This is a genomic window from Marilutibacter spongiae, from assembly GCF_014145325.1.
Classification (GTDB): Bacteria; Pseudomonadota; Gammaproteobacteria; order Xanthomonadales; family Xanthomonadaceae; genus Marilutibacter; species Marilutibacter spongiae.
In genome coordinates this window covers 1-41,446 of sequence record NZ_JACHTF010000024.1, presented here as the reverse complement: position 1 = coordinate 41,446, position 41,446 = coordinate 1, and the positions used below count along the sequence as shown (strand labels likewise).

Here is a 41,446-nt window from a genome sequence, read left to right as displayed (position 1 = left end):
GGCTGGCTGGCCTGTTCAACCGCGCCACGCTTGAACTCGGCACTGAACTTCCTTCGCTTCGACATGAACACTCCTCATGGCCTGGATCGGCCTTCTCGTAAGTGTCCGTGAAAACGGGGGTGAACCCGCGCGTCGATCGCGCCGACGAGGATGGTGAGGACCGACAGGGCTTCCAGCCCCAGGGCGATGTACTCGCTGACTTCGAGGAACAGCTGTTCCACGACGGCCTCGGCGAATGACGCGCGCCCCCCACGTGCGCGGAGCATTCAGTCTGCGGTCGGCAATGCAAAGTGCGCGTGAAGGCCGCCGCCCGCCTTCATTCGGCCGGCGCGTAACGCAGCGTCAGGTTCCACTCGCGGCCCGGCGTGTTGTAGAACGCGACGGTCTCGTAGTCGCGATCGAACACGTTGGCCACGCGGGCCTGCAGCGTCCAGTCGCGCGCCAGCGCGTACTCGCCGCGCAGGTCGACGGTGGCGAAACCGCCCAGACGGGTCAGGTTGGCCGCGTCGTCGCGGCGCGCGCCTTCGGCCACGCCGGTGAGGCCCAGCAGGAAGGCCCCGAAGGCGCGGTCGAGGTCGATGCGCGCGCTGCGTGCGGCGCGGCGCGGCAGTTCGTTGCCGGCGTTGGCACCGGTCTCGTTGCGGGTATCGACGAAGCTGGCACTGGCATCCACGTTCCAGCCCCAGGCCCGGGTATCGATGCCCAGCTCCACGCCCTGCAGCCGCGCGCGTTCGATGTTGTTGGGCAGGAACAGGCCGGCGTCGTAAGCGATCAGGTCGTCGACGCGGGTGCGGTACGCATCGACGCGGGCGTTGAACCCATCCCCGCGGTAGGCCAGCCCCAGCTCCCAGCTGCGCGACGATTCCGGGTCCAGGTCGGGGTTGCCGAAGAAGGGGTAGTAGAGCTCGTTGAAGGTCGGTGCCTTGAACGCGCTGCCGTAGCCGGCCGTCAGTCGCCAGGCGTCGCCCATGTCGATGCCCCAGGCGATGCTGCCGGTGGTGTGCCCACCGAACTGGGCATTGTCGTCGCGACGCAGGCTGGCCTCGAAGGACTGGGCGCCGAGCTGGCCCTGGTACTGCACGAACGCGGCGCGGTTGTCGCGCGCGCGACGGTCGTAGAAGGTGTCGCTGTCGACGCGGTCGCGCAGCCAGTCCAGGCCGGCGCTGAGCCGGTGGCCACGGGCCAGCTGGAAATCGCCCTGCAGGGTGGCGCTGTCGCGGTCGGTATCGAAGAAGCCCGCCTGGACGCCGTCCATGAAGTTGTCGGAGGCGTCGGTGTTGCGGCCCGCGACCAGCCTGAACGACGCGACATCGCTGGCGCGCCAGCGCACCTGGGCGCCCAACACCTGCTGGACCACCTTGGACAGGTTCTGGAAGCTGCCGTCGTAGGCGTTGCGGCCTTCCGCGCGCAGGGCCTGGGCATTGAACGAGAATGCGTCGCCAGCGTCGAAGCCGCCGCGCAGCGAGGCCGAGCGGTTGCGGTAGCCGTCGGTGTCGGGCTCGTCGGTGAAGCAGCCGGCGCCGAAGTCGAAGGGGATCGAGGGATCCGGGCCGCGTCCGCGGCATGCATCTATGCCGCGTGTCGTCGAGTAGGCGGTATCGACGCCGACCCAGGCGCCGCCGCGGCGTGCGCCGACGCCGGCGGTGCCTTCGGCGAAGTCGTGGCTGCCCACGGTGGCGCTGGCGCGCGCGGCGAGTCCCGGGGTTTCGCGGCGGGTGAAGACCTGGATGACGCCGCCGATCGCATCGGCGCCGTACAGGCTCGAGCGCGGGCCGCGGACGATTTCCACCCGGTCGATCATCGCCAGCGGCAGGTCCTGGAACGAGACCAGGCCCGAGGTCGGCGAGCCGATGCGGATGCCATCCACCAGGACCAGCACGTGGTCAGATTCGCTGCCGCGCAGGAACAGCGTCGTCAGCTTGCCCATGCCGCCCTGGGTGGCCAGGGAGATGCCCGCGCGGCCACGCAGCAGGTCGGGCAGGTCGCGTGCCTGGCTGCGTTCGATCGCAGCGCGATCGATCACCTCGACCGGGACCAGCGCTGCGTCGACGCTGATCGCGACGCGGTTGCTGGTGACCGTCAGCGTGTCCAGCTCGGTGGCGTCCTGGGCGGCGGCCGGAAACGCGATGGCGGCCGCGGCGGCGCCCAGGGCGAGGAACACGGGGCGCGGGAAGCGCGGGCGCTGGTACATCGGGTCTGTCTCCATCGTGGCGGCCCGCAGGCGCGCCTGGCTGTTCGGGGGTGGCGGTCGCTTTCGAGGCCACGGACGACCGCCAGCAACGCGTTCGCGCGTGCGGCAGGCGTCGGGGCGAGCGTTCAGGGGGGCGGCGGGCGATGCACCGTCGCGGGTGCGGGACGGTCCGGCGCTCGAAGCGGGCGCAGTGTACGCCAAGCCGCGGGAAGCCGGGCGGTCGCGGCGAAGGCGACGACCGCTCGCGTGCCTCAATCCTCCGCGCCGTCTCCCGCCTCCGGAGGCAGCGCGACGGTATCTGCGGTGAGCACCGTGGTGCGCACCGGCGCGGCCGTGGGCTTGTAGCGCGGCGGCGGAAGCTGTTCGATCGCGGCCTCCGCCTCGGCGACGAGCTGCTGGCGCCGCGCGTCGGGCACCTCCTGCCAGTGGCAGTCGCACAGCGCGCCCTCGATGGCGTAGAGCAGGTTCATCGTCGGCTTGAAGCCCGCGCGCTTGATGCGCATGTAGGCCTCGACCGGTCCCGCCGCCTGCAGGTCTTCCAGGCTGTGCAGGCCGACCTGCTTGAGCCAGGCCGCGCTCTTGGGGCCGATGTTGCGCAATTTGGGCAGGGTCATCCCAGCGACTCCTGGTAGATGCGGGCCAGCATCTCGAGGCCGGCCTGGTCCTCGGCGTCGAAGCGGCCGACGCTGGGGCTGTCGAGGTCGAGCACCCCGACCAGCCGGCCCTGCGCGTCCTCCAGCGGCACCACCAGCTCGGCACGGGACGCCGCGTCGCAGGCGATGTGGCCGGGGAAGGCGTCGACGTCGCTCACGCGCTGGGTCAGGCGCGTGGCCGCGGCGGCGCCGCAAACGCCCTTGCCCAGCGGGATGCGCACGCAGGCGGGAAGCCCCTGGAAGGGACCGACCACCAGCTCGATGCCGTCGTAGAAGTAGAAGCCGACCCAGTTGAGGTCGGGCAGCGAGTGGTAGACGAGGGCCGACAGGTTGGCGGCATTGGCGACGCGGTCGCGCTCGCCATGCAGCAGGCCGCGCGCCTGCTCGGCCAACTGGGCGTACTGCTCCGGCTTGTTGCCGGTGAGGGGGGTTGCGGCGAACATGTCCCGAGTCTACCAGCGTCCACGTCCCCTGCAGGCCCCATGAATCCATCCGGCATCTTCGTCACCGGCACCGACACCGGCATCGGCAAGTCGCTCGTCAGCGCCAGCCTGCTGCATGCCCTGCGCGCGCAGGGCTTCTCGGCGGTGGGCATGAAGCCGGTGGCCAGCGGCTGCGACGCCACGCCCGTGGGACTGCGCAACGAAGACGCGCTGCTGCTCCAGGCCGCCAGCGCCCCGGTGCCCGCCTACGACGAAGTGAATCCCTATGCCCTGGCCGAGCCGCTGGCGCCCGAACTCGCGGCGCGCGACGCCGGCGTCGACATTCGCCTGGACGTGCTGGTCGAAGGCTACCGACGGCTGGCCGCCATGGCCGACCGGGTCGTGGTCGAGGGCGTGGGGGGCTGGGCCGCGCCCGTGTCGGCGCGCCTGGACCAGGCCGACCTCGCGCGGGCGATGGACCTGCCGGTGCTGATGGTGGTCGGCCTGCGCCTGGGCTGCATCAACCACGCACGCCTCACCGCGGCCGCGATCGCCGCCGCGGGCCTGGAGCTGGTCGGCTGGGTCGCCAACGAGGTCGATCCGGCGATGCTGCGGATCGAGGACAACGTCGCCATGCTGCGCGAGCGGCTGCCCGTGCCCTGCTGGGGACGGCTGCCCTTCGCCGGGGATCGTCCCTCGCCGGCGCGACTGGCGTCGTGCCTCAGGCCCGGGGGCGGCTGAGGGCGCGCTGGGCCCGCGCGTGAACGGCGGGTTCACGGTGCTTCCGCATTGCACTCTTTAGAGTGTCCGCCACGTGTTTTGCATCATCGGGCCGACCATGACCAATGGACGATGGGCGCGGCATGTCGAATGTTATACTCGCCAGTACAGAATTGCCGCTGGCGTGTCGAGCGGCCCTCCCCCGATTCGTCGTACCGCACATCCCCGTTCATCGCGAACGGAACTGGAGCCCCTGCATGGTCATGAAATCCCGCGCCGTGGCGCTTGCCGCCGCCCTCGCCCTGGTGTTGTCCGCCTGTGGCGGCGGAGACGAGCAGGCCCAGGGGCAGATGCCGCCGCCGGAAGTGGGGGTGGTGACGGTCCAGCCTGGCAACGTGCCGCTCGAGAAGGACCTGGTCGGTCGGCTCGCGCCCTACCGCAGCGCCGACGTGCGCGCGCGCGTGCCGGGCGTACTGCAACGCCGCGTCTACGAGGAAGGCAGCGACGTGAAGGCCGGGCAGGTGCTGTTCCGCATCGATCCCGACCAGCTGCAGGCCTCGCTGGGCCAGGCGCAGGCCAGCCTGGCGGCGGCCAAGGCCGAGTATGCCAACGCCAAGGCCAACGCCGACCGTGCCCGTCGCCTGGCGCCGGAGCGTTTCGTCTCCCAGTCCGACCTCGACAATGCCCTGGCCGCCGAACGCAGCGCCGGCGCCTCGGTGCAGCAGGCCCAGGCCGCGCTCGACAATGCCCGCATCAACCTGGGCTACGCGACGGTGACCTCGCCGATCGACGGCCGCGCGAACCAGCAGCAGGTGACCGAAGGCGCGCTCGTGGGCCAGGGCACGCCGACCCTGCTGACCACGGTCGACCAGATCGATCCGCTGTACGTGAACTTCTCCATGAGCGTGTCCGAGCTCGACCAGGCCCGGCGCGCGCTGGGCGGGCGCGAGACCGGCGACGCCGACGTCCAGGTGATGCTGCCCGACGGCAGCCAGTACGAGCACCCCGGCAAGCTGGACTTCTCGGGCAACGTGGTCGATCCGGCCACCGGCGCGGTGGCCCTGCGCGCGGTCGTGCCCAATCCCGACCGTCGCCTGCTGCCGGGCACCTACGTGACCCTCAAGGCGGTCCTGGGCCAGCAGGCCGGGGCCTTCCTGGTGCCGCAGGCCGCGCTCCAGCGCGACGACCGCGGCCCGTTCCTGATGGTGATCGGCGCCGATGGCAACGTCGTGCGCAAGGACGTCGTCGCCAACCGCACCCAGGGTCCGGACTGGGTGATCGGCTCGGGCATCGAGGCCGGCGACCAGGTGGTGGTGTCGGGCCTGCAGCGGGTACAGCCGGGCCAGCCGGCCAAGGGCACGCCCTGGCAGCCCGAGGGCAGCCCCCCGGAAGGGCAGGCACCGGCGGCGGGCGAGGGCGAGGCTCCGGCCGAAGCGCCCGCGGCGGCGCCGGCGGATGACGCGGATGCCGCCGACCCGGCCGAGCAGGGCTGAGCGACGCCATGTCAAGATTCTTCATCAACCATCCCATCTTCGCGTGGGTCGTCGCGATCCTGATCTCGCTCGCCGGCGTGCTGGCGATCCTCAACCTCGGAGTGGAGTCGTATCCCGACATCGCGCCGCCGCAGGTCACCGTGTCGGCCAGCTACCCGGGCGCGAGCGCGGAAACCGCCGAGGGCGCGGTCACCCAGATCATCGAGCAGCAGCTCACCGGCATCGACAACCTGGACTACTTCAGTTCCTCGTCCAGTGCCTCCGGCGGCAGTTCGATCACGGTGACCTTCAAGCCCGGCACGGACCCCGACATCGCCCAGGTGCAGGTGCAGAACAAAGTGGCGCTGGCCACGCCGCGCCTGCCCTCCGAAGTGGTCCAGCAAGGCGTGGTGGTGGCCAAGGCCAATGCTGGCTTCCTGATGGTCGTGGCGGTGCGTTCGGACAACCCGAACTTCGACCGCAACGCGCTCAACGACCTGATCGGCTCGCGCGTGATCGACCAGATCTCGCGCGTGCCCGGCGTCGGCTCGACCCAGCAGTTCGGCAGCGAATACGCAATGAACATCTGGCTGGACGCCGACAAGCTGCGCGGTTACGGCATGTCCGCGAGCCAGGCGCTGGCGGCGGTGCGTGGACAGAACGTGCAGTTCGCAGCCGGCTCCATCGGCGCCGCGCCGGCGCCGGAGGGCCAGGGCTTCACCGCCACGGTCTCGGCCGAGGGCCGCTTCAGCTCGCCCGATGAGTTCGGCAACATCATCCTGCGCGCCAACGAGGACGGCACCGTCGTGCGCCTGTCCGACGTCGCCCGCGTCCAGCTCGGCACCCAGGCCTGGGGCTTCGACACGCAGTGGAACGGCACGCCCACCGGTGCCTTCGCCGTCCAGCTGTCGCCGGGCGCCAACGCCCTGGGCGTGGCCGAGGCGGTCAAGGCGCGCATGGACGAGCTGCAGTCGAGCTTCCCGCCGGGGGTGAGCTGGTTCTCGCCCTACGACAGCTCGACCTTCGTGCAGGTGTCGATCGAGGAAGTCGTGCACACCCTGGTCGAGGCGATCGTCCTCGTGTTCCTGGTGATGCTGATCTTCCTGCAGAACTTCCGCGCCACGCTGATCCCGACCCTGGTCATCCCGATCGCGCTGCTGGGCACCTTCCTGGGCATGTACGCGATCGGTTTCACGATCAACCAGCTGAGCCTGTTCGGCATGGTCCTGGCGATCGGCATCGTGGTCGACGACGCGATCGTCGTCATCGAGAACGTCGAACGCATCATGAGCGAGGAGGGCTTGTCGCCCAAGGACGCGACGATCAAGGCGATGGGCCAGATCAGCGGCGCGGTGGTGGCGATCACCGTCGTGCTCGCGGCGGTGTTCATCCCCTCGGCCTTCCAGGGCGGCTCGGCGGGCGAGATCTACAAGCAGTTCGCGCTGACCATCGCCATGGCCATGGGTTTCTCCGCGTTCCTCGCGCTGGGCTTCACCCCGGCGCTGTGCGCGACCATGATCAAGCCGACCGACCACCACAACAAGAACGTGGTCTTCCGCGTGTTCGAGCGCGGCTACGAGAAGGTCAGCGGCACGTACGTCGGGCACATCACCGGGGCCATCAAGCATGCGCCGCGCTGGATGATGCTGTTCGTGCTGCTGGTCGCGCTGTGCGGCTTCCTGTTCACCCGCCTGCCGGGCAGCTTCCTGCCCGAGGAGGACCAGGGCTACGCGATCGCGCTGGTGCAGCTGCCGTCCGGCGCCACCGTGGACCGTACCCGCAAGGTCTTCACCCAGGTCCGCGAGACGCTGGAGAAGCAGGACGGCTTCGAGGGCATGATGCAGGTCGCCGGCTTCAGCTTCATCGGCCAGGGCGAGAACGTGGGCCTGGCCTTCATCCGGCTCAAGCCCTGGGACGAGCGCGACGTCACCGCGATGGAGTTCATCCAGAACGCCAACCAGGCGCTCTACGGCATCCGCGACGCCCAGATCTTCGTCATCAACATGCCGACCGTCAGCGGCCTGGGCGCCTTCGGCGGCTTCGACATGTACCTGCAGGACCGCGGCGGCAAGGGCCGCGCCGAGCTGACCCAGGCGCGCAACATGCTGCTGGGCAAGGCCGGCCAGGACCCGGCCCTGACCGCGGTGCGTCCGAACACCCTGGAGGAGGCGCCGCAGCTCAAGCTCGACGTCGATCGCGTGCAGGCGCAGGCCATGGGCCTGTCGGTGAACGACATCTACACGGCGATCCAGCTGATGCTGGCGCCGGTGTACGTGAACGACTTCGTCGACCAGGGCCGCGTCAAGCGCGTGACCATGCAGGCCGACGCGCCGTTCCGCACGGGGCCCGAATCGCTGGCGCGCTTCTACACGCCGAGCCCGCGCTTCGATGCCACCAACGGCAGCGACGCGACGACCGGCGCGATGGTGCCGCTGTCGAACGTCGTCAAGGCGAGCTGGCAGATGGCCTCGCCCTCGCTCAACCGCTACAACGGTTACGCGGCGGTCGAGATCGTCGGTTCGCAGGCGCCGGGGTACAGTTCGGGCGAGGCGATGAACGCCATGGAGGGCATCGTCGACAACGACCTGCCCGAGGGCTTCGGCTACGATTGGACCGGCCAGTCCTACCAGGAAATCATCTCCGGCAACCAGGGGCCGCTGTTGATGGCGCTGTCCATCCTGGTCGTGTTCCTATGCCTGGCCGCGCTCTACGAGAGCTGGTCGGTGCCGGTCGCGGTCCTGCTGGTGGTGCCGCTGGGCGTGCTGGGCGCAGTGATCTTCACGATGCTGCGCGGCCTGCCGAACGACATCTACTTCAAGATCGGCCTGATCACCGTGATCGGCCTGGCGGCCAAGAACGCGATCCTGATCGTGGAGTTCGCGATCGAGCAGCGCCAGGCCGGCATGACCCTGCGGCAGGCGACGATCGAGGCGTGCAAGCTGCGCTTCCGCCCGATCCTGATGACCTCGTTCGCCTTCATCCTCGGCGTCGTGCCGCTGGCGATTTCCACCGGCGCGGGCGCCAACGCCCGCCATGCGATCGGCACCGGCGTGATCGGCGGCATGATCTTCGCGACCTTCCTGGGCGTGCTGTTCATCCCGATCTTCTACGTCGTGGTCCGTCGCCTGCTCGGCGACAAGATGGACGAGAAGCCGGTGCTGGAGGCCAAGGGCGACGCCTGACGGCCGATGTCACCGTCGATACCGGGAAAGCCCGCCGCAAGGCGGGCTTTTTCGTGGCTCGATTGCCGGGGTTGGCCGGTGCGCGGTGGACCGTGGCCCGGTCCCATGATCCCGCCACGAGTCACCCATCCCCCAATCACGGCGAGAGCCAAGGGCTGGATTCCAGCGTTCGCTGGAATGACGAGCGAAAAGGGGGCGCCGTAGCGCGGCAGGGTGCAACAAGTGAAGTGCATTTCACCCACCCCGCGGAGGCCGTGCACCCGCCGCAGGATGGGTAAAGCCGAAGGCGCAACCCATCGGCCTATGCGAATGCCCCTCTGTCCCGGTGGGTCCTGGCTTCGCGCGAGCCTTCTTACGAAGGCAGGGCCCTCGGGTCAGCATTCGTGAGCGCTCATCCGGGGGCGCGAGGCTGGCCAACCCCGGGCCCATGACCCCATCACGAATCACAAATTACGAATCACCAATGCCCCCCAGAAACAAAAAAGCCCGACCGCGTGGAGCGGTCGGGCGACATCGGCGGGGACCAGTGGGAGGGTAAATGGCCCCGACGGTTCTGCTACTTGCCTGGTGCGAGTGCCTTACTTGGCCGCCTTGGCGGCGGCCTTGGTGGCCTTCTCGACGTTGGCCTGGGCGCTCTTGGCAGCCGACTCGAACTGGCCCTTGGCCAGCTCCGCGATCGCCTCGTTGGTCTTCAGCGTGCGGCCGAACGCTTCCTGGCCGGCGGTGACGGCGCGCTCGACGTTCTCGCGGGCGATCTGCACGCCCTTCGGCCACAGGGCCTTGGCGGCGTCGAAATCGCGGGCTTCGGCGGCTTCGCCGAAGAATGCGAAGGTAGCGTTGGCGCGGTCTTCGACGGCGGCCATCTGCAGGCCGAACAGGGCCTCGGTGTTCTCCAGCATCAGGCGGCTGGCCTGCGATGCGGTGTCCGCGAACTGGCGCGTCGCGGCAGCGAATTGCTCGTTGAACTGCGTGTACATGACATTCTCCTGCACGATTCGCCGGCGGAATGCCGGTTTGTGCGATGCAGCATAACGCGGTCCATGTTGCAATGCAACATGGATTCCTTGACCGTTCGATGACGTTCAGGAAGGGCCGTGGGCCCGGCCTGTTCAGCCCCGGTAGCGGCAGCCCGAGGTGCAGGTCTCGTGTACGACGACCTCGCTGAGCAGCGGCAGGGCCGGCTTCAGCCGTTCCCAGATCCAGACCGCGAGGCGCTCGCTGGTCGGGTTCTCCAGGCCCTCGATGTCGTTGAGGTAGTGGTGGTCGAGCTGCTCGTAGAGCGGCTTGAAGGCCTGCTTGAGGTCGGCGAAGTCCATGACCCAGCCGGCGTGGGGGTCGATGTCGCCCGAGACGTGCAGCTCGATCCGGAACGAGTGCCCGTGCAGGCGGGCGCACTTGTGGCCCTCGGGCACGTGGGGCAGCCGGTGCGCGGCCTCGAGGGTGAATGCCTTGAAGATGTCCATGCCGCCATTGTCCCACGCCGCGCGGGCGGATGCGGGCGCCGGGACGGCTTGGCGGCCGCCCCCGCTGGGCGCGGCTAGGCCTGGACCGTGCCGGCGGGCACGCGGACCTGGCCGTCCATCAGCACCCGCGCGCTGCGGCTCATGATCGCCCGGGTGACCGTCCAGCGACCGTCGTGCTGGACCGCTTCCGCGCCCACGCGGAGCGTGCCCGACGGGTGCCCGAACACCACGGCGTTGCGCGCGTCGCCGCCTGCGGCACGGTTGACGACCGTGCCGGGTACCGACGCCGCGGTGGCGATCGCGACGCTCGCGGTGCCCATCATCGCGTGGTGCAGCTTGCCCATCGAGAGGGCGCGCACCAGCAGGTCGACGTCGCCGGCGCCGATGCTCTTGCCGCTGGAGGTGACGTGCTCGCGCGGCGGGGCGACGAAGGCGACCTTCGGCGTGTGCTGCCGGCTGGCGGCCTGGGCGACGTCGTCGATCAGGCCCATCCGCACCGCGCCATGCGCGCGGATCGCCTCGAAGCGGGCAAGCGCGGCCTTGTCCTCGTTGATGGCGTCCTGCAGCTCGGTGCCCGAATAGCCCAGCGCCGCGGCGTCGATGAAGATCGTCGGGATGCCGGCGTTGATCATCGTCGCCTCGAAGCGGCCCACGCCGGGGACCTCCAGCGTGTCGACGACAGATCCCGTCGGGAACATGCCGCGCGCGGCGCCGTCGCCGGCATCGTCGTCGGAGGGGTCGAGGAACTCCAGCTGGATCTCGGCGGCGGGGAAGGCCACGCCGTCGAGCTCGAAATCACCGGTTTCCTGCACCTCGCCATTCGCCATCGGTACGTGGGCGACGATGGTCTTGCCGATGTTCGCCTGCCAGATCCGGACCGTGCAGGTGCCGTCCGCGGGGACACGGTCCGCGTCCACCAGGCCCTGGGCGATCGCGAACGGCCCCACCGCCGAGGACAGGTTGCCGCAGTTGCCGCTCCAGTCGACGAAGGCGCTGTCGATGGCCACCTGGCCGTAGAGGTAATCGACGTCGTGGCCGGGCACGGACGACCTGGAGATGATCACGCACTTGCTGGTGCTCGAGGTCGCGCCGCCCATGCCGTCGGTGTGCTTGCCGTAGGGGTCGGGCGAGCCGATCACGCGCATCAACAGGGCGTCGCGCGCCGCGCCGGGGCCGCGGGCCGCGGCGGGCAGATCGTCGAGCTTGAAGAACACGCCCTTGGACGTGCCGCCGCGCATGTAGCTGGCGGGGATGCGAAGCTGGGGAAGGTGCGGCATGCGGGTCTCGTCTATGGGGCGTCGCCGCGGCCGGGGCGGCGACGCGGTGGATGCAGTGGATGCAGTGGATGTGGTCAGGCGTCGTCGGGGATCTCGGGTTCGACCAGGCGCGCCAGCTGTTCGAGCGACTCCTGCCAGCCCAGGTAACAGAACTCGGTCGGGATCGCCGAGGGGATGCCGGCCTGGGTGATGTGCAGCCCGGTGCCGCAGGCGACGGGCTCCAGGTCCACGCTCACCTGCATCTCGCCGGGCAGGCCCGGATCGTCGAACCGGTCGGTGTGGCGGATGCGCTCGCCGGGCACCAGCTCGGTATAGACCACCGTGAACGAATGGCTCGAACCGGTGCCGAAGTTGGTGAACGACATGCGATAGCCACCGCCGACGTTCGGGTCGATCTCATGGACCTTGCCGGTGAAGCCGAACGGCGGCAGCCAGCGCTCCAGCGCGCTGGCGTCGAGGAAGGCGCGGTAGATGCGTTCGGCCGGCGCGCGCAGGACGCGATGCAGGCGCACGGTGCCGGGTTGGGGCGTGTCGGACATGGGCGTTCTCCTTTCGCTTCGTGGGGGTTCCAGGCTCCGACGAACGGGTCAGGCCGCTTTCGACGCGTCCAGGAAGTCCTGTGCGAATCGCTGCAGGACCCCCCCGGCCTCGTAGATCGACACTTCCTCGGCGGTGTCCAGGCGGCAGGTCACGGGGACCTCCACGGTCTCGCCATCACGGCGGTGGATCACCAGGGACAGGGTCGCGCGCGGGGTGCGCTCGCCGACCACGTCGTAGGTCTCGCTGCCGTCGATGCCCAGGGTTTCGCGCGTGGTGCCCGGCTGGAACTCCAGCGGCAGCACGCCCATGCCGATCAGGTTGGTACGGTGGATGCGCTCGAAGCCCTCCGCCGCGATCGCCTCCACGCCGGCCAGGCGCACGCCCTTGGCGGCCCAGTCGCGCGAGGAGCCCTGCCCGTAGTCGGCGCCGGCGATGATGATCAGTGGCTGCCGCCGTGCCATGTAGGTCTCGATCGCCTCCCACATGCGGGTCACTTCGCCCTCGGGCTCGATGCGCGCCAGCGAACCCTGGCGCACGTTGCCGTCGGCATCGCGGACCATCTCGTTGAGCAGCTTCGGGTTGGCGAAGGTCGCGCGCTGCGCGGTGAGGTGGTCGCCGCGGTGGGTCGCGTAGGAATTGAAGTCCTCCTCGGGAAGGCCCATCTTCGCCAGGTACTCGCCGGCCGCGCTGCTGGCGAGGATGGCGTTGGATGGCGACAGGTGGTCGGTGGTGATGTTGTCGCCCAGCACCGCCAGCGGCCGCATGCCGCTCAGCGAGCGCTCGCCGGCGAGCGCGCCCTCCCAGTACGGCGGGCGGCGGATGTAGGTGCTCTTCTCGCGCCAGTCGTAGAGCGGGCTGATGTCGCCGATGCGTTGCAGCCGGGCCGCGAACATCGGGTCGTAGACCTGGCGGAAGTGCTCGGGGCGGACGCTGTCGCGGACGATGGCGTCGATCTCCTCGTCGCTGGGCCAGATGTCCTTGAGCGTGACCGGCGTGCCGTCGGCGTCGTGGCCGAGGACGTCCTTCTCGATATCGAAGCGCACCGTGCCGGCGATCGCGTAGGCGACCACCAGCGGCGGGGAGGCGAGGAAGGCCTGCTTGGCGTAGGGATGGATGCGGCCGTCGAAGTTGCGGTTGCCCGACAGCACGGCGGTGGCGTACAGGTCGCGCTCGATCACTTCCTGCTGGATCGCCGGGTCGAGCGCGCCGCTCATGCCATTGCAGGTGGTGCACGCGAAGCCGACGATGCCGAAGCCCAGCGCTTCCAGTTCCGGCAGCAGGCCGGCCTCCTCCAGGTACAGCTGCACGGCCTTGGAGCCCGGCGCGAGCGAGGTCTTCACCCAGGGCTTGCGGACCAGGCCGCGTGCATTGGCGTTGCGCGCCAGCAGGCCGGCGGCGATCACGTTGCGGGGGTTGGAGGTGTTGGTGCAACTGGTGATCGCGGCGATGATCACCGCGCCGTCCGGCATGCGGCCCTCGGCTTCCTCGGCGCGTGCCTGGTCCAGGCCGCCGGCGATGCCGCGCGCGGCCAGGTCGGCGGTCGGCAGGCGGCGGTGCGGGTTCGAGGGACCGGCCATGTTGCGGGTCACCGTCGACAGGTCGAAGTGCAGGGTGCGCTCGTATTGCGCATCGGCGAGGCTGTCGGCCCACAGCCCGGCTTCGCGGGCGTAGGTCTCCACCAGTCGCACCTGGGCGTCGTCGCGGCCGGTCAGGCGCAGGTAGTCCAGGGTCATGTCGTCGATGAAGAACATCGCCGCGGTCGCGCCGTACTCGGGCGCCATGTTGGAGATGGTCGCGCGGTCGCCCAGGGTCAGCGCCGCGGCGCCTTCGCCGCGGAACTCGAGGTAGGCGCCCACGACCTTCGACTGGCGCAGGAACTCGGTGAGCGCCAGCACCACGTCGGTGGCGGTGATGCCGGGGCCGGGCCTGCCCGCCAGCTCGACGCCGACGATCTCGGGCAGCCGCATCCACGACGCGCGGCCCAGCATGACGCTCTCGGCCTCCAGGCCGCCCACGCCGATCGCGATCACGCCCAGCGCGTCGACGTGCGGCGTGTGGCTGTCGGTGCCGACCAGGGTGTCGGGGTAGGCCACGCCTTCGTGCGCGTGTACGACCGGCGACATACGCTCCAGGTTGATCTGATGCATGATCCCGTTGCCGGGCGGGATCACGTCGACGTTGCGGAATGCCTTCTTCGTCCAGTTGATGAAGTGGAAGCGGTCCTCGTTGCGGCGATCCTCGACCGCGCGGTTCTTGGCGAACGCGTCCTTGTCGAAGCCCGGCGCCTCCACCGCCAGCGAGTGGTCGACGATCAGCTGGGTGGGCACCACCGGGTTCACCTGCGCGGGGTCGCCGCCTTTCTCGGCGATCGCGTCGCGCAGGCCGGCCAGGTCGACCAGCGCGGTCTGGCCGAGGATGTCGTGGCAGACCACGCGGGCGGGGAACCAGGGGAAATCCAGGTCGCGGCGTCGCTCGATCAGCTGGCCCAGCGCGGCCTCCAGCAGGCCCGGGTCGCAGCGCCGGACCAGGTTCTCGGCGTGCACGCGCGAGGTGTACGGCAAGGTCGCCCAGGCGCCGGACCGGATGGCGTCGACGGCCTCGCGGGCGTCGAAGTAGTCCAGGTCGGTACCGGGAAGTGGCTTGCGATGATCGGTGTTCATGGCGGGCTCGGCGAATGGCGGGGCCGCGACAGCCGGGGCGGCGCGGCGGGTGGGGCGGACGTCGTCGCCCCGCGGGAGGTGGCCGGTGCCGGCGCGCGGGCGGCCGGCTGCCGGTCTCCCGGGGCGGAAGGACATGGCGGACATCCGATTTTAACGTGCCTCGCCGCGGCGGGTCGGACCGTCGCCCGGGCGGCACCTGTCCCGCGCGGACAATTTGCTGTGATGCAGCATCGCGCAGCCTTGCGGCGCGTGTTCCAGGGGACGGTGCAACGCGCTCGAAGCACAGATAAACATCTTTTCTTTCAATTGCTTGTGATCCGCGGGGCGGCGCCAGCCGGGTCCGGCGCAGGCGCTTCCGCCCGGCTCGGCAGGGCGCCTCGCCGAGCGCGCCCCAGCCAATTTGACAGCGCTGCCATTTTGCGGAACGGTACGCCGCACGGTCGGCGCCCGCCCAGGCGGCGCCGTTCTTCGCAGGCACCCGGGGAGGGACAGGTTTGAAGCAGGCAGCAGACAGCAAGGCAGCATCCATCCGACGGCCCCTGGGGCTGGCCCTGGCCGCGGCCTTGGGCCTGGTCGCGTGTGCCGGCGCCAACGAGGCGGAACCCGCGGCGCCCGCGCCCGCCACGGAGGCGGGCGACGCCAACCCCTGGCCCGAGGTCGAGTGGCCGTTCGACGCCGATCCCGCGCTCGAAGCGCGCATCGAGGCGCTGATGGCGCGTATGACGGTCGAGGACAAGGTCGGCCAGCTGATCCAGGGCGACATCGGCACCATCACCCCGGAGGACGTGCGCAAGTACCGCATCGGCTCGATCCTGGCCGGCGGCAACTCCGACCCGGGCGGCAAGTACAACGCCGATCCCGCCGACTGGCTGGCGCTGTCGAATGCCTTCTACGAAGCGTCCATGGATACCCGCGACGGTGGCGTCGCGATCCCGGTGATCTTCGGCATCGACGCCGTGCACGGTCAGAGCAACATCGTCGGCGCGACCCTGTTCCCGCACAACATCGGCCTGGGCGCCACCCGCAATGTGGAACTGATGCGCCGAATCGGCCGCGTCACCGCGGTCGAAACGCGGGTCACCGGCATGGAGTGGGCCTTCGCGCCGACCGTCGCCGTTCCCCAGGACGATCGCTGGGGTCGCAGCTACGAAGGCTATTCGGAGTCGCCCGAGGTCGTGGCCTCCTTCGCACCGGCCGTGGTCGAGGGCCTGCAGGGCAAGGTCGGCGCGCCGGGCTTCCTCGACGGCGAGCACGTGATCGTGTCGGTGAAGCACTTCCTCGGCGACGGCGGCACCACCCACGGCAAGGACCAGGGCGACACCGCGGTCAGCGAGGTCGAGCTGGCCCGCATCCACGGCGCCGGCTACCCGCCGGCGATCGCCGCCGGCGCGCAGTCGGTGATGGCGTCGTTCAACAGCTTCAACGGCCTGAAGATGCACGGCAACAAGCACCTGCTGACCGACGTGCTCAAGGGTCGCATGCAGTTCGGTGGCTTCGTGGTCGGCGACTGGAATGGCCACGGCCAGGTGGAGGGCTGCAGCAACGAACGCTGTCCGGCGACCTTCGTCGCCGGCCTGGACATGCCGATGGCGCCCGACAGCTGGAAAGGCATGTACGAGAGCACGCTGGCGGCGGCGAAGTCCGGCGAGATCCCGATGTCGCGGATCGACGATGCCGTGGCCCGCGTGCTGCGGGTCAAGATGCGCCTGGGCCTGTTCGAAGCCGGCAAGCCTTCCGCGCGCCCGCTGGGCGGCAAGTACGAATTGCTGGGCTCGCCCGAGCACCGCGCGGTGGCCCGCCAGGCCGTCCGAGAATCGCTGGTGCTGCTCAAGAACAACGGCGGGATCCTGCCGCTGGCGCCGGGACAGACGTTGCTGGTCGCCGGCGACGGCGCCGACAACATGACCAAGCAGGCCGGTGGCTGGACGCTCAGCTGGCAGGGTACCGGCACGACCCGGGCCGACTTCCCGAACGCGACCACCATCTTCGAGGGCATCCGCGACCAGGCGCAGGCCGCCGGCGGCCAGGCGGTGCTGTCGGTGGACGGCCACTACGAATCGAAGCCGGACGTGGCCATCGTGGTGTTCGGCGAGGACCCCTACGCCGAGTTCCAGGGCGACATCCCGAACCTGCTGTACCGCTCGGGCGACACGGCCGACCTTGAACTGCTCAAGCGCTTGAAGGCCGACGGCATCCCGGTGGTGTCGGTGTTCATCAGCGGGCGTCCGCTGTGGATGAACCGCGAGATCAATGCCTCCGATGCGTTCGTCGCGGCCTGGCTGCCGGGCTCCGAGGGCGAGGGCGTCGCCGACGTCCTGTTGCGCGACGCTGCCGGCCAGGTGCAGCACGACTTCAAGGGCACGCTGTCGTTCAGCTGGCCGCGGACCGCGGACCAGTACGCCAACAACGTGGGACAGGACGGATACGACCCGCTGTTCGCCTTCGGCCATGGCCTGACCTACGCGCGGCCGCAGGAGCTGGCGGCGCTGCCGGAGGACCCCGGCGTCGCGCTCGGATCGGACGCGCGCGGGCTGTGGTTCGCGCGCGGCACCCCTGCGCTCGGCGTGATGCAGGCCTTCGAGGGCTCCGATGGCACGCGGCAGTCCATCCACGACCTGCCGGCCGCGTTGCCCGACGGCAGCCTGCGGATGACCAGCGTCGACCATGGCGCGCAGGAGGATGCGCGCCGCATCGAGTGGACCGCCGCTGGCAGCTGGCGCCTGGACCTCAACACGGTCTCGGACATCACGCCCGAGAGCGGGGAGGGCCGGGTGCTGCAGTTGAACGCGCGGCTCGACAAGGCGCCGACGGGCGCGGCCCGCGTCGCCATCGGCTGTGGCGAGGCGTGCCTGGGCGAGGTCGCGGTCGGCGACTGGTTGCGTTCGCTGCCGGTCGGGGAATGGACCACGCTGGCGATCCCGCTGCAGTGCCTGGCCGATGCCGGCGCCGACATGCACAAGGTCGCGATGCCGCTTCGCATCAGCGCCGACGGCGCCATGGCGATGTCGGTGTCGCGCGTGTCGCTGGCCCCGGCGGGCGACGCGGCGCACGTGCTGGACTGCACGGACTGAGGCACCACCGTACCGAAGCGGGCGTCCACGCCCGCTGATCATCGCGCCGGCGGCAGGGGGCCCCGGCGCGTCCGGCTGGAGCCCATGACGGCGCTTCCAGCGCATCGAACGAAGCACGAAGCACTAAGGGGATACCGTGAAGCTCGAACCGTTGGACCTCGCGATCGTCGTCGCCTACCTGGTCGGCATCTTCATCCTCGCGCAGTGGGTATCGCGCGAGAAGGCCGGCCACAAGAAGTCGGCCGACGACTACTTCCTCGCCGGCAAGGCCCTGCCGTGGTGGGCCATTGGCGCCTCGCTGATCGCCGCGAACATCTCCGCCGAGCAGATCATCGGCATGTCCGGTTCGGGTTACGCGCTGGGCCTGGCGATCGCGTCCTACGAGTGGATGGCGGCGGCGACCCTGATCATCGTGGCCAAGTTCTTCCTGCCGGTGTTCCTGCGCAACGGCATCCACACCATGCCGCAATTCCTGGACAAGCGTTACGGCGGCAACATCCGCACGCTGATGGCGGTGTTCTGGCTGGGCCTGTACGTCTTCGTCAACCTGACCTCGGTGCTGTGGCTGGGCTCGCTGGCGATCGCCCACGTCGCCGGCATCGACCAGGTGTACGCGCTGGTCGGCCTGGCCCTGTTCGCGATGGCCTACCAGCTGTACGGCGGCCTGAAGGCGGTCGCGCTGACCGACATCGTGCAGGTCGTGCTGCTGGTGGGCGGGGGTCTGCTGCTGGCCTGGATCGCCCTCGACCGCGTCGCCGGGGGCACCGGTGCCTGGGCCGGCTTCCAGCGCCTGATGGCCGAGAGCCCGGGCCACTTCCACATGATCCTCAAGCCCGACAATCCGTTCTACAAGGACCTGCCGGGCCTGAGCGTGCTGATCGGCGGCATGTGGATCATGAATGTCAGCTACTGGGGCTTCAACCAGTACATCATCCAGCGCGCACTGGCGGCCAAGGACATCGCCGAGGCGCAGAAGGGCCTGATGTTCGCCTCCGGCCTCAAGCTGCTGATGCCGCTGGTGGTCGTGGTCCCGGGCCTGGCGGCGGTGCTGCTCGCCCCCGACCTGGCGCGCCCCGACGAGGCCTACCCGTCGATGATGGCCATGCTGCCCACGGGCATCCTGGGCGTTGTGTTCGCCGCGCTGATCGCCGCGATCGTGTCCTCGCTCGCTTCGATGAGCAACTCGGTGTCGACGATCTTCACCCTCGACTTCTACGACCGCCACCGCAGGCACGACCAGCGCCACCTGGTGCGCACCGGCCGCATCGTCGCCGCCGCCGCCATGGTGGTCGCGGTGCTGGCGGCCAAGCCGCTGCTGGGCAGCTTCGACCAGGCCTTCCAGTACATCCAGGAATACACCGGCTTCTTCACCCCGGGCATCGTGGTGATCTTCCTGCTGGGCGTATTCTGGAAACGCGCCAACGAGGCGGGCGCGCTCGCCGCCGCGATCGGTTCGTTCCTGCTGTCGATCGTGCTCAAGCTGGCCTGGCCGGAACTGCCCTTCATCGACCGCGTCGGCCTGGTGTTCCTGTTGGCGATGGCGCTGGCGATGGGCGTTTCGCTGGCCACCCGCAGTCCCGCGGGCAAGGACGTGATCCGCACCGACGACGTCAGCTATCGCACCGAGCCGGGCTTCAACATCGCCGCGATCGGCGTGGTCGCGGTCCTCGCCGCGCTCTACACCCTGTTCTGGTAAGCGTGTCGCGCAGCCCCGGCCGATCCGGCCGGGCTGCGCGGACCTTCATTCGTTGGGGGCCGGACCCGTCGACTGCCGCAGCTGCAGTGCGTAGGGCAGCTGCACGAGGGTGCCCGATGCGGGATCCTTGATCGCCTTGAGCAACTGCTCGGTGGCTTCGTGGGCCATCTCGCGCGTGGGCTGGTGCACCGTGGTCAACGCGGGGAAGACCTGGCGCGAGATCGGCGTGTCGTCGAAGCCGCAGACCGAGATGTCGCCCGGGATCGACAGCCCGCCCGCGTGCAGCACGCTCATCACGCCGGCAGCCATGTCGTCGTTGGCCGCGAAGATCGCGGTCGGCCGCTGCGGCAGGGCCAGCAGGGCGTTCGCCGCGGCGACGCCGGAATCGAACGAGAATTCGCCGTCGATCACCAGCGCCGGGTCGTAGCGCAGGCCGGCGCGGCGCAGGCCGCTCTTGTAGCCGGCCAGTCGCCAGTCGCTGGCGCCGTGCGCGGGGTGGCCCTTGATGTGGGCGATGCGCGAATGGCCCAGGCCGACCAGGTGCTGGACCATCTCCTGCGCGGCGTCGTGCTCCTGCAGGGTCACGCCGATCCCGCCGCGGCGGTTGTTCGGCGAGATGCACGAATACGGGATCTGCAACTCGTCCAGGCGGTCGAGCAGGCCCGGCAGGTCGGTCAGCGGCGGGGTCAGGATCAGGCCGTCGAGCTTGGAGAACGAGACCAGCGACTCGATCGTCGGGATCAGCTCGGCATCGGTGTAGTCCAGCGGCTGGACCATCATGCCGTAGTGGTGCGCCAGGCAGGTCTCGACCACGCCCTCGAGCGCCTCCATCACGTAGCTCGCCGAAGGGTTGTCGTAGAGCAGGGCGACCAGGTACGAACGACGCCCGGCCAGTCGGCGGGCGGACGGGTCGGGCCGGTAGTTGAGCGCCTTGGCGGCCGCCTGCACGCGCTCGCGCGTGGCTTCGCGGACCGTGGGCTCGTTGTTCAGGACCCGGGACACCGTCTTCATCGAGACCCCGGCGGCCTCGGCTACGTCCTCGATGCGCACACGCATGATCTTGTTCCCCCGCGACCTTCCACGTCGCGCCATGCCAGGTTCGACAGCGCTGTCAGCCTTCCGAATCTAAGGCGATCGCGCATCAACATCAAGCCGCACCGCCGCATGGGCCATCGCGGCCTCATGCCGGGCCCGCGGGGCAATACTGGCGGATATAGTCCATGTGCGGGGGCAGTGAGTCCACCGTCGTGCGCACCGAGCGCCGGATATCGTCGAAGAAGCGCGCCAGGTCGGCCTCGCTCATGACCTCCGCGGCGGGATGGTACTGCCGCGGGGTGATGCCCTGTCCCATCATCACCTGGATCCACGAATTTTCCGCGAACAGCTCCATCGGCGCGTGGAAGACGTTGCCGGTCTCGCGGAACAGGGCGATCCGCTCGCGCAGCGAGGCGGGGACTTCCATGTCGGCCAGCATCCGCCAGTAGGGCGTGTCGCGGCGGTCGGTGACGTGGTAGTGGAGGATCACGAAGTCGCGCACGTGCTGCAGCTCGTCGTCCAGTTGGGTGTTGTAGGCCGCCACGTGGCGCGGGTCGATCACGTCCGGGAAGGTCTGCAGCAGGCGCACGATGCCGCGCTGGATCATGTGGATGGTGGTGGACTCGAGCGGCTCCACGAAGCCCGCCGCCAGGCCGAGGGCCACGCAGTTGCGATGCCAGCACTTGAGGCGCTTGCCCGGGCGGAAGCGTATCTGCAACGGGTCGCGCAGGGGTTCGCCGTCGACGCCGTCGAGCAGGGCCTGGCGCGCGTCCTCGTCGTCCATGTGGCGGCTGGAATAGACGATGCCGTTGCCCACGCGGTGCTGCAGCGGGATCCGCCACTGCCAGCCCGCCGCACCCGCGATCGAACGCGTGTACGGCACCGCGTCGCCGACGCTGGCGGTGGGCACCGCGAAGGCGCGGTCGTTGGGCAGCCAGTGCGACCAGTCCTCGAAGCCGACGTTGAGCGCCTGCCCGATCAGCATGGCGCGGAAGCCGGTGCAGTCGATGAACAGGTCGCCTTCGATGCGGCTGCCGTCGGCCATGGCCAGTGCGGTGATGTAGCCCGAGGCATCGTCGGTCTCCACCGCGGCGATGCGGCCTTCCACGCGCCGCGCGCCCAGCGCTTCGCTGAAGCCGCGCAGGTAGCGCGCGTAGAGGCCGGCATCGAGGTGGTAGGCGTAGTTGATGCCGTTGCGCGGCAGGTGGGCGAATCGGCCTTCGAGCGCCGCCAGCAGTTCCACGCAGTAGTCGTCGTACGGTCCGGCCACGCCTTCGCGCCGCCCGCGCAGCCAGAAGTGGACGAAGTTCGCCATCCAGTGGTCCTTGCCGGTCGTGCCGAAGGAGTGGAAATAGGCGTGCCCGGGCGTGCGCCAGTTCTCGAACTGGATGCCCAGCTTGACCGTCGCCTGGGTGGCGGCCATGAATTCCTGCTCGTTGATCTGCAGCAGGCGATGGAAGGTCATCAGGGTCGGGATGGTGGCTTCGCCGACGCCGATGGTGCCGATCTCCTCGGACTCGACCAGGGTGATGTCCACCACCTTGCCGAGCGCGCGCGCCAGGCCCGCGGCCGCCATCCAGCCGGCGGTGCCGCCGCCGGCGATGACGACGCGACGGATCCGCCGTTGCCTGGTGTCCTGGACTTCTTCGGTCACGTCGCGGTCCTCAGCGGTTGAGTCGTTGCAGCAGGCGCGCGCGCAGCTCGCGGGCGCGCGTGTCGTCCAGGGGGCCGAGCACGCGTCGCGCCGCCTCCGGGATATGCGCGGCGGTCGCCTCGCCGGCATCGAACACGTAGTGCTCGAACACCTGCTGCCAGGTCGCGCGCTGCGCCGGCGGCAGGTCGCGCACCGTCATCACGGCGAGCATGAGCGCGTTCATCGGCGTGTCCATCCAGGCAGGCGTTTGCCGCCACCAGTAGTTGACGAGCACGTTGAAGGGCGCCAACGCCTCCATGTGGTGCCACCACATGCTGGGGATGAACACCGCGTCCCCCGGGCCCAGTTCGGCCACGCGGGCGTGGCGCATCGCCTCGGCGAAGCGCGGGAAGCGCGCCAGGTCCGGCGCGTTGAAGTCCACCAGGCTGATCGCCTGCCCGGCGGGCGTGAAATCCAGCGGGCCGATGTAGAGGTTCGGCAGCTGCCCGGGTGGGAACAGGGTCACCCGACGCCGGCCGGCGACCACGCAGGCCAGGTTGTCGGGCACGTCCTGGTGGGCGGCGATGCGGGTGCGGTTGCCGATCCAGATGCTCGCCAGCGCCTCGCGGGGCGCCAGCGGCAGGTCGTTGTCGGCGCGGAAGCCCGGCAGCCAGGTGTCGATCGTCGTCGAGCCGACGTAGATCGCCGGCGGCGCCTCGTCCTCGACATACTTCAACAAGGTGTTGAGCACGATGTTGAGCGGGACCTGCTCCTGGCGGAAATTGAAGCCGCTCAGGTCCTCGTTGTAGAAGAAGCGCCCGCCGATCTCCGGCGGACCGACGGTGGCGACCACCGGCGGCGCGCGCGGCGCCTCGAACCGGCCGACATAGGCCATGCCCTCGCGGTCGGAGGCCTGCGCGGCCTTCACCGCCGGCCAATGCGCCACCAGCCCGCGCAGCACCGCCGGGCGCTCGGCCGAGCGCAGCCAGGCGTCCAGCTCGCCCGGCCCCCCGATGGCGACTTCTTCGATGGGTTCAGGTTGCGTCATCGGTCCGGTTGATGCGTTCGATCAGCACCCGCAGCTGCGCCAGCGAGGCGAGCACCATGTACAGCGGTTCCAGGTGGCCGTCGCGGTGCAGGGCCAGGAAGGCGTCGGAATCGAGCGCCCTCAGGCGGTCCTCCTGCACGGTGTAGAAGCCCGCCAGCCGGTGCTGCGCGCCGTCGTCGAGCTGCACGTCGAGGACGAAGGATTCCAGCAGGTCGTGTCGCAGCAGCGCGTCGACGAAGGCCGGCGTGGCCTCCAGCCCGTCGTGCAGGGTGCGCAGCATGGACGTCATCCGCTCGAGGTAGTCGCTGCTGCCGCCGTGCTCGCGGAACAGCGGCTCGCCGGCGGTCGTGCCCACCCGCGGATGGTCCAGGTCGATGTGCACCGCCAGCTCCGTGCCCGAGCGGCCGATCAGGAACGGCTGGCGCTCCATCGCCAGCGGCACATAGGTCGCATCCCAGCGCTCACCGTGCAGGAACAGGTTCTGGCCCTGCCGGAAGCCGAACAGCGCGACCGGCTGGAAACGCCCCTGGCCGTCCTTGTGGAAGACGATCGGATAGTGCGCCTGCACGTTGCGGAACTCGGCCGGGAAGGTCGGCGCGAACATCGCGTCGTCGCCCATGCGGGCGCCGCGTCGCGGGTCGACGCGCAGGTCGCGGTGGTCGATGTTGTTGAGCGCGGTATGGCGGGTCATCGGGATCCTGGTCTAGAGGCGGGGCATGCCGTGGTGGAGGGCGTGGTCGATCATCTCGCGGTGCGAGGGCAGGCCGGCGATCATCCGGCGCGCGAGGTCGGCGGCCTCACGGGAGTATCGGTCGGCCTTCTCGATCGCGTCCAGCCGCCTGCGCGCGGTCGCCGCCGGCGCCGGCGCCGGCGGTGGCCGGAAGCCCATGCCGTAGAGCACGTACTGGTAGCTGGCCGAGGGGAATATCTCATCCACCCGCGGCAGGTCGTAGCGCGAGGGCGGATGGTGGCGCCACAGCTCGAGCAGGGCCTGCAGGCGCGGGGGGATGGATTCCGGGCGGCGGTGGTCGCGCCAGAAGTCGCTGTCCTCGCGCGTCGACAGCAGGTAGTGCAGCTTCAGGAAGTCGACCACGCGCTCCCAGCGGTACGCGAAGCTGTCGTTGAAGCGCTCGGCGACCAGGTCCATCGTCGCGCGGGTTGCCGGCATCTGGTCGCTGAGCATGGTCGCCGCCAGCTCGACCAGCACCAGCGAGGAGGCCTCGAGCGGTTCGACGAAGCCGCTCGACAGCCCGATCGCCACGCAGTTGCGGTGCCAGGACCGCTTCCGGTAGCCCGGTCGCAGGCCGATGCGGCGCATCGAAGCGGGGTCGGGCTCGGCGCCGCCGGTCGCCAGCACGTGGCGGCGCAGCACCTCCGCGGCCTCGTCGTCGCTGGTGTGCGCGCTGGAGTAGACGTGGCCGACGCCGCGCCGCGACTGCAGTCCGATGTCCCAGGTCCAGCCGTTGGGCTGGGCGGTGGACAGGGTCTGGCAGGCGATGGGCCCGCGCGGATCGGCGTAAGGCACCTGCACCGCGATCGCGCGGTCGGCGAACAGCACGTGCTGCTGGCTCTCGTGGGCGATGCCGTAGTGCCCGTCCAGCAGCACCGCGCGCATGCCGGTGCAGTCGACGAACAGGTCGCCGGCGAGGATGCCATGGTCACGCGTGTGCAGGCCGGCGATGTCGCCGTTGTCGGCGGTGTCGATCCCGCTGACGTGGTCGCGGACGTGTCGCACGCCCAGGCGTTCGACGCAGTGCCGGCGCAGGAAGGTGCCGAGCTTGCCGGCGTCGAGGTGGTAGGCGTAGTTCGCCACCGCCGCGAACTCCGGCGTGGCGAACTGCTTGGGCGCGCGTCCGGCCTCGCACAGGCGTGGCTGGAAACAGACCCGCTCGCCGAAGGCCTCTCCGGGGTGCTGCAGCCAGGCGCCAACGAGGTCGGCTTCCAGATAGCCCTGCGGCAGCACGAAGGGATGATGGTACTGGTCGCCTGCGCTGCCGTCGCGCCAGCCGATGAACTTCGAGCCCTGCTTGAAGCTGGCGTCGCATTCGCGGAAGAAGTCGCTTTCGGACACGCCGATGCGGCGCAGGGTGTCGCGCATGGTCGGCCAGGTGCCTTCGCCGACGCCGATCGTCGCCACGTCGGGCGACTCCACCAGGGTCACGCGCAGGGCACCCCCGGAGGCGGTGCCGTGGTCGGCCGCGAGGACGCCGGCGACCAGCCAGCCGGCGGATCCGCCGCCCAGGATGACGACATCGCGGATCGCTTCAGACAAGTACGGGTACTCCAGTGACGGGCCTGCCCGACAGCATAGGCCCTGGGCCGAGGGGCTGCCGCTCGTGGGCAGCCCCCGGTGCCGCACGACCCGGGGGCCGTGCGGCGATGCCCGCCATCGTCAGAACGTGTAGCGGAAGCCGAACATGTAGCGCGGCCCGGTCTGCGTGGCATACCGCAGCTGGTTGCTGTGGCGGGCGAACACGCGCTGGGTCTCGTCGGTCAGGTTGATGCCTTCGGCGAAGAGCGTCCAGTGGTCGTCGACCTGGTAGCTGACGTTCATGTCCAGCTGGCCATAGGCTTCGGTGTAGTTCGGGTTGTTGCCCTGCCCGCCGATGCCGTTGAGGAACTCGTCGCGCCAGTTGTAGGCCGCGCGGATCTGCCAGTCGTACTTGTCGAAGAACGCCACCAGGTTCGCCGAGTCGCTCAGGCCGACCATCGGGTACTGGTCGCCCAGGCTCATGTTGTCGAAGGTCAGGCCGGAATCGACGATGGTGTAGTTCGCCGCGAGGCCGAAGCCGCTGTCGCCGAACATGTGCTGGATGTTGAACTCCCAGCCATCGAGGTGGTCCGAGCGCTGGTTCGCCGGCTGGGTGATGTCGAAGGTCGCGATCGGGTCGCCCGGCTGGCCGACGATGCTGCCGGTCAACTGGCCCGCCGCGTTGGTGCCGGTGACCGTGACGCCCGGGTCGCCCGCGTGGTTGGTGAAGATGTAGTCGCGGATGCAGACCAGGTCGGACGCGGCGCAGCCGGCGTTGATGGCGTTGTTCCAATAGGTGCCGCCCACCGGCGTGTGCAGGTTGAACGGCGTGCCTTCCACGATGGTCTGGCTGATGAAGTTGGTGATGTTCTTGCGGAAGTAGCCCACCGACAGGTAGCTCGCCTCACCGTAGTACCACTCGAAGGACAGGTCGAAGTTGTCCGATTCGAGCGGCGACAGCGCCGGATTGCCCTGCGAACCGTCGCCGCCGTCGACGCGGACGATGTTCGCCAGGCGCTGGCCGCCCTGGATGTCCTGCCAGCCGGGCCGGCCGATGGTCTGGCTGTAGCTGCCGCGCAGGATCATGCTGTCGGTGAGTTCGAGGGCCAGGTCCAGCGCAGGCAGCCAGTAGTCGTACTCGCCCTTGAGGGTGGTGAAGTCCTGGTCGGCGGCGTAGGTCACGTACAGCTCGTTGGCCGCGTCCCAGGAAATGCCGGTGCCGATGCGGACCAGAGCCGAGGACGTGACTTCGGTTTCCTCGTAGCGGACGCCGGCGGCGACGTGCAGCGGCATCGACCAGTCGAAGGTCTTGTTCCACTGCAGGTAGGCGCTCTGCGACTTCTCCTGCGTGCGCAGGTCGTCGGTGAACTCGGTCGGCGCGCGATAGAGCGAGTCGTCGCCGGCCACGCCCGCCGCCGCGTCGCGCAGGCGGTTGAAGTCGAACAGCAGGAAGCGGTCGGTGAAGTTGGGGCTGTCGTGGCCGGAGAAGGCATCGAAGTAGTCGCCCATGTTGCCGGCGTAGAAGATGTCGTCGTCGTAGTCGGCCGGGGTGCCCACGCCGCCCCAGGTATCGCGCTGCATCACCGCCGAGGCGGTGCGGTTGTGGACGTCGGTCAGCGACACGCCGAAGTCCAGGCCCGAGTAGTCCTCGAACTTGAACTGGCCGCGTGCCTGGAACTGCTCGACCTCGGCCTTGTTGTAGCTGTTCTGGAATACCGAGCCGGTGACCACCGCGTCGGACGCCTCGATCTGGCTGACGCCTTGCGGCAGCTGGATGTTCAGGATCGGGAAGTCGTTGCTGAAGTCGACCGTCGTGGTGCCGCGCAGGAACGCCGCCACGCCCAGCACGCCGGCCGAGCCCCAGGGGCTGTCCGGACGCGAGGTGGCGGCGGAGTCGTGGTAATCGAACTCCAGGTTCAGTGCATCGTTGACTTCCCATGCGACGTTGAAGCCCAGCGACTCGCCCTTGTAGCGGGTGGCCAGGTTCATGCCGCCCATGGCGATGTCGGCGTTCGCCGCCGGAATGTCTTCCGAGTAGATTAGCGGGCCGGCGATCGGGCCGTCGGTCCAGGAACTGGTGCCCGGGGCGTAGTTGAACCACACCGACAGCTCGTTGCGCTGCTGCTGGATCTCGTTCTCGGAATAGGTGTAGTCCAGGGTCGTGGTGACCCGGTCGGTCGGCGCGTACTGGAAGGTCAGCTGGCCGTTGGTGCGCTGGCGCTGGACGCCGTTGACGCTCAGGCCGAAGTTCTGCGGGCGACCGTAGATCGTGTCCGGGCCGGGGCGGTTGGTGATCTGGTCGTAGCCCGGTTCGCCGGCCTGCGGCAGCCGGTTCCAGCTGTTGGTGTCGTCGCCGCGGAACATCGCCCAGCCATCGGCCACCGCGGCCTGGCTGTACCCGGAATTGCGCTCCTGGTAGCTGCCGGTGAAGGAGACGCCGAACTTGCCGTCGCCGAAGGTGTTGCTGAAGATGCCCGAGATCTCCGGGGTCACCGAATCGCCCGGGTAGGCATCGGGCAGGTTGTCGGCCGAGGTGTCGTAGACGCCCTTCACGCCGATGTTGGCCAGTGAGCCGGGAATGTCGAACGGGCGCGCGGTCTTGATGTTGATCGTCGCGCCGATGCCGCCGGTGGGCGTGCTCGCGCGGCTGGTCTTGTAGACCTCCAGCGCGGAGACCGCTTCGGCCGCGATGTTGGCGAAGTCGAAGGCGCGCGAGTTGCTGGTGCCGCCGCCGCCGGGACCGAGGTTGGCCGCGGGCATCTGGCGGCCGTTGAGCAGTACCAGGTTGAAGTCGGGGCCGACGCCGCGGACGGTGACCTTGGAGCCTTCGCCGCTGGAGGTGCGGTCGATCGAGACACCGCTGATGCGCTGCAGCGACTCGGCCAGGTTGGTGTCGGGGAACTTGCCGATGTCCTCGGCGACGATGCCATCGACGATGCCCTGGGCGTCGCGCTTGATGTTCATCGACGAGGCCAGGCTTTCGCGGATGCCGGTGACGACCACGGTGTCGAGTTCGGCGACCTCGTCGGACAGGGTCGCGGTGGGGGTGTCTTCGGTGGTCGCTTCCTGGGCCATGACCGGACCCGCGAGTGCCACCAGTAGTGCCGACGTCAACAGGCGTTGCTTCGGCAGGACGTTGCCTCGTTTCATTACTTCCCTCCCCTAGAAGGTCGCTTGAGCGTTTCGAGTTATGGGTCGACGCGTCTCCGCACGCGCCGCAGTCGACCTTGGGACGCATTCCACGCATTTCTGACAGCGTTGTCAAACCTTCGTGGCAATATTTTCAAGCTGTTGAAAAAACTGGTTTTTTTAGCTGGATATTATGTTGCGGTGCACGATAATTTGCCGCCTGTGGCGGCCCCATCGTGTGTGGCCGGCACAGCTCCCTGGCTACGTTGCGGACTCGGATCGCCGCCGCTGGCAAGGCTCTCGGGCCCCGGACAGGGGCGCGAGGGGCCGCATGGGCAGGATGGCGATGTCCCTGGACAGGGCGTCGAAAGGGAAAGCGCTGTCCTGACCCTCCCGCCGCGGCGGGCGGAGGGCGGATCAGGGCGTCGAAGCCCCGACGTCCGTGCCCGGTGCCGCCGTCACGCGGAAGGGCAGGTTGGCGTAGGCGGCCCGGCCGGTGCCATCGCGGACCTCGACGAACAGGCGATAGGCGCCTTCAGCGGCGGGGGCCTTGAAGCGGGCGGTGCCCGGTTCGGGCCGGGACAGGTCGACATCGATCCGGGCCGGTACCTGTTCGGGGTCGCCGCCGACGGTGGTGGCCTGGCTCTCGGCCAGGACGTACCAGCGGAAGTCGAGCGGATCGCCATTGGCGTCCGTGGACTCGACGCGGGCGGTGGCGGCGGCGCCGGGCAGCAGGCTGACGCTGTCCAGCGCCCCCAGGCCGTCGATCCGGATCGGCGCGATCCCGGGGCTGCGCTGCTCCGGCCAGGTGCCGTTCCAAAGGTAATGCAGGGCATCCACGCTGGGCGTGGTGCTGCCATCCGACAGCAGCAGGCCATACCAGGTCGGCGTGCGCTCCTGCTTGTCGCCCCACAGGAACGCGAAGGCGCCCAGGCCCCTGCCGGTGTCGGGCGCGATGTTGCGGGCGTAGCGCGCCTCGATGAGGGCCGCCTTACGCGAGGCGTCGTCCTCGACGGGGGCGCCCCAGGCGGTCAGCGGGCTTTCCCAGTGTCCGGTCGGTCCCCACTCGGTCACGATGTAGGGGCCGTCCCAGCCGGCGGCCAGCAGGCGCGCGTCGAAGCCGTCGATGTCGCCGTACAGCTGGATCCCGAGCAGGTCCAGGTTCGGCGCGCGCTGCTTGATCTCGCTTATCAGCGCGGCGTCGAAGCCGGCCAGGGTGGTCATCACCGGATGGTCGGGGTCGATCCCATGGATCATGCGCGCGACCGCGTCGATGGCGTTCCAGACCGCCGGCTCGTCGTTCTCCAGGTTGAGCTCGTTGCCGGCGACCCACATCAGCAGGGCCGGATGGTCGCGCAGGGCCAGGACCTGGTCGCGGAGCCGTGCCTGTTGCTGCGCGACCGCCGCGGCGTCGCCATAGTCGAAGCCCTGCCGGCCCGGGACCATGCGCAGGCCCATCGCCACTTTCAGGCCGTGCGCCCGGGCCTCGTCGAGCAGGGCGCGTGCCTCGGCCAGATCCGCGGGCACCTCCCAGGTGCGGAAGGCATTGCCGCCATGGGCGGCCAGGGTCTCAAGCGCGTGGCCGCCGGAGCCGACGCCCTTCACCCGGAACGGGGCGCCATCGACCTCGAGGACATAGCGCCCGTCGTGCTCGACGATTCGCACCGTCCCCTCGCCGGCCGTCCCCGCGAACGTGGCGGGGCAGGCGCCGAGCGCGAACAGGATGGCCATTGCCATCGCGCGCCAGGACGGGACGTGGCGCCCTTGCGGCGCGGCTCGGACGGTCGGGTCGATCGGGCGTGCCATGGCGGCTCCTCGCATGTCGGATGGAAGGCGGGTGGGTCGGCCCCTGCGACCGGCCGGTCGGCTCAGGGCTGGGCGCAGCGCCCGGTGCTCATCGCCGCCGCGCCGAGCAGGCCGGGCTGCGGATGGGTGATGGCCATCGCCGGCACCTGCCGCATCTGCTCCGACAGTCGCCCCTTGTGCTCGAAGCGCTGGCGGAACGGCGAGGCTTCGAGCCACGGCGCCAGCCGCGGCACCAGGCCGCCGGTCAGGAACACGCCGTCCCACGCGCCCAGGGTCAGGACCAGGTCGCCGGCGACCGCGCCGAACACGGCGCAGAACATGTCGATCGCACGCAGGCACAGCACGTCGCCCTGCTGGGCGCGCGCGGTGATGTCGCGCGGCTCAAGCGCGAGCGCAGGGTGCCCGTGCACGTGCGCCAGCGCGCGGTGGATGTTGACCAGGCCGCTGCCGCTGAGCAGGCGCTCGTTTGAGACCCGCGCGTGTTGGCGCGTCAGGAAGCGCAACACGTCGATTTCTTCATCCGTGCCGGGCGCGAAACTCGCGTGGCCGCCTTCGGTCTGCAGCGGATGGAAGCGGCCTTCGCGGCGGAGCAGGCCGCCGACGCCGAGCCCGGTGCCGGCGCCGATGATCGCGTAGGTGCGGTCGCCTTCGTCCTGCCAGCCCAGCCAGGGTGCGCCGCCCATGGCCAGCGTCTGCGCCGGCTCCAGCACCGACACCGCCATGGCCTGGGCGGTGAAGTCGTTGACCAGGGCCACGTCCGCCAGCCCGAGCACGGCGCCCATGCGTTCGGCGCAGATCGTCCAGGGGTGGTTGGTGATGTGGGCGCGCGCGTCCTTCACCGGGCCCGCGACGGCGAGTACCGCGCTGTCCGGGCTGGCGTGCATCTCTTCCAGGTAGTGCCGGGCGGCATCGGCCAGCGACGGGAAGTCCTTCACCGGATAGATGCGGATGCTCGAATCGATCACGTCGGGATGCGAGGCATCGGCGGCGGCGAGCGCGAAGCGCGCATTCGTCCCGCCGATGTCGGCAAGCAGGGCGCCCGTGGGCGGGGACAGCGGCAAGGAAGCGGACATCGGCATTTTTCTAGGACTTTTCCCGGTCTGGTCCGCGCCTGTTCCGGACGCGTCCTGCGACGTAAATGACGCCCCCGAGCCGGGATCGAAGCCTGAATCGGCGTCGCGGTCCGGTCTGGGCTGCCATCCCCGTGGCCGACTCTAATGCATAAACCGCGCGGATGTCATGCGCTGTCATTTTTGTTCAGCTTTAAGGTGGTAGCGCTAACCTGCCTCGCTACTCTAGCCGATGCGAGGGCGTTCGGTCGCCTTCGCCTGTTCATCAGGCCCGCTCTGGTCATAATGGCCCCGGCCTGCGATGCGGCCCTGTCGCGCGGCGCTGGCCAGGAAGGACCCCACCCGCCCCAACCGGGCGCTGCAGCGAGGCGTTCCCATGAATGCAAGCGCGACCCTCCGTCCCCGTTCGGGCCCCCGGCTGCTCCGTGCCGCCCTCATCGTCGCCATGCTGGCCGCGCTCGCGGCCTGCACGAGCTCGCCGGAAGTGGCGGGGCCGCGCGCCCACGTCACCGTCAAGCAGCCCGCGGCCAGCCTGCCGGGCCCGGCCTACGCCTGGGTCGACCTGCCGGGCCAGCGACGCGCCGAATCGGACCCGCGGGTCACCGACCTGGCCTTCCGCAACCAGCTCCGGCAGGCGCTCGATAGCGTCATGGCCGAGAAGGGCTACCGGCTGGCCGACGACCCCGCCGGCGCCGACATCATCCTGGCCTATCGCGTCGGCGTGCAGGATGTCGAGAACGCCGCCCTGGTCAGCCGCGGCGGCCAGAATGCCGCCACCCCGCTGGCCGCGATCGAGTGCAAGGGCGGCAACTGCTCGCAGATCGTCACGCGCGACGCCGACGGCGTCCCCCTGATGAAGCTCAAGACCAGCGCAACGATCGAAGGCGGCCTGCTGGTCGAAGTCCTCGAACCCCGCAGCGTCCGCGTGCTGTGGAGCGCGTACAACCGCGGCACCGTCAAGCAGGGCGCCGTCACCGAATCCCGCCTCGTCGACGTGGCCCGCACGACGCTCGCGCAGCTTCCGGGGCGGTGAGCGCCCAGGGAGGGTGCTCTCATTGGCCTTGATTCCTCGCCCAGTTGTGATGGTCCCAATTTGGGACTATTATGCGTCTGATGAGGGTAATCGCCATCAGCACCTTGAGGCGCTTCTGGGACCGTCATCCGGACTCCGAGCAGCCCGTCAAGGCCTGGTACGACGAAGCCAAGCACGCTGCTTGGACCACGCCACAAGACATCAAGAATCACTACGCCAGCGCCAGCTTCGTTGGCAAGAACCGGGTGGTGTTCAACATCAAGGACAATGACTACCGACTGATCGTCGCGGTCGCCTACCGGTTCCAGGCGGTGTACATCAAGTTCATTGGCACGCATGCCGAATACGACCGGATAGATGCCGCCACCGTGGAGGACTCATGAACATCCGCCCCATCCGCACCGAGAGCGACTACGAAGCCGCGCTGCGTGAGCTGTCCGCGTTTTTCGACAATGAACCGGAGCCGGGTACCGAGGATGGCGATCGCTTCGAGGTCCTTGCCACGCTGGTCGAAGTCTACGAGGCCAAGCGCTTCCCGATCGAGGCGCCCGATCCAATCGAAGCGATCCGCTTCCGCATGGAGCAGGGCGGGCTGACCGTGAAGGACCTGGTGCCCTCCATCGGCCAGACCAACCGCGTCTACGAGGTGCTCAATGGTAAGCGTGGGCTGACCATTGAAATGATCCGCAAGCTTCATCGAAACCTGGGTATCCCCGCAGAGAGCCTGATCGGCACCTGAGAGGCGGGCAGGACAAGTACACAGAAGTTTCAGTCCGGGTATGGGAAACAGCCGCTGCACTGGGCCGCCCTCGGGCTCCCCGGGAACGTCGCCGCGTAGTCGAACAGACCCTGCTTGATCTCCTTGGAGATCTGGTTCATCAGGGTCTGCACCCGGCGACGGTTCTCCGCGGTGTCGGGAAGGGCGGTCTGTTCCCGGCACCGGACTCCCGGGTAGTAGAAGTCCAAGAACAACAGGCCGTTGTCCTTGCGGGTTCGGATCTTAGCCATGCGTCAGGCCGCCGATTGCCATCGGGATGTCCATGCCCAGGGACGGCGTGCGAGCCGCCGGAGCGCCCGCTCCTGGTTGATTCGACCAATCCAGTTTGCTTGGATTCGGCGACGTGGGCTCCCGTAATTCCGCCGTTATCGTGCGGAATTGAAATGTCTCGGGAGGTTCCGGCGGCTGCCAAGAAGGGGCGGTGGCGTCATATCGAGATCGCCCGTTGCGCGCGGGGAGGGGGGGGGCGCAGCTAGGTGGTCTGGGGCGCTAGGGTGGATCGCGGCTGTGGCACCCGGCATGCCGGGCACCGCTCGTTCTTGTTGCCTGTCGCAAGCCTTGTGAGACTGAGGGCGTGCCGCTGAAGCAATTCAGGGCGACAGGTAAGATCTAGCCTGTTACGGGAAAGGATCAGGGGACATCAGGCATGGCCAAGGCGTCGGCAGCGGACATCCGCGAGGCGATACTCCGCACGTTGCCCGAAGATGGCGGCACGATCGGCAATGGACGCATGCGCGAAGCGATCGCGGCCGAGCTGGGTGCTGATCTCGACGAAGCCGACTACTTCGCCGTCCGCGACGCATTGGTCGCAGAGGGCCTGGTGGCCACCGGCAAGGGCCGGGGCGGGTCAATCCGGCGGGTACTTGAGGCCGGCGCAGCGCTCACCCTGCAGGCGCAGCAGATCCCCGAGGCCGCCAAGGCACCAAAGCCCAAGCAGGAGGCCATGACCCTGGCGCAGGCGCGCCGGGCCAAGGCCGAGGTGAAGGGCAAGAAGTCCGAAGACGGCAACAAGGTCATCGCCTACCAGCACGACCAGAAACGCCGCAACAACCCGGACGTGGGCGTGGTCACGCCGGAAACCGACCCGGACCAGCCCAAGACCACCTGGGCCTGGGACCCGCACATCGACCCGGCGCTGCAGTTCGACATGGGGCGCGCCCAGGTCGAGCAGTTGATCGACGACGCCCTGGCCAGCGGCGACGAGGCCACCATGCGCGCCGCGCTGGAGCAGCTCAAGCGCCAGGCCGCGCCCTATCTCAACTGGACCGGCAAGGCCGAGCGCACCAGCTTCGAGGTCGATACCGTCAGCCTGCACGTGCACGAGCGCATCGACCCGGCCAGCATCCTGGCGGTGGCGCGCAAGCGCCTGCAGCAGGACAAGGGCGAGCACGCCGGCACCGGCGACATGTTCCGCGCCTGGTTCGAGGAGCCGCTGCCCTACCGCGAGGCCATCGAGTTCTACAAGCACGACCGCGGCTGGGCCAACCGGCTGGTGAGCGGCGATTCACTGCTGGTGATGAACAGCCTGCTGCAGAAGGAGGGCATGGCAGGGCAGGTGCAGATGATCTACATCGACCCGCCCTACGGCATCAAATACGGCAGCAACTTCCAGCCCTTCGTCAACAAGCGCGACGTGAAGGACCGCAAGGACGAGGACCTGACCCAGGAACCGGAGATGATCAAGGCGTTCCGGGATACTTGGGAGTTGGGGATTCATTCCTACTTGACGTACCTGAGGGATCGGCTGCTGCTGGCGAAGGAGTTGTTGCACGAATCCGGCAGTGTGTTCGTGCAGATCTCGGATGAGAACTTGCACCATGTCCGAGAGTTGATGGATGAGCTGTTCGGAGTCGGTAACTTTGTTTCACTTATTCTCTACAAAAAGACAACAAGCGCTTCGTCTGATGGGCTAGCCAGCGTCTGTGACTACCTTGTTTGGTATGCGAAAGACTGTGAGCGCGTAAAGTACCGTCAACTCTATTTTGAGAAGGAGTTGGGTGAAGCTGGAGCCACTCAGTACACGTGGATTCGTCGCCTGGGTGGACATCGGTTTGACGCTGGGCGCAGAGTGGCTGAAGAGTTGGGCAATGGCGGCTTGGTGTTTTCCCACGACAACCTTACGAGCCAACGTCCAGCCCAAGGCGACGATGTTACTTCTTTCCCCTACATGGGGCGGACCTTTACGCCCGGAAAGGGAACCTTCAAGACAGAAGCAGTTGGACTGACTCGGCTGGCAAAAACAGGACGCCTTCTGGCACTGGGAGACACGCTCCCATACACGCGCTATCTCGGAGATTTTTCGGTAAGCCCCATAACACAGCTGTGGGATGACACAGTCACTTCAGGCTTTTCGGAGAAGAAGGTCTATGTCGTCCAGACCAGCCCGGTAGCCTTGGAGCGATGTCTGCTCATGACCACCGACCCAGGCGATCTAGTGCTCGACCCCACCTGCGGCTCTGGCACCACCGCCTTCGTCGCCGAAAAATGGGGCCGCCGCTGGATCACATGCGACACCTCGCGCGTGGCCGTCACCCTGGCCAAGCAGCGGTTGATGACCGCCAGCTACGACTACTACGAACTCAAGTACCCGCACGAAGGCCTGCGCGGCGGCTTCATCTACAAGACGGTCCCGCACGTCACCCTGAAGTCGGTCGCCAACAACCCGGACATCGACGACATCTATGAGCGCATGCATCCGGCCATCGAGCAGGCGTTGGCCAAGCTCAATGCCGCGCTGAAATCCGCCGGCGCGCCATTCAAGGTGTCCGAGGGCGGACGCAAAGGCAAGACGATCGACTTCGCCAAAGACGGCGCGCTGCAGGAATGGGAGGTCCCGTTCGACTACCCGGCCGACTGGAAGCCCGGCGCTCGCGACGCCTTCGACGCGTTCCACGCCGCCCGTCAGGCCATACAGCGGAAGATGGACGACTCCATCGCCGCCCATGCCGATCAGGAAACCCTGTTCGATCAGCCGGCCGTGTCGAAGGACAAGCTGCGCATCACCGGCCCGTTCACCGTCGAAGCCGTGCCCTTCCCCAGCGTGCTGTCGCTGGAGGAAGGCGAACAAGCACAGGAAGCGGATGCCAGCGTGGCCCGCTCAGGTGAGTCCCTGCGGCAGCACAGCTGGCGCGACGAGCTGCTCAAGACCGGTATCCGCGGCAAGGGTGGGCAGATGCTCAGGTTCGCCGAGCTGGAGACCTTGCCGGACACCCGGCACATCCACTGCACTGGCCACCTGGACAGCGGCGAGCGCGTGGTGGTCAGCTTCGGCCCCGAGCACGGCGCGCTGGAGCAGAAGCAGGTGGAGCTGGCCATGCGCGAGGCCGGTGACCTGTTCCCGCGCCCCAAGATGATCGTCTTCTGCGCCTTCACCTTCGACCCCGAAGCGGCCAAGGACATCGACGCCACCCGCGGCATCACCGCGCTCAAGGCGCAGATGAACACCGACCTGCTCACCGAAGACCTGAAGAAGAAGGCGCGCAGCAACCAGAGCTTCTGGCTGATGGGCCAGCCGGACGTGGAGCTGCGCCAGCGAAAGGACGGCAAGTACGAGGTGGAGGTCAACGGTTTCGACTACTTCGACACCGGCACCGGCGAGCTCAAGTCCGGCGGCAAGAAGAACATCGCCGCCTGGGCGCTGGACACCGACTACGACGAGCGCAGCCTGTTCCCGCGCCAGGTGTTCTTCCCCATGGCCGGCGCCAAGGACGGCTGGAACAAGCTCAAGCGTGACATCAAGGCCGAACTGGACGAGTCGCGGCTGGACAAGCTGCACGGCACAATCTCACTTACTTTTGAGATTGGGGAGAACCGCAAGGTGGCCGTGAAGATCGTGGACGACCGGGGCATCGAGTCGCTCAAAGTGCTTTCGGTGGATTGACTGGGTTCAGGAAGACTAACCATAATGGTTACCCAGCCCCCTGAGAGGAAGGCCGATGCTGACTACTCACTCACCCGAGTGCATGAGTTGGCCAACCGCGAGTCTGTGCACTACGCAGGCACTCGCGTCCAAGTCGACGTGGCCAATCTTGGTTACGGCCTGGAAGAAATTTGTGCATGCCTGAGCTCACTCCGCCCGACCGATTTCTCGCATGCCGAGAGGTATACACCTCGCGGCCCGTGGCATGACGTTTACAAACTTGCCTGGGGACTCCCAGGGCGTGCACCTGACGACCTTTACGTGAAGTTTCGGATGGACGATGACGTGTTGGTCATCGAACTCTGCTCCTTCCATCAGCACAGATAGATATGACCAAGACCCTGACTTGCACTGAGTGTGGCAGCGGCACCCTGCACCCCGCGACTTGGGAGAGCGACTTCCGCCATGGTGACGTGATGCTTCATGTCGCCGACCTGGAGTGTTATCGCTGCAATATGTGTGGAGCCGATCCGGTGTTCACCGACCAGATCCGTCGCAACCAGCTGAAGATTGCAGACGCCAAGCGCGTCCACGATGGACTGCTGACGGGCGCGCAGATCCGTGCTGTGCGCGAACGTCTTGGGTTGACCCAGTCGCAGGCATCGGAAGTCTTTGGCGGCGGAGCAAACGCTTTCTCGAAGTACGAACGTGGCGACGTAATGCAGAGCGTCGCGATGGATCGACTGCTCAAGGTTGCCGATTTCGTGCCGGGTGTGATGGACTTCCTGCGCATCGAGGCCGGGATTGTGCCTGCGGGTTGGGTCACTGGCGCTGGGTACGTACAAGCGGGGTCTATTGGGATATCTCAGGCTCAGCTGCAGTCCGTCCAGTTGAGCGGTCAGGGCGTATGCGTTCGCTTTGACGATTACCGGGAGCGCCGTCGCGCATGACGCCTGAAGTAAAAGATCAGATTCGACAGGCCTCAGAGAACCTGAAGATTCAGGACATCATTCTGTTCGAGTGCCGGTTGGATAGGCCTGAGCGCGACCCGGCAAAGCTGTCTGCAACGGTGGCGCAAGAGCACAAGCGTGAAGTCCGATTCTTCACGGGCCAACACGACACACCGGATGGCAGTTCCAGCATCCTCCAGGTGCTTGTTTCGCTGGGCACGCGATTGGTTCCACCGTCGCAGGACAACGATAGCGAAGTGGATGCCTTCTTTGTCATTGAGGCGGACTTTCTCGTCAACTATGAGATGAAGGCAGATATCGACCAGGAATGCATCAAGGCCTTTGCGGACAATAATGCCGTGCACAACGTGTGGCCGTTCTGGCGTCAACATGTCTTTGACATGGTGTCCCGGGCCAGACTTCCTCAGCTTGAGATCCCCCTCTATTCGGGATTCAAGATGTGACGGCCCGTAAGTCGCTGATCATCAATTCTCCGTACTTGCCGCCTGCCTGCCACTGGCAGCAGGGCGCAGGTACCACGCTTAACCTTGTCGATGGCCGCCGTCCCGCGGCCTATGAGGTCTTCGACACCCGCAACAACACCAAGCGGACGGAGGAGCTCAAGCTCGTCAACCGGATCCGTGAACGCGTGCAGGCGTGGCGGGATGCAGACTATCCCGGGGTCACCCAGGTCACCCGCAGCCTGTTGGAGCACTGGGGGGAGCGCGAGGCGCGCACCCTGCCGTTCTACTTCTGCCAGATCGAGGCGATCGAGACGTTGGTCTGGTGGGTGGAGGCGACCGCCGAGTTCAAGCAGGGCATCTTCCTGGAAGGCGATGGTGGCCCCTGGGAGCGCATCTGCAACAAGATGGCGACCGGCAGCGGCAAGACCACGGTGATGGCGATGATCATCACCTGGCAGGTCCTGAACGCGCTGGCGTATCCCAAGCGCAACAAGGATTTCTCCAAGGCGGTTTTCATCGTGGCGCCGGGCCTGACTGTGCGCGAGCGCCTGCAGGTGCTGTTGCCGGGCAATCCCGCCAATGTCTACGACGAGTTCCACCTGTGCCCCTCGGAAGCGCTGCGGCAGAAGCTCAACCAGGCTGAGGTGCTGATCGAGAACTGGCACACGCTGATGCCGTTGAAGCCTACGACGCGCTCGGTGGTGAAGAAGGGCGCCGAGAGCGACGAGGCATTCACCCGCCGCGTCCTCGGCAAGCTGTCGTCGTACAAGGACATCATCGTCATCAACGACGAGGCGCATCACGCCTACCGCAAGCCGGCCGACATCAAGATCAGCAAGAAGGACGCGGAAGAGCGCGGGATCGACCTGGAAGAGGCGACGCGCTGGATCGAGGGCCTGGATCGACTGCACAAGACCCGGCGGATCATCCGCTGCTTCGACCTGTCAGCCACGCCCTTCGCGCCGACTGGAAAGACCAACACCGATGAGGGCCTGTTCGGCTGGATCGTGTCGGACTTCGGGCTCAACGACGCCATCGAAGGCGGGCTGGTCAAGACGCCGCGGGTGGTCGTGCGTGACAGTGCGCTGCCGAACGCCAAGCTGCGATCCAAGCTGTACCACCTCTACCGCGAGCCGGAGGTGTCGGAAGATCTCAACCGCAAGGCTGCCAAGCCGGAAGATCCGCTGCCCAAGCTGGTGCAGGACGCCTACACCCTGCTGGGTGCGGACTGGCGCGAGGCGGCCAGCCAGTGGGCCGAGAGTGGGCATACCTCTCCGCCGGTCATGCTGACTGTCTGCAACCGCACCGAGACCGCCGCCCGCATCGAGCGCTACTTCACCAGTGGAGACGCCTTCTGGCCGGAATTGCACGCGCCTGAGAAGACCTTGCGGGTCGACTCCAAGGTGTTGGAGAAGGCGGAGATCGGAGAGGCGGCAGGAGCCGACAAGGACTATGAGGCGCGGTTGAAGCAGATCGTGGAGGCGGCCGGACTGCCTTCTGACCGCCAGGAGGCGCTGCTGTCACTGAAGAAGGAAGAAGTCCTGCGGTCCATCGTGGACAACGTGGGCAAGCGCGGCACGGCCGGGCAGAAGCTCCAGAACGTCATCTCGGTGGCGATGCTGTCGGAAGGCTGGGACGCCAAGAATGTCACCCACATCATGGGCCTGCGCGCCTTCACCAGCCAGTTGCTGTGCGAGCAGGTGATCGGCCGCGGTCTCCGTCGCGTGAGCTACGAGACCGACGAGAATGGACTGTTCCTTCCTGAGTACGTGAACGTCTTCGGCGTCCCCCTGTCGATCTTCCAGGACGACGGTGAAGGCCCGCCGCCGCCGCCACCGAAGCCGAGCACCCAGATCGAGTCCCTGCCCGAACGCAACAGCCTGGAGATCCGCTGGCCGAACGTGCTGCGCGTGGATCCGGTGGTGAGGCCGGTCCTAGCTGTCCGCTGGGATGAGGTGGAGGCCCTGCAGCTCAAGCCGGAAGACACGCCGATTTCAGCGGAGATCGCACCGGCCCTGGGTGGCGCGACCGACTGGAGCAAGATCCATGTCATCGACCTGGAGCTGCTTCCCGAGCAGTTCCGCCTGCAGCGCCTGATCTTCGTCGCGGCGCGCAAGGCCTACGAACAGATGCAGGAGAAGTTCAGTGGTGGACGGGAGTACCTGGTCTATCAGCTGATTCGCTTGGTCGAGGAGTTCATCGATTCGGACAAGCTGGTGATTCCGAGCCTGTTCCACCAGGAGCCCCTTCGCAGGCGAATCCTGCTCACGCTTAACGTCAACCGGATCGTCGAGTACCTCCTGCGCTACGTATACGAGCAGAACACCGAGAGGGTGGAGCTGATCTTCGACGAAGACGCCCCGATCGGCTCAACGCGCTACATGCGAACCTGGTACACGACCAAGCCCAACCTGCCCACCGTGCGATCGCAGATCAGTCATGTCGTGGGCGACAGCGCCTGGGAAGGCCATGCCGCCAACGTCTTCGAGACCTCGAACAATGTGGTGAGCTACGTCAAGAATGACCACCTCGGCTTCCAGATCTACTACATGTGGAACGGATCGAGGCGGCGGTTCCTGCCGGACTTCCTGGTTCGACTGAAGAACGGGAAGACGCTGGTGCTGGAGATCAAGGGCGTGGACGACGACCAGAACCGCGCCAAGCGGGCGGCGTTGGCGACGTGGGTCCAGGGCGTGAACCAGAAGGGCGGATTCGGCGTCTGGACGCATGCGGTGGCGTTTGCGCCAAGCCAGATTGCGGATCTATTGGCAGAGGCTGCGAAGTAACGTCTTCATGAGACGGAGCTAGGGCAAGAGGATATCCTTGTCCGAGCCCTGTGCTGTGCGTTCGCCGGGATCCACCATCAACGGGCAGAAGGTCGCCGGCCGCGAGGTCAGGCAGTTGCTGAACCGAAGCCGACGTCCCCCCGGTTTTGAGTAGCGCGGCGATCTGGAGTCCAATTCCCCAGAGTAAGGAGATTGGACGTGAAGAAGCGCTTTTCCGAAGAGCAGATCATCGGCTTCCTGCGTGAGGCCGAGGCCGG

At 68.0% G+C, this 41,446-nt stretch carries 32 protein-coding genes; 14 read left to right on the top strand and 18 right to left on the bottom strand.

Annotation, left to right across the window (positions count from 1 at the left end; genetic code table 11):
- The first annotated feature begins 101 nt into the window (after positions 1-101).
- On the top strand, positions 102-239 hold the full coding sequence (locus H4F98_RS16180) for a hypothetical protein (RefSeq protein WP_182688867.1): 138 nt from the start codon (positions 102-104) through the stop codon (positions 237-239).
- Between the two features lie 77 nt (positions 240-316).
- Here H4F98_RS16180 and btuB read toward each other — a convergent pair whose 3' ends face one another.
- From btuB to H4F98_RS16165, 3 genes are all read right to left on the bottom strand, one after another.
- Positions 317-2,191, bottom strand: a complete 1,875-nt coding sequence (btuB, locus tag H4F98_RS16175) for a TonB-dependent vitamin B12 receptor (RefSeq protein WP_182688866.1) — start codon at positions 2,189-2,191, stop codon at positions 317-319.
- Positions 2,192-2,442: 251 nt separating this feature from the next.
- Positions 2,443-2,805, bottom strand: a complete 363-nt coding sequence (locus tag H4F98_RS16170) for a TfoX/Sxy family protein (RefSeq protein WP_182688865.1) — start codon at positions 2,803-2,805, stop codon at positions 2,443-2,445.
- On the bottom strand, positions 2,802-3,287 hold the full coding sequence (locus H4F98_RS16165) for a GAF domain-containing protein (protein WP_182688864.1): 486 nt from the start codon (positions 3,285-3,287) through the stop codon (positions 2,802-2,804). Before H4F98_RS16165 ends, H4F98_RS16170 begins: the two co-directional genes overlap by 4 nt.
- 39 nt (positions 3,288-3,326) lie before the next feature.
- Here H4F98_RS16165 and bioD point away from each other — a divergent pair, with 39 nt between their 5' ends.
- The 3 genes from bioD (at position 3,327) to H4F98_RS16150 (ending at position 8,640) form a co-directional block, all read left to right on the top strand.
- Entirely contained in the window at positions 3,327-4,007 is a 681-nt protein-coding gene (gene bioD, locus H4F98_RS16160; RefSeq protein WP_182688863.1) for a dethiobiotin synthase, read from the top strand.
- A 236-nt stretch (positions 4,008-4,243) separates the two neighbouring features.
- A complete protein-coding gene (locus tag H4F98_RS16155) occupies positions 4,244-5,479 on the top strand; it encodes an efflux RND transporter periplasmic adaptor subunit (protein ID WP_425487615.1) in 1,236 nt (411 codons plus the stop codon).
- Between the two features lie 8 nt (positions 5,480-5,487).
- Positions 5,488-8,640: a multidrug efflux RND transporter permease subunit gene (locus tag H4F98_RS16150; protein ID WP_182688862.1), complete on the top strand. Its 3,153-nt coding sequence runs from the start codon at positions 5,488-5,490 to the stop codon at positions 8,638-8,640.
- 578 nt (positions 8,641-9,218) lie between these two features.
- Here the strand turns inward: H4F98_RS16150 and H4F98_RS16145 are convergent.
- From H4F98_RS16145 to acnD, 5 genes are all read right to left on the bottom strand, one after another.
- Positions 9,219-9,617 carry a phasin family protein gene (locus tag H4F98_RS16145; RefSeq protein ID WP_182688861.1) on the bottom strand — a complete coding sequence of 133 codons (399 nt, stop codon included), beginning with the start codon at positions 9,615-9,617 and terminating at the stop codon, positions 9,219-9,221.
- A 132-nt stretch (positions 9,618-9,749) separates the two neighbouring features.
- A complete protein-coding gene (queD, locus tag H4F98_RS16140) occupies positions 9,750-10,103 on the bottom strand; it encodes a 6-carboxytetrahydropterin synthase QueD (protein WP_141518666.1) in 354 nt (117 codons plus the stop codon).
- A 74-nt stretch (positions 10,104-10,177) separates the two neighbouring features.
- Positions 10,178-11,380 (bottom strand): 2-methylaconitate cis-trans isomerase PrpF, encoded by a 1,203-nt coding sequence (gene prpF / locus H4F98_RS16135; protein WP_182688860.1) that lies wholly within the window; start codon positions 11,378-11,380, stop codon positions 10,178-10,180.
- A gap of 74 nt (positions 11,381-11,454) precedes the next feature.
- The gene (locus H4F98_RS16130; RefSeq protein WP_182688859.1) at positions 11,455-11,919 is read right to left on the bottom strand and encodes an SRPBCC family protein; all 465 of its coding nucleotides are present in this window, start codon (positions 11,917-11,919) and stop codon (positions 11,455-11,457) included.
- A gap of 48 nt (positions 11,920-11,967) precedes the next feature.
- Positions 11,968-14,580 carry a Fe/S-dependent 2-methylisocitrate dehydratase AcnD gene (gene acnD / locus H4F98_RS16125; protein ID WP_182688858.1) on the bottom strand — a complete coding sequence of 871 codons (2,613 nt, stop codon included), beginning with the start codon at positions 14,578-14,580 and terminating at the stop codon, positions 11,968-11,970.
- A gap of 494 nt (positions 14,581-15,074) precedes the next feature.
- Here acnD and H4F98_RS16120 point away from each other — a divergent pair, with 494 nt between their 5' ends.
- Positions 15,075-17,651 (top strand): glycoside hydrolase family 3 protein, encoded by a 2,577-nt coding sequence (locus H4F98_RS16120; RefSeq protein ID WP_182688857.1) that lies wholly within the window; start codon positions 15,075-15,077, stop codon positions 17,649-17,651.
- Between the two features lie 136 nt (positions 17,652-17,787).
- Complete coding sequence (locus H4F98_RS16115; protein WP_182688856.1) at positions 17,788-19,347, top strand: sodium:solute symporter family transporter; 1,560 nt, start codon at positions 17,788-17,790, stop codon at positions 19,345-19,347.
- Between the two features lie 45 nt (positions 19,348-19,392).
- On the opposite strand, the gene H4F98_RS16110 is transcribed toward H4F98_RS16115, so the two are convergent.
- The 8 genes from H4F98_RS16110 to glk all read right to left on the bottom strand — a co-directional run bounded on the left by H4F98_RS16110 (position 19,393) and on the right by glk (position 31,322).
- Entirely contained in the window at positions 19,393-20,403 is a 1,011-nt protein-coding gene (locus H4F98_RS16110; protein WP_182688855.1) for a LacI family DNA-binding transcriptional regulator, read from the bottom strand.
- 124 nt (positions 20,404-20,527) lie between these two features.
- Positions 20,528-22,036, bottom strand: coding sequence for a tryptophan halogenase family protein (locus H4F98_RS16105; RefSeq protein WP_343064784.1), 1,509 nt, complete (start codon positions 22,034-22,036; stop codon positions 20,528-20,530).
- 10 nt (positions 22,037-22,046) lie between these two features.
- Complete coding sequence (locus tag H4F98_RS16100; RefSeq protein WP_182688853.1) at positions 22,047-23,063, bottom strand: cupin-like domain-containing protein; 1,017 nt, start codon at positions 23,061-23,063, stop codon at positions 22,047-22,049.
- Entirely contained in the window at positions 23,050-23,754 is a 705-nt protein-coding gene (locus tag H4F98_RS16095) for a SapC family protein (protein ID WP_182688852.1), read from the bottom strand. Before H4F98_RS16095 ends, H4F98_RS16100 begins: the two co-directional genes overlap by 14 nt.
- 12 nt (positions 23,755-23,766) lie before the next feature.
- A complete protein-coding gene (locus H4F98_RS16090) occupies positions 23,767-25,335 on the bottom strand; it encodes a tryptophan halogenase family protein (protein WP_182688851.1) in 1,569 nt (522 codons plus the stop codon).
- Between the two features lie 120 nt (positions 25,336-25,455).
- Positions 25,456-28,464, bottom strand: a complete 3,009-nt coding sequence (locus H4F98_RS16085; RefSeq protein WP_182688850.1) for a TonB-dependent receptor — start codon at positions 28,462-28,464, stop codon at positions 25,456-25,458.
- 396 nt (positions 28,465-28,860) lie between these two features.
- A complete protein-coding gene (locus H4F98_RS16080) occupies positions 28,861-30,249 on the bottom strand; it encodes a glycoside hydrolase 5 family protein (protein ID WP_182688849.1) in 1,389 nt (462 codons plus the stop codon).
- 62 nt (positions 30,250-30,311) lie between these two features.
- The gene (glk, locus tag H4F98_RS16075) at positions 30,312-31,322 is read right to left on the bottom strand and encodes a glucokinase (protein WP_182688848.1); all 1,011 of its coding nucleotides are present in this window, start codon (positions 31,320-31,322) and stop codon (positions 30,312-30,314) included.
- Positions 31,323-31,695: 373 nt separating this feature from the next.
- Here glk and H4F98_RS16070 point away from each other — a divergent pair, with 373 nt between their 5' ends.
- From H4F98_RS16070 to H4F98_RS16060, 3 genes are all read left to right on the top strand, one after another.
- On the top strand, positions 31,696-32,352 hold the full coding sequence (locus H4F98_RS16070; protein WP_182688847.1) for a DUF4136 domain-containing protein: 657 nt from the start codon (positions 31,696-31,698) through the stop codon (positions 32,350-32,352).
- Positions 32,353-32,432: 80 nt separating this feature from the next.
- Positions 32,433-32,735, top strand: a complete 303-nt coding sequence (locus H4F98_RS16065) for a type II toxin-antitoxin system HigB family toxin (protein WP_182688846.1) — start codon at positions 32,433-32,435, stop codon at positions 32,733-32,735.
- Positions 32,732-33,091 (top strand): helix-turn-helix domain-containing protein, encoded by a 360-nt coding sequence (locus H4F98_RS16060; RefSeq protein WP_182688845.1) that lies wholly within the window; start codon positions 32,732-32,734, stop codon positions 33,089-33,091. Before H4F98_RS16065 ends, H4F98_RS16060 begins: the two co-directional genes overlap by 4 nt.
- Positions 33,092-33,120: 29 nt before the next feature.
- Here H4F98_RS16060 and H4F98_RS16055 read toward each other — a convergent pair whose 3' ends face one another.
- A complete protein-coding gene (locus H4F98_RS16055) occupies positions 33,121-33,360 on the bottom strand; it encodes an Arm DNA-binding domain-containing protein (RefSeq protein ID WP_182688844.1) in 240 nt (79 codons plus the stop codon).
- A 416-nt stretch (positions 33,361-33,776) separates the two neighbouring features.
- Here H4F98_RS16055 and H4F98_RS16050 point away from each other — a divergent pair, with 416 nt between their 5' ends.
- The 5 genes from H4F98_RS16050 to H4F98_RS16030 are packed head-to-tail and all read left to right on the top strand — an operon-like array spanning position 33,777 to position 41,189.
- Entirely contained in the window at positions 33,777-37,010 is a 3,234-nt protein-coding gene (locus H4F98_RS16050) for a site-specific DNA-methyltransferase (RefSeq protein WP_182688843.1), read from the top strand.
- 24 nt (positions 37,011-37,034) lie between these two features.
- Complete coding sequence (locus H4F98_RS17080; protein WP_182688842.1) at positions 37,035-37,376, top strand: type II toxin-antitoxin system MqsR family toxin; 342 nt, start codon at positions 37,035-37,037, stop codon at positions 37,374-37,376.
- Between the two features lie 2 nt (positions 37,377-37,378).
- Positions 37,379-37,939 carry a type II toxin-antitoxin system MqsA family antitoxin gene (locus H4F98_RS16040; protein ID WP_182688841.1) on the top strand — a complete coding sequence of 187 codons (561 nt, stop codon included), beginning with the start codon at positions 37,379-37,381 and terminating at the stop codon, positions 37,937-37,939.
- Entirely contained in the window at positions 37,936-38,403 is a 468-nt protein-coding gene (locus H4F98_RS16755) for a hypothetical protein (protein ID WP_220479256.1), read from the top strand. Before H4F98_RS16040 ends, H4F98_RS16755 begins: the two co-directional genes overlap by 4 nt.
- Positions 38,400-41,189 (top strand): BPTD_3080 family restriction endonuclease, encoded by a 2,790-nt coding sequence (locus H4F98_RS16030; protein WP_182688840.1) that lies wholly within the window; start codon positions 38,400-38,402, stop codon positions 41,187-41,189. Before H4F98_RS16755 ends, H4F98_RS16030 begins: the two co-directional genes overlap by 4 nt.
- Positions 41,190-41,207: 18 nt before the next feature.
- Here the strand turns inward: H4F98_RS16030 and H4F98_RS16750 are convergent.
- A partial coding sequence (locus H4F98_RS16750; RefSeq protein WP_220479255.1) for a hypothetical protein occupies positions 41,208-41,446 on the bottom strand: 239 nt, incomplete at its 5' end.

What these genes read in the sequence shown, in the direction of transcription:
- btuB (WP_182688866.1), bottom strand. Translation starts at nt 2,191, where the DNA reads ATGTACCAGCGCCCGCGCTTCCCGCGCCCCGTGTTCCTCGCCCTGGGC.
- H4F98_RS16170 (WP_182688865.1), bottom strand. Translation starts at nt 2,805, where the DNA reads ATGACCCTGCCCAAATTGCGCAACATCGGCCCCAAGAGCGCGGCCTGG.
- H4F98_RS16165 (WP_182688864.1), bottom strand. Translation starts at nt 3,287, where the DNA reads ATGTTCGCCGCAACCCCCCTCACCGGCAACAAGCCGGAGCAGTACGCC.
- bioD (WP_182688863.1), top strand. Translation starts at nt 3,327, where the DNA reads ATGAATCCATCCGGCATCTTCGTCACCGGCACCGACACCGGCATCGGC.
- H4F98_RS16155 (WP_425487615.1), top strand. Translation starts at nt 4,244, where the DNA reads ATGGTCATGAAATCCCGCGCCGTGGCGCTTGCCGCCGCCCTCGCCCTG.
- H4F98_RS16150 (WP_182688862.1), top strand. Translation starts at nt 5,488, where the DNA reads ATGTCAAGATTCTTCATCAACCATCCCATCTTCGCGTGGGTCGTCGCG.
- H4F98_RS16145 (WP_182688861.1), bottom strand. Translation starts at nt 9,617, where the DNA reads ATGTACACGCAGTTCAACGAGCAATTCGCTGCCGCGACGCGCCAGTTC.
- queD (WP_141518666.1), bottom strand. Translation starts at nt 10,103, where the DNA reads ATGGACATCTTCAAGGCATTCACCCTCGAGGCCGCGCACCGGCTGCCC.
- prpF (WP_182688860.1), bottom strand. Translation starts at nt 11,380, where the DNA reads ATGCCGCACCTTCCCCAGCTTCGCATCCCCGCCAGCTACATGCGCGGC.
- H4F98_RS16130 (WP_182688859.1), bottom strand. Translation starts at nt 11,919, where the DNA reads ATGTCCGACACGCCCCAACCCGGCACCGTGCGCCTGCATCGCGTCCTG.
- acnD (WP_182688858.1), bottom strand. Translation starts at nt 14,580, where the DNA reads ATGAACACCGATCATCGCAAGCCACTTCCCGGTACCGACCTGGACTAC.
- H4F98_RS16110 (WP_182688855.1), bottom strand. Translation starts at nt 20,403, where the DNA reads ATGCGTGTGCGCATCGAGGACGTAGCCGAGGCCGCCGGGGTCTCGATG.
- H4F98_RS16100 (WP_182688853.1), bottom strand. Translation starts at nt 23,063, where the DNA reads ATGACGCAACCTGAACCCATCGAAGAAGTCGCCATCGGGGGGCCGGGC.
- H4F98_RS16095 (WP_182688852.1), bottom strand. Translation starts at nt 23,754, where the DNA reads ATGACCCGCCATACCGCGCTCAACAACATCGACCACCGCGACCTGCGC.
- H4F98_RS16085 (WP_182688850.1), bottom strand. Translation starts at nt 28,464, where the DNA reads ATGAAACGAGGCAACGTCCTGCCGAAGCAACGCCTGTTGACGTCGGCA.
- H4F98_RS16080 (WP_182688849.1), bottom strand. Translation starts at nt 30,249, where the DNA reads ATGGCACGCCCGATCGACCCGACCGTCCGAGCCGCGCCGCAAGGGCGC.
- glk (WP_182688848.1), bottom strand. Translation starts at nt 31,322, where the DNA reads ATGTCCGCTTCCTTGCCGCTGTCCCCGCCCACGGGCGCCCTGCTTGCC.
- H4F98_RS16070 (WP_182688847.1), top strand. Translation starts at nt 31,696, where the DNA reads ATGAATGCAAGCGCGACCCTCCGTCCCCGTTCGGGCCCCCGGCTGCTC.
- H4F98_RS16065 (WP_182688846.1), top strand. Translation starts at nt 32,433, where the DNA reads ATGAGGGTAATCGCCATCAGCACCTTGAGGCGCTTCTGGGACCGTCAT.
- H4F98_RS16060 (WP_182688845.1), top strand. Translation starts at nt 32,732, where the DNA reads ATGAACATCCGCCCCATCCGCACCGAGAGCGACTACGAAGCCGCGCTG.
- H4F98_RS16055 (WP_182688844.1), bottom strand. Translation starts at nt 33,360, where the DNA reads ATGGCTAAGATCCGAACCCGCAAGGACAACGGCCTGTTGTTCTTGGAC.
- H4F98_RS16050 (WP_182688843.1), top strand. Translation starts at nt 33,777, where the DNA reads ATGGCCAAGGCGTCGGCAGCGGACATCCGCGAGGCGATACTCCGCACG.
- H4F98_RS17080 (WP_182688842.1), top strand. Translation starts at nt 37,035, where the DNA reads ATGGTTACCCAGCCCCCTGAGAGGAAGGCCGATGCTGACTACTCACTC.
- H4F98_RS16040 (WP_182688841.1), top strand. Translation starts at nt 37,379, where the DNA reads ATGACCAAGACCCTGACTTGCACTGAGTGTGGCAGCGGCACCCTGCAC.
- H4F98_RS16755 (WP_220479256.1), top strand. Translation starts at nt 37,936, where the DNA reads ATGACGCCTGAAGTAAAAGATCAGATTCGACAGGCCTCAGAGAACCTG.